The 42,018-nt window shown below is 63.4% G+C and carries 41 protein-coding genes; 23 read left to right on the top strand and 18 right to left on the bottom strand.

What is annotated here, in order from left to right; genetic code table 11:
- The 4 genes from Q2941_RS35695 to Q2941_RS35680 form a co-directional block, all read right to left on the bottom strand.
- The coding region (locus tag Q2941_RS35695; protein WP_458195400.1) for an SDR family NAD(P)-dependent oxidoreductase at positions 1 to 609 on the bottom strand (609 nt) is incomplete at its 3' end.
- 3 nt (positions 610 to 612) lie between these two features.
- Entirely contained in the window at positions 613 to 828 is a 216-nt protein-coding gene (locus tag Q2941_RS35690; RefSeq protein WP_458195399.1) for an acyl carrier protein, read from the bottom strand.
- Between the two features lie 740 nt (positions 829 to 1,568).
- Positions 1,569 to 2,006, bottom strand: a complete 438-nt coding sequence (locus Q2941_RS35685) for a hypothetical protein (RefSeq protein WP_458195398.1) — start codon at positions 2,004 to 2,006, stop codon at positions 1,569 to 1,571.
- Between the two features lie 148 nt (positions 2,007 to 2,154).
- Positions 2,155 to 2,850 (bottom strand): WbqC family protein, encoded by a 696-nt coding sequence (locus Q2941_RS35680; RefSeq protein ID WP_458195397.1) that lies wholly within the window; start codon positions 2,848 to 2,850, stop codon positions 2,155 to 2,157.
- A gap of 335 nt (positions 2,851 to 3,185) precedes the next feature.
- Between Q2941_RS35680 and Q2941_RS35675 the strand changes: the two genes are divergently transcribed.
- The 3 genes from Q2941_RS35675 to Q2941_RS35665 all read left to right on the top strand — a co-directional run bounded on the left by Q2941_RS35675 (position 3,186) and on the right by Q2941_RS35665 (position 6,437).
- Positions 3,186 to 3,959 carry a class I SAM-dependent methyltransferase gene (locus tag Q2941_RS35675; protein ID WP_458195396.1) on the top strand — a complete coding sequence of 258 codons (774 nt, stop codon included), beginning with the start codon at positions 3,186 to 3,188 and terminating at the stop codon, positions 3,957 to 3,959.
- 169 nt (positions 3,960 to 4,128) lie between these two features.
- Positions 4,129 to 4,635: a tetratricopeptide repeat protein gene (locus Q2941_RS35670; RefSeq protein ID WP_458195401.1), complete on the top strand. Its 507-nt coding sequence runs from the start codon at positions 4,129 to 4,131 to the stop codon at positions 4,633 to 4,635.
- On the top strand, positions 4,632 to 6,437 hold the full coding sequence (locus Q2941_RS35665) for an acyltransferase family protein (protein ID WP_458195395.1): 1,806 nt from the start codon (positions 4,632 to 4,634) through the stop codon (positions 6,435 to 6,437). The genes Q2941_RS35670 and Q2941_RS35665 overlap by 4 nt, the downstream gene beginning before the upstream one ends.
- A 38-nt stretch (positions 6,438 to 6,475) precedes the next feature.
- Here the strand turns inward: Q2941_RS35665 and Q2941_RS35660 are convergent, their stop codons facing one another.
- Both Q2941_RS35660 and Q2941_RS35655 read right to left on the bottom strand, forming a co-directional pair.
- Positions 6,476 to 6,979 (bottom strand): prepilin peptidase, encoded by a 504-nt coding sequence (locus Q2941_RS35660; protein WP_458195394.1) that lies wholly within the window; start codon positions 6,977 to 6,979, stop codon positions 6,476 to 6,478.
- Positions 6,980 to 7,038: 59 nt separating this feature from the next.
- On the bottom strand, positions 7,039 to 8,016 hold the full coding sequence (locus tag Q2941_RS35655) for a type II secretion system protein GspD (protein ID WP_458195393.1): 978 nt from the start codon (positions 8,014 to 8,016) through the stop codon (positions 7,039 to 7,041).
- Positions 8,017 to 8,546: 530 nt separating this feature from the next.
- On the opposite strand from Q2941_RS35655, the gene Q2941_RS35650 reads away from it, so the two are divergent.
- Complete coding sequence (locus tag Q2941_RS35650) at positions 8,547 to 9,245, top strand: hypothetical protein (RefSeq protein ID WP_458195392.1); 699 nt, start codon at positions 8,547 to 8,549, stop codon at positions 9,243 to 9,245.
- Positions 9,246 to 9,247: 2 nt separating this feature from the next.
- On the opposite strand, the gene rffA is transcribed toward Q2941_RS35650, so the two are convergent.
- Positions 9,248 to 10,390, bottom strand: a complete 1,143-nt coding sequence (rffA, locus tag Q2941_RS35645) for a dTDP-4-amino-4,6-dideoxygalactose transaminase (RefSeq protein WP_458195391.1) — start codon at positions 10,388 to 10,390, stop codon at positions 9,248 to 9,250.
- A 181-nt stretch (positions 10,391 to 10,571) separates the two neighbouring features.
- Between rffA and Q2941_RS35640 the strand changes: the two genes are divergently transcribed.
- Positions 10,572 to 12,152, top strand: coding sequence for an MATE family efflux transporter (locus tag Q2941_RS35640; RefSeq protein WP_458195390.1), 1,581 nt, complete (start codon positions 10,572 to 10,574; stop codon positions 12,150 to 12,152).
- Between the two features lie 43 nt (positions 12,153 to 12,195).
- On the opposite strand, the gene Q2941_RS35635 is transcribed toward Q2941_RS35640, so the two are convergent.
- The 6 genes from Q2941_RS35635 to Q2941_RS35610 all read right to left on the bottom strand — a co-directional run bounded on the left by Q2941_RS35635 (position 12,196) and on the right by Q2941_RS35610 (position 18,362).
- Positions 12,196 to 13,407, bottom strand: a complete 1,212-nt coding sequence (locus Q2941_RS35635; protein ID WP_458195389.1) for a glycosyltransferase — start codon at positions 13,405 to 13,407, stop codon at positions 12,196 to 12,198.
- A complete protein-coding gene (locus Q2941_RS35630; protein ID WP_458195388.1) occupies positions 13,404 to 14,171 on the bottom strand; it encodes a class I SAM-dependent DNA methyltransferase in 768 nt (255 codons plus the stop codon). Before Q2941_RS35630 ends, Q2941_RS35635 begins: the two co-directional genes overlap by 4 nt.
- On the bottom strand, positions 14,168 to 15,262 hold the full coding sequence (locus tag Q2941_RS35625; protein WP_458195387.1) for a DegT/DnrJ/EryC1/StrS family aminotransferase: 1,095 nt from the start codon (positions 15,260 to 15,262) through the stop codon (positions 14,168 to 14,170). The genes Q2941_RS35630 and Q2941_RS35625 overlap by 4 nt, the downstream gene beginning before the upstream one ends.
- A gap of 23 nt (positions 15,263 to 15,285) precedes the next feature.
- On the bottom strand, positions 15,286 to 15,732 hold the full coding sequence (locus Q2941_RS35620; protein ID WP_458195386.1) for a cupin domain-containing protein: 447 nt from the start codon (positions 15,730 to 15,732) through the stop codon (positions 15,286 to 15,288).
- A gap of 121 nt (positions 15,733 to 15,853) precedes the next feature.
- A complete protein-coding gene (locus tag Q2941_RS35615; protein ID WP_458195385.1) occupies positions 15,854 to 17,032 on the bottom strand; it encodes a CgeB family protein in 1,179 nt (392 codons plus the stop codon).
- 4 nt (positions 17,033 to 17,036) lie between these two features.
- Positions 17,037 to 18,362, bottom strand: a complete 1,326-nt coding sequence (locus Q2941_RS35610; RefSeq protein ID WP_458195384.1) for a hypothetical protein — start codon at positions 18,360 to 18,362, stop codon at positions 17,037 to 17,039.
- 178 nt (positions 18,363 to 18,540) lie between these two features.
- Between Q2941_RS35610 and Q2941_RS35605 the strand changes: the two genes are divergently transcribed.
- From Q2941_RS35605 to Q2941_RS35570, 8 genes are all read left to right on the top strand, one after another.
- Complete coding sequence (locus Q2941_RS35605; protein WP_458195383.1) at positions 18,541 to 19,602, top strand: Gfo/Idh/MocA family protein; 1,062 nt, start codon at positions 18,541 to 18,543, stop codon at positions 19,600 to 19,602.
- Positions 19,599 to 20,066: an acyltransferase gene (locus Q2941_RS35600; protein WP_458195382.1), complete on the top strand. Its 468-nt coding sequence runs from the start codon at positions 19,599 to 19,601 to the stop codon at positions 20,064 to 20,066. Before Q2941_RS35605 ends, Q2941_RS35600 begins: the two co-directional genes overlap by 4 nt.
- Before the next feature lie 3 nt (positions 20,067 to 20,069).
- Positions 20,070 to 21,170: a DegT/DnrJ/EryC1/StrS family aminotransferase gene (locus Q2941_RS35595; protein WP_458195381.1), complete on the top strand. Its 1,101-nt coding sequence runs from the start codon at positions 20,070 to 20,072 to the stop codon at positions 21,168 to 21,170.
- Between the two features lie 213 nt (positions 21,171 to 21,383).
- The gene (locus tag Q2941_RS35590; RefSeq protein ID WP_458195380.1) at positions 21,384 to 22,382 is read left to right on the top strand and encodes an NAD-dependent 4,6-dehydratase LegB; all 999 of its coding nucleotides are present in this window, start codon (positions 21,384 to 21,386) and stop codon (positions 22,380 to 22,382) included.
- 11 nt (positions 22,383 to 22,393) lie between these two features.
- Positions 22,394 to 23,617 (top strand): LegC family aminotransferase, encoded by a 1,224-nt coding sequence (locus tag Q2941_RS35585; protein ID WP_458195379.1) that lies wholly within the window; start codon positions 22,394 to 22,396, stop codon positions 23,615 to 23,617.
- A complete protein-coding gene (locus Q2941_RS35580) occupies positions 23,617 to 25,005 on the top strand; it encodes a hypothetical protein (protein WP_458195378.1) in 1,389 nt (462 codons plus the stop codon). The genes Q2941_RS35585 and Q2941_RS35580 overlap by 1 nt, the downstream gene beginning before the upstream one ends.
- Positions 25,006 to 25,066: 61 nt before the next feature.
- Positions 25,067 to 26,392: a lipopolysaccharide biosynthesis protein gene (locus Q2941_RS35575; protein ID WP_458195377.1), complete on the top strand. Its 1,326-nt coding sequence runs from the start codon at positions 25,067 to 25,069 to the stop codon at positions 26,390 to 26,392.
- Positions 26,393 to 26,456: 64 nt separating this feature from the next.
- Positions 26,457 to 27,974: a hypothetical protein gene (locus tag Q2941_RS35570; RefSeq protein WP_458195376.1), complete on the top strand. Its 1,518-nt coding sequence runs from the start codon at positions 26,457 to 26,459 to the stop codon at positions 27,972 to 27,974.
- 7 nt (positions 27,975 to 27,981) lie between these two features.
- Here the strand turns inward: Q2941_RS35570 and Q2941_RS35565 are convergent, their stop codons facing one another.
- Positions 27,982 to 28,941 carry an NAD-dependent epimerase/dehydratase family protein gene (locus tag Q2941_RS35565; protein ID WP_458195375.1) on the bottom strand — a complete coding sequence of 320 codons (960 nt, stop codon included), beginning with the start codon at positions 28,939 to 28,941 and terminating at the stop codon, positions 27,982 to 27,984.
- Between the two features lie 164 nt (positions 28,942 to 29,105).
- Here Q2941_RS35565 and Q2941_RS35560 point away from each other — a divergent pair, with 164 nt between their 5' ends.
- Complete coding sequence (locus Q2941_RS35560; RefSeq protein WP_458195374.1) at positions 29,106 to 29,900, top strand: FkbM family methyltransferase; 795 nt, start codon at positions 29,106 to 29,108, stop codon at positions 29,898 to 29,900.
- A 24-nt stretch (positions 29,901 to 29,924) separates the two neighbouring features.
- On the opposite strand, the gene Q2941_RS35555 is transcribed toward Q2941_RS35560, so the two are convergent.
- From Q2941_RS35555 to Q2941_RS35545, 3 genes are all read right to left on the bottom strand, one after another.
- The gene (locus tag Q2941_RS35555; protein ID WP_458195373.1) at positions 29,925 to 31,079 is read right to left on the bottom strand and encodes a phytanoyl-CoA dioxygenase family protein; all 1,155 of its coding nucleotides are present in this window, start codon (positions 31,077 to 31,079) and stop codon (positions 29,925 to 29,927) included.
- Positions 31,080 to 31,169: 90 nt separating this feature from the next.
- The gene (gene neuC / locus Q2941_RS35550) at positions 31,170 to 32,363 is read right to left on the bottom strand and encodes a UDP-N-acetylglucosamine 2-epimerase (RefSeq protein ID WP_458195372.1); all 1,194 of its coding nucleotides are present in this window, start codon (positions 32,361 to 32,363) and stop codon (positions 31,170 to 31,172) included.
- On the bottom strand, positions 32,360 to 33,106 hold the full coding sequence (locus tag Q2941_RS35545; RefSeq protein WP_458195371.1) for an acylneuraminate cytidylyltransferase family protein: 747 nt from the start codon (positions 33,104 to 33,106) through the stop codon (positions 32,360 to 32,362). Before Q2941_RS35545 ends, neuC begins: the two co-directional genes overlap by 4 nt.
- A gap of 176 nt (positions 33,107 to 33,282) precedes the next feature.
- On the opposite strand from Q2941_RS35545, the gene neuB reads away from it, so the two are divergent.
- Genes neuB through Q2941_RS35505 form a run of 8 tightly spaced genes read left to right on the top strand, consistent with a single transcriptional unit; the run spans position 33,283 to position 40,206 of the window.
- Positions 33,283 to 34,365 carry an N-acetylneuraminate synthase gene (gene neuB, locus Q2941_RS35540; protein WP_458195370.1) on the top strand — a complete coding sequence of 361 codons (1,083 nt, stop codon included), beginning with the start codon at positions 33,283 to 33,285 and terminating at the stop codon, positions 34,363 to 34,365.
- Positions 34,362 to 34,988: a NeuD/PglB/VioB family sugar acetyltransferase gene (locus tag Q2941_RS35535; protein WP_458195369.1), complete on the top strand. Its 627-nt coding sequence runs from the start codon at positions 34,362 to 34,364 to the stop codon at positions 34,986 to 34,988. The genes neuB and Q2941_RS35535 overlap by 4 nt, the downstream gene beginning before the upstream one ends.
- A gap of 12 nt (positions 34,989 to 35,000) precedes the next feature.
- Complete coding sequence (locus Q2941_RS35530) at positions 35,001 to 36,041, top strand: nucleotidyltransferase family protein (protein WP_458195368.1); 1,041 nt, start codon at positions 35,001 to 35,003, stop codon at positions 36,039 to 36,041.
- Positions 36,038 to 36,850, top strand: a complete 813-nt coding sequence (locus tag Q2941_RS35525) for an SDR family oxidoreductase (protein WP_458195367.1) — start codon at positions 36,038 to 36,040, stop codon at positions 36,848 to 36,850. The genes Q2941_RS35530 and Q2941_RS35525 overlap by 4 nt, the downstream gene beginning before the upstream one ends.
- Before the next feature lie 37 nt (positions 36,851 to 36,887).
- A complete protein-coding gene (locus Q2941_RS35520) occupies positions 36,888 to 38,069 on the top strand; it encodes an N-acetyl sugar amidotransferase (RefSeq protein ID WP_458195366.1) in 1,182 nt (393 codons plus the stop codon).
- A 46-nt stretch (positions 38,070 to 38,115) separates the two neighbouring features.
- Positions 38,116 to 38,754: an imidazole glycerol phosphate synthase subunit HisH gene (gene hisH, locus Q2941_RS35515; protein WP_458195365.1), complete on the top strand. Its 639-nt coding sequence runs from the start codon at positions 38,116 to 38,118 to the stop codon at positions 38,752 to 38,754.
- A 5-nt stretch (positions 38,755 to 38,759) separates the two neighbouring features.
- Positions 38,760 to 39,536 carry an imidazole glycerol phosphate synthase cyclase subunit gene (locus tag Q2941_RS35510; protein ID WP_458195364.1) on the top strand — a complete coding sequence of 259 codons (777 nt, stop codon included), beginning with the start codon at positions 38,760 to 38,762 and terminating at the stop codon, positions 39,534 to 39,536.
- A 4-nt stretch (positions 39,537 to 39,540) separates the two neighbouring features.
- A complete protein-coding gene (locus Q2941_RS35505) occupies positions 39,541 to 40,206 on the top strand; it encodes an LbetaH domain-containing protein (protein ID WP_458195363.1) in 666 nt (221 codons plus the stop codon).
- Here Q2941_RS35505 and Q2941_RS35500 read toward each other — a convergent pair whose 3' ends face one another.
- Positions 40,207 to 41,520: an aminotransferase class III-fold pyridoxal phosphate-dependent enzyme gene (locus Q2941_RS35500; protein ID WP_458195362.1), complete on the bottom strand. Its 1,314-nt coding sequence runs from the start codon at positions 41,518 to 41,520 to the stop codon at positions 40,207 to 40,209.
- Between the two features lie 153 nt (positions 41,521 to 41,673).
- On the opposite strand from Q2941_RS35500, the gene Q2941_RS35495 reads away from it, so the two are divergent.
- Positions 41,674 to 42,018: hypothetical protein (locus Q2941_RS35495; protein WP_458195361.1), on the top strand; the 345-nt coding region annotated here is incomplete at its 3' end.

Genomic DNA, 42,018 nt, shown 5'->3' with positions numbered 1-42,018 from the left:
GCCTTTAAGACGCTCGTCGGCGACCGCTTCGCGCGTGGTCGCGACGTCGATGAACCCGAGCGCCAGAGCGTTGACGCGCACGCCGAGTGGGCCGAGCTCGATCGCCATGGTTCGCGTCAATCCCTCGATGCCGGCCTTGGCGGCGCTATAGGCAGCCTGGCCGACGTTTCCCGCGCTGGCGATCGAGGAGAAGTTCACGATGGCGCCGCCGCCGCGCCGTGCCATGCGCGCGGCGACCTGGGCTGCGACGACGAAGGGCGCGGTCAGATTCGCTTCGATCACATTGCGCCAGGAGTCCATGTCGTGCGTGACGAGTTTCGCGCCTTTGAAGGTGAGCGTAGGCTCGTTCCAGATCAGTCCGACGGCGTTCACGAGCAATGCGATCTGAGCGCTTGCGGGAATAACGTCCGCGAGCGCTCCACGAACCTCAGCTTCATCGGTGAGATCCAGCGTTCGCAAGACGACCGACGAATGCTGAGGTGATGCGGCAAAGCTTCGGTCGAGTGCCAGCACTGGATGGCCCTTGGCGGCAAAATGCGCCACCAGCTCGCGCCCGACCGCGCCACCGGCCCCTGAGATGATGACCCAGTGATCAGCGTTCGGGGGCATGTCTCATGCGGCCTTCAGGAGACGCTCGACATCTCCGACCGAGCGCAGCCGCTCGATGTCGTCCTCGGACAATTCCCTCCCGACGATCTCCTCCAGGCGCAGCACGAGCCGCACGCCTTTGAGTGAATCCCAGCCATCGAGTTCCGCCAATGGTGTGTCACCGTGCGGGATCGCAATGTTGTTTCGCAGCACTTCCGCCAACAGTTCTGTCGCCTGCATCATCGTCTCTTCGGGACCCGCCGGCGATCGGTAAAACGCCGTGGATTTGCAATATCTTGAGGGGCATCGCGGCACGACCGCGGCGTCCGGTCTTTCATACGGCAAGTGGGCTGGGGGCGCAAATTCGCGGGTATCGGGAATCAACCCTAGGGATATGTGCGAGAGTTACAAGAACTTTGAACCAGCTTCGCACTTTCGGGAACATAGCAACAGGGTGCGGTCTCGTCTTTCCGGCTGAATTCTGCTGGCTCGGGCCAAATTGCTCGTGAAATTTTGTTGGTTGCGTACGATTCCATCGACATCGGCGGGTTGCAACCTCTGGAGGTGGCAGTGCTGCCTGTCTCTTTCCGAGGGTGCGGAGTGCGACGTGATGCCGGGAACTGTTCCGGAATAGACGAATACTGCATTCATTTCAGCAGGCCGGAAATGAGTTCCGGCCAACAAGGAGAGTTCATTATGCGCCGTTTGGCCTTTTTCGCTCTTGCCGTCGTTTTACTTGTGCTCGGGTGTCGGCGACGATGCCAATCCTTGCAGCCGGACGGCCCCGTGCAAGACCTACGCGGGTGCGATCTCCAAGACGGCGGGCCGGTGGTGAAATCAGCACCCTCGATCCTGGCGGATATTTGGCGTCGTTACGATCACGAAGGCGATCACAATCGACGGCGGTGGCGGTCTGGTTGCGTCCGTCCTTGTCGCAGGAACCAACGGCATCGTCGTGCAGGCCGGCGCCACCGACGTTGTCATTCTCCGAAACCTGCGCATCCAATTCGGGTATCAATGGCATCCGGTTCCTGTCCGGCGCTCAGCGCACGGTCGACAATTGCGATATCTTCGGGTTTAGCAGCAACGGCGTCGACGTTGCCCTTGGCGCGACCCGGATGACGGTCATCCGCAACTCGACCTTTAGGAACATCGCAAACAACGGCGTCAACGTCACGGCCAGCGCTGGCAGCGCCGTCGTGAATTTCGAGCTTCCATGGTCCGTTCAAGGGCTCCCTGACGGAGGCGGCGTCCTGGCTTCCACCGGTGCCGTGGTCACGGTGACCAGCTCTGACTTCTCGGATTTCGCAACCGCGCTTGGAACCGCTGGCAACGGTAACCTGACGGTCGACCGCTGGCACATCATAAGGGTTTGCAGTGGCAGGAACGATGTCGAGCGCCGGCAACAACGTGGTCATCGGTTCGACTCAGAACCCGAACGGCGCGGCCTTGCCGCTCAAGTAGTCGGTCGTCGTGGCTCGCGGATATGGGTCAGCCATCCACATTCCAAGCCCCGGGTCGGAAGTCCGGGGCTTTTTTGTCCGGGGAAGGGCTGCGCGCCCGCGTTTAGGCCGCGATCCGGCGCACCATGAACCTTGCCGCGTCGGGGCCGGTGTTGAAGAGCAGGTCAAGCACGCTGACGGCATGTTCAAAGCCGCCATGAAGCTGCGGATAGTCAGGGTAGCCGTGGTAGCTCATCCAATCCGTGGCGATTCCGGCCGCGGCGAACAGCGCCTCGTCGAGATAGGCCCGTGCCGACGGGCCGCTGAGATAGCGGTCGGCGCCGGCGGCCCGCGCAATGGAGAGCAGCCGCGCAGTCTTTACGCCCTCGCCGGGATAGGCGGTATCTCTGACGATTCGCGTGCCAAGCCCGAGCAGGGTTGCGATCTCCCGCGTGAACAGTTCGTTGACGTCGGTGAGCCGCGTCTCTCTCTCGGCGCACTCGTACCAGGCCTTCACCGCCGGCGCGAACGCATCGAAGAACGGCGCGCGTCGGTAGGCGAGCTCCAGCGCGCGCCAGTGCTTCTCGGCCCAGGGTTTCTCGATCAGAACCTCGTCGATCGGCTGATCGAACCGCCCCTTCGTGACTACGGGAATAGTGAGCCATTCGACGCCGTTGGCGGTCTTGATCCGGTTGCGGTTGTGCCAGTGCCGCTTCACGTATTGCATGCGGTCGAAGATCACGTATTCGTCGCACTGCCCGATCAGGTCGAAAAATCCCTTCCAGGGGATGTAGCAGGACTGAATGATGGAGATGCGCACGTTGTGACTAGCAGCCGGCCGAACAATGAGGCGACGCGTCGCCTATAGGAAGGCTTGACGCGCGTGGGTGATCCGAACAGTGTGTCGGCAGGGCCGCATCCGGCCTGCCATCAAGGCTGTGTTTATAGTGACTCTGCGATGAATTCACCTATTATCGTCGTTTCCGCCGCCCCAGCGACCAGCGTGTGCCCCGCATGACGGGTGCGGGCGCAGCACGGCGCCGCTGCCTAGCCTGCGCCGCGGAACAAGCGATCGCCGACAACGAGCCGATCTGGCCAGTCGGCTGGCGTTGTCCCGCCTGCGCACGTGCCGTGGGGATAAGCGAGGGCATCCCGATGTTCGCGCCCGACCTTGCCGATACCATCAGCGGTATGGATCCGCGTGGCTTCGAGGCGCTCGCGAAGGTCGAGGCCGAGCACTTCTGGTTTGTGGCGCGCAACGAGCTCTTGGTCGGCCTTGCCAATCGATTCTTTCCCGAGGCGCGCCGCTTCCTCGAGGTCGGATGCGGCAACGGCGTCGTGCTGCGCGCGTTTGCGCAATCGCGCGCTTGGCATCGCCTGGTCGGATCGGAGCTGCATCCCTCAGGACTGACCTTTGCCCGCAAGCGCTTGCCGAATGTCGAGTTCGTGCAGATGGATGCGCGCAATATTCCGGCCCTAAACACCTTCGATCTGGTCGGAGCGTTCGACGTCATCGAACATATTGCCGACGATGAGGGCGTTTTGCGCGGCATGCGTGCGGCAACGGATACAGACGGTGGCATTATCGTCGCAGTGCCGCAGCATCCCTGGCTGTGGAGCCGCGCCGATGAGATCGCCTATCATGAGCGGCGCTACCGCCGCGGCGAGTTGGAGGAGAAGTTCAGCCGCAACGGCTTCGAGGTGCTGTTCTCGAGCTCCTACACTTCGTTGCTTCTGCCGCTGATGATCGCAAGTCGCCTCAAGGCGCAGGGTAAGAGCAGCAACGAGGAGGTCGAGCGCGAATTCGCGCTCGACCCGCGCATCAACGGCCTTTTCACCGCGATCCTGCGTGCCGAGGTGCGCCTGACGCTTGCCGGTCTGCGTTGGCCCGCCGGCGGCAGCCGCGTCGTGGTCGGTCGCGCCGTCTAGTCCGGCTATAGTGGCACCAAAATGGCGGGTTGATTTTGTGACGGGGGCGTGACGTCTGGCTCGCTATGGATTTTCCTGCGCTTCACGATTAGGGTGGCGATCGATCGAGGATGAGCATCAGGATCGGCAATGATTTGAGGCCGATCGCGGGGAGCAGACTTTGCTGGAGGTGGGCGACCGGGTAATACGAGGCTGTTTCGTTGCAGCAGCCGTTGCAGTTCTGCTGTTCCCGAATGGACATTTCGCGCACGCGCAGTCGCTGCGCCAGGGCAACCGGCACGACTATGTTTCGGCCTCGCGCATCATCATTCCGCTGGCCGCGCGCGGCAATGCCGCGGCGCAAGCCTATCTCGACTACCTGTTCGACACCGGTCGTGGCGTGCCGCAGAACTATACGGAAGCGGCGATGTGGTATCGGCGTGCGGCCGAGCAGGGCGACAGCCTGGCTCAGTATTCGCTGGGATTGCTCTATGATCGCGGGATGGGCGTGCCACGGGACATCGTTGAGGCCTCGAAATGGCTCAACCTGTCGACCGCTGCTGCGCCCCCGCGGGCGAGCCCGGATCCGCGATGCCGTCACCACCAAGATGACGCGCGGGGAGATCGCGGAGGCGCGTCGCGGCGCTGGAATGAGCACCCAGCCGCGAGCGCTGAGGAGCGAATTCGATCGACATGATTCCTAAATATCGTTCCGACATTGATGGTCTTCGTGCTGTCGCAGTTGCCTTGGTCGTTGCCTTTCATGCGTTTCCTGGCGTCGTCAGCGGTGGGTTCATCGGCGTCGATGTATTCTTCGTCATCAGCGGCTATCTGATTACCGGGATCATCCTGTCCGATCTTGAATCGTCTGAGTTCACTTTCGCCCGCTTCTATGCGCGGCGTACTCGAAGAATCGTTCCTGCGCTCGTAGTTGTCATCGCCGCGACACTGGCAGTTGGATGGTTGCAGCTCTTGCCGGCGAAATATCAAGGTTTGGGGCGGTACGGGTTTGCCGGGGCGCTGTTTTTTCCGAACTTCCTGTCGTGGAGCGAGGTGGGATATTTTGACGCGGCCGCAGAAGCGAAGCCGCTCCTGCACCTGTGGTCTCTCGGCGTAGAAGAGCAATTCTATCTGATATGGCCGCTATTTCTGCTGCTTCTCAACAAGTCGGCTCGATCGTTGGCCGGTTTGTCCGCCCTGGTGGTAGCGTCTCTGGTCTATAGTTGTTTCGCCGTTCGATACGATCCGGCTGCAGCCTTTTATGCTCCATGGTCACGCCTATGGGAGCTTGGTGTAGGTGGAATTCTAGCGCGCACCAATTGGCGCGCGCAGGGTCGAGATTGGATTTCCTACTTGGGAATCGTGCTGATCGTGGGAAGCGCTGTTCTCCTGCGCAAAACAAGCCCCTTTCCTGGCCTACTTGCACTGCTCCCTGTGACTGGAACTTCCTTGATTATCGTATTCGGTTCGAGGATTCTCGGTCACAAATGGCCTGTATTCGTTGGGCTGATCAGTTATCCGCTCTACCTCTGGCACTGGCCTCTTCTGTCGTTTGCCGCCATCGCCGGTTTGACGTCGATTCCGGTCAGGGTGGCGCTTGTCATAACGAGCGTGGTGTTGGCGGTGCTGACGACCCGTTTGATCGAGTACCCCCTGCGGTTCGGCTTCCTGAAGCGGCGCGGTGTCGGTATTTCGATGGCAGCAATGATGGTCGTCATCGGTTTGTCCGCAGTGATCTGGAGAAGCGGTGGAGTGCCAGGGCGATATCCTGATGAAATTCAGGCGGTGCTCGCGACAATGCAGTACGATCCAGCATCGAACGCAAGAGTGCTCAAATGCTGGCTGACCGCGGAGTCGACCTTTGAGAGCTTCGCGCCCGAATGCAGCGCAGGTGCCACGTTGATTTGGGGCGACTCGCATGCAGGACGCTTGTACGCAGGGCTGAAGCGTGACGGCATCGATATTGCGCAGTTTACCAAGGACAGTTGTCCTCCGTCTACAGGCGGCACTTATCCGAACTGCGCGACCAGCAACGCCGCAGTCTTGCGCAGGATCGCTGAACTCAAGCCACAAACGGTCATCCTGTTTGCCGGTTGGGCTAGATACGAGCATTATTTCCAGGCTGATGTACAGGACAATGGGCTGAGCGCGGCTCTGATCGAGCTAAAAAAGAGCGTCCAAGATGTGATAGTGATTGGCCAGGGACCGCTTTGGTATCCTGACCTGCCAACACAGGTTTACGAATTCTGGCGCGCCAACGGCAGGCTTCCTGATCGGCTGCCTCCGCAGCCGTTACCGTATCAAAGGATCAACGACGCGCTTGCCGCAATGTCGGCTAAGGCGGGCGCGCGGTTTGTTTCGTCGTTCGAGGATCTTTGCAATGAAGGAGGCTGCCTCACCCATACGCAAGCATCCCAAGGAGACCTGCTGACTTGGGATTATGGCCACCCGACGATTGCAGGCGCCCGATTTATGGGGACGTTCCTGCACCTGAATTGAGGTCGCTGCCGTTGCTCGACGGTTAGCCAAGCCATCTCTCAGCCATCCAGCCGATCCAGATCGCAGGGCGCCAGAAACAGTCCGAATGGCAGGAACGCCGTCGCGCGCAATGGCTTCTTTCGCAACGCGGCGTTGGCGGCATAGGCAGCGATTCCGGACAGCGCCGCCACTTCAATCACAGCAATGACGGTGGTGAAGTCGCGCCAGGCGCCGGCGACCGCGGTGAGCTTGACGTCGCCGAGCCCCAGCCCGTCGCGGCCCCTTAAGAGCCGGTAGAGCAGCATCAGGAGCAGGAGCGGCAGTGCCGCCGCCACGGCGCGAAAAGCCGCCCAAAGCACACCAGTGCGCCGGCATCGGGTGTAATCGCGCCCGCCCGAAGCAGGGGCGAGAGCAAACGCCGCGGCCGTCAGCTCGTTCAGAATGAGATAGCGGCGGGCGTCGGTCGCGGCGATGGCCAGCATCAGGGCGGCGAGATACGCCCCCGAAAGGCCTTCCGCGCCGGGGGCCGCGAGGAGGCTCGCGACGATGCCGATAAGGAGCACGAGCCCAACGAGGGGCTGAAGGCCTGGCGGATCGTTCTCGAGTTCTCCCGTCACGTCCTTCAGCGCGCCGTCTTCGGCGGGACGACGACAGGGTCGCTGGTGCCGACCAGGTGGCTGTTCATCTTGGTGCGCATCTCCTCGGCGATGACATGCGCGTCGACGCCATCCTTGATGACGGTCGGCCGGATGAACAGGATCAGCTCGGTGCGGGCACGGGCGTTGGTCTGGTGCGAGAAGGCATCGCCCATGCCGGGAATCGAATCGAGGATCGGAATGCCCTGGCGCTGCTTGTTCTCGGTCTCGCTCATCAGGCCGGCGAGCAGCACGGTCTGGCCGCTCGTCACCGCGATCGAGCTCTTGACCCGGCGTTGCGAGATCGTCGGCGTGAGTGTCGTGCTGCCGGCCGCCACGCTCGAGATTTCCTGTTCGATGTCCAGCACCACGTTGCCGTTGGCATTGGAGCGCGGCAGCACGCGCAGGATGATGCCGGTGTTCTTGTAGTCGATGGTGTTGAAGTTCACCGTTCCATCATTGATGATCGTCGAGCTGGCGGCGGTCGAGTTGTTGCTGAAGTTCAAGGTTGCCGACGCGGCATTGATGATCGTGGCGCTGCCTGCCGAACTGCTGGAGAAGAAATCCGTCTGGAAATTGTTGGCGAAGTTTGCGCTGCCGGCCGAGCTGGAATCGTCGAAGGAAAGGAAGCTTTGGTTGACGATGCTTGCCGTTCCGGCCGTGCTGTTCTGGATGAAGAAGACGTTGGCGCCACTGTCGTTCGCGATGATGACGGTTCCCGTTCCGCTGTTCGCCGAGCTGCTGTTCTGGAACACCATCGAATTGCCGGACGTCACCTCGAAGTTCTGGGTGTTGGCTGAGCTGTTAACGATACCGGTACCGTTGACGATGAACGGGTTGTTGATGGTGACCGAATAGGCCTGCGCCGTGTTCGTGAACTGGATCGTGCCAATGGTGACGATGCCGTTGTCGTTGACGACACTGGTGGTGCCGGTGTTGGTAAACGTCGCGGTGCCGTCCGGCACGCTCGGATTCGAGCTCCAGTTGGTGGCATCCGTCCATTCGCCGGTACCGCCAACCCAGTGCCGTCGACGGCGTGCGTCGCAACGACGCCGAGCACCGTGGTCGTGAGCAGGGTGGCGAGCGCGTGACGCAGGACGGAGCGCGCGCCGGATCCGATCCGTTCGGGAAGTCTTGTCGGCCCAGCCATCCGCATCTCAAATCCGCAAAGCAATCGTCGAGGGGTTATGCAATTGCGACGCAGATTGTTTGTCGCAGCCGTCATACTCCCATGGCGTCAGGCACCCCTGCAACGAAAGCGTGCAATACTGCGTCCGGTTCTTTCCTGTTTGTTTTGCAATTTTACCGATCGTGTCCGTGAAGCAATATGTTGGGGTGCATGCGGCGTCGCAGCGTCCAGGGAGCGAGGCTGCGCATCCGGTTCTCCACCCTTCGTCCCCGGCTTGCTTCGACGCGGGTTGATGGCGAGCCACATTGGAACTAGTTTGCCGATCTGGCCGCGCCCCGCGCGGCGGTCGGTCGCAGGGGAGCATCGATGTTCGGACGGCTGGGACGAATCGGATTGGCCGCGCTGTGGATCATCCCCGCCCTGGGCGCAGGGGCAACCATGGCGGCGACCTCGTCCCGAATCGGCATCCTGTCCGACGATACGGTCGGCAATTCTACCGACACGGTCGACGTTGGCGCAGTGCGGCCGATCGCAAAGCCGGTGCAATCCGCAGGCAAGCCGGTCCCCCGTGGTAATCCGCTCTGGTCTGTACCGCTATCGGCGCTGACCGCGACGGCGGATCGCCCGATCTTCTCGGCTACGCGCCGGCCGGCGCCGCGCGCGGTGGCGGCCTCGCCAGAAGAGGCTCCTGCGCCGCCGCCCCCGAAGGCGGTCGAGACCCCGCTGCCGCTCGTTCTGGTCGGAGCCGTGGTCGGCGAGGGCGACGCCATTGCAATCCTCATGGACCGCACCGACCAGAAAGTGATCCCCATGCGCCAGGGTGAATCGCGGGCAGGCTGGTCGCTGAGCACCGTTCAGCCGCGCGAAGTCACGTTCAAGCACGGCGACCGCAGCGAGGTACTGGCGCTGAAACGACCGGATGTGCCGGTGCAGCCGCCGGGGCCGCCCGATACCGTGATGCCTCAAGGGGCAGCTGGCAAGCTGACCGGGCCTACCGGCGACACCTCTTTCGCGCCCTTCGTGCCCCGCTCGACACCGAAGGGCGGCGAGTCGGACGGTCTTTGAGCTTATCGTCCGAGGATCGTTCCCAGCGCCTCAACGACCCGCACCTGCTGCTGCTCCTGCAACCCGATCCACATCGGCAGCCTGATCAGCCGCTCGGATAGCGACGTCGTGAGCATCAGGTCTCCATGGGCGCGTCCGAATCGCATCCCGGCCGGAGATGAGTGCAGGGGGATGTAGTGGAACACGGAGTTAATGCCCTGATCCTTCAGTTTGCCAAGGACCATGCTCCGGTCGATCCCCGGCGAGAGCAAGATGTAGTAGAGATGGCCGTTGTGGCGGCAATGGCCGGGGACGATCGGACGTCGCAACAGGCCCTGCTGCTCCAGCGGCGCCAGCAGTTCGTGGTAGCCGTTCCAGATTGCAATCCGTTCGCGCGTGATGCGCTCGGCTTCCTCGAGCTGCGCCCACAGGAAGGCCGCCGTCAGATCGCTCGGCAGGAACGACGAGCCGATGTCCTGCCAGGTGTATTTATCGACCTCGCCGCGGAAGAACCGGCTGCGATCGGTGCCCTTCTCGCGCATGATCTCGGCGCGCTGTGCGAGCGCGGGATCGTTCACCAGTAGGCAGCCGCCTTCGCCAGACATGATGTTCTTGGTTTCGTGGAAGCTGAAGCTGCCGAGGTCGCCAATGGCGCCGAGCGGCGAGCCCTTGTAGCTGGCCATGATCGCTTGCGCCGCGTCCTCGACGATCCGCAGATTGTGACGTTTCGCGATTGCGACGATCTTGTCCATCTCGCAACCGATGCCGGCATAGTGGACCGGCGCAATCGCACGCGTCCGCGAGGTGATCGCGGCTTCGATCTGCCGTTCGTCGAGGTTGAGCGTGTCCTCGCGAATGTCGACGAAGACCGGGACCACGCCGCGCAGCACGAACGCGTTCGCGCTCGACACGAAGGTGAAGGAGGGCAGGATCACCTCGTCGCCGCTCTTGAGGTTGAGCAGCATGGCGGCCATGTCGAGGGCGGACGTGCAGGAGTGCGTCAGCAACGCTCTTGCGCATCCGGTGCGCTGCTCGAGCCACTGGTGACAGCGTTTGGTGAAACGACCGTCGCCGGACACGTGAAGGCTCTCCAGCGCGTCCTGGATGTAGCCGTGCTCCTTTCCAGTCGGATAGGGCCGATTAAACGGGATGAACTCGGATGCCATTGCCTAAGTCGCGGAACCATCTTAAGAGGCGCGCTAACGCCCTGTTTCCAATCCAAATTGGCGTTTTCCGTTGCGGGAATCAACTGGCGATCGGGCGCAGTCCGATGGAAACTCTGTGCCGGCCCCATCGCGGGCAATCAAGACGGTTCGCGGCGCGCGCGTTTGGGAGGAAGGATGCGGCTTGACTGATACGCAAGTTGACGCGCCAGGCAGGACGGACGGCCCCAGGCGCGAAGGGGGCAGCGGCCGTCTTCACCGGCTCATCCACGGCTGGTCGGCAAATTTGGTGCAGATGCTGCTGGCGCTGACGCAGCAGCTCCTCCTCATCCCCGCGTTCCTGCACTTCTGGAGCAGCGACACGCTTGCGGCCTGGCTTGCGCTCTATGCGGCCGGAAGTCTCGTCATCGTCGCCGATGCCGGCCTGCAACTTCGCGCCATCAATCGATTTCTCGCCTTCAAGTCCTGCATCGACTACGACGGACGTTCGGCGAATTTCTACGCGCGCATGATGCGGATCTATCTGGGGATCGTCGTGGGACTCGGCGTGCTGCTCGTCGCGGGCACCAAGTTGTTTCCGCCCGCTTCAGTTCTCGGATTTCACGCGGTGCCGACTTTCGACACCGCGATGCTCGCGATCACCGTCGGCACGCTGCTCGCGCTGCCGGCCAATATCGTCTCCGGCCTCTACCGCGTGCGCGGCAAATACAGCCGCGCCGTGTGGTCGCAGGTTATCGCGCTGCTGTTCGGCCAGGTCGGGCAACTCTTCGCGATCGCCTGGTTCGGCAGCCTGCTTGCCGTCGCGATCGCCTACGTCGCGGCGCAGATCCTGTTCGCGCTGTTCCTGATCGTCTACGACGCGCCGCGCCAGTTGCCGTTCCTGCAGCGCGGCCGCGTGGCCGCGTCTCCGTCTCCGCCCTGGCGGTGGAGCGCCGGGCAGTTCGGCCTTGCGGTACCGTTCGCCGTAGCCAATCTGACCGAGCTCGCGCTCGTCAATGCGCCGATGCTGCTGGTCAGCGCGATGGTCGCCGACCGCGTGGCGGTGGCGCAATGGGGCCTGATCCGCGTGATATCGAGCTTCGTGAGGGGAGTCTGCATCCAGATCACCCTGCCGATCGGTGCGGAGCTCGGCCACGATTATGCGATCGGCGACAAGGTGCGGCTGCGCGGGCTTTACGCCCATGGATCGTTGTTCGTTACCGCCACGGCCAGCCTGATCGTCGGCGGGCTGCTGCCGTTCTGGCCGGACTTCTTCGCGCTGTGGACGCATGGCAGCATTCCGAACGATGCCGCGCTGACTGTCACGCTGCTGATCGGCTCCGCCGTCGTCGCGCCCTCGCTGATGGCGTTCGTGTTCGCCAATCACAGCAATCGCGGCGAGCTTCTGGTCCGGACCAAGGGGCTGCAACTGATGGCGTTCCTGGTCCTGTCGGCGCTGCTGATCCCCCGGCTCGGCCCGCTCGGCGCCGCGATCGCGATCGTGGCGAGCGATCTCCTGACCCAGTTCGGAATCTTGACGCTCGTCATCGTGCGCCAGACGCTCGCGCATCCGATGCGTCACATGCTGGTCCTGATCGCGATCACGGTCGCGATCCTGCTCGGCGGATGGGCGCTCGGATTGGCGATCCACGCCATGGTGCCGGGGACGGGGCTGCTGCGCTTCCTGGCGGAGTGCGGGATCTGGCTTGTCGTTGTTGCCATCGCGGCGAGCCCGCTGCTAATTGAGCGCGTGCGCGGGCGGGTGCTGGCGGCGGTGCCGAACTAGGCACTCGGTCCGCGGCCCTTCCAGCTCCCGCGGACGTCAGTAGTCAGTAGATCTGAGGATAACGGCGATATCTCAGCCGCATCAGGTGCCGGGCGAGCTGACGATGGCCCTCGTCGATCCGCCTGGCGAAATAGGCGAGCCGCTCCTTGCCTGCGACGGCCAGCCGGGTGCGCTCTTCGGCCGAGCCGACCTTGACGAGGGCCTTGGCGAGCGAGGTGGGATCGTCGTAGTCGAACAGGACCGCGGCGTCGCCGGCCTGCGCCTTGAAGGCTTCCGGATAGATCACCGGCGTGCCGACCGCCCACGCCTCCAGCGGCGGCAGATTGGTGGGGCCGAAATAGGTGGCCATGACGAGCGCGTTGGCGCTGCGATAGAGGGCGCCGAGCTCCGCGGAGGGGACGAAACCGAGCATGCGCACGGAATCGCCGAGGCCGTGCTGCGCAACCAGCGCCTCGAACGCGGCGCGTGCGCCGGGATCGGAGCCGCACAGCACCAGCGTGTGCCGCTCGCCCTGATCCCTGAGCAGGCGCATCGCAAGCAGGATGGTCGCGTGGTTCTTGTGCGACCAGAATTGCGCCGGATAGAACAGATAGCCGGGCTCGATGCCGTGCTTTTTGAGGATCGCGGCGTCCTCGGCCTCGCCGGTCGTGCCTGATCGCGACACGTAGAGCGACGGCGAGAACGGAATGCAGACGGCGTGGTCGCGCTCCATGGCGTAGCGCCGGCACAGCATGTCGATCAGTTCATCGGCATTGGTGATGACCACCGCGGCCTTGGTGACGGCGCTGCGCCACACGATGTCGCGTCGCTCGAACTGGGCGAACTCGCGCACCTCGTCGAACTCAGGGCTGTCGCGGAAGCAGCCGTCGAAGATCGTGATGATGAACGGCAGCTTGTAGAGCACCAGGTTCCAGTTCGACGTCGTGGTGAAATAGACGATGTCGGCGCCGGCCCTGCTCAGCTTCTTCTCGAACGGCGCGCAGACGCGCATGGCGTATTGCAACAGGTCGAACGGTCCCAGATATTTGAGGAACAGGAACAGGCGGTCGAGCCAGCCGAGCTTCAGATACACGCTGTTGATGCCGAGGTCGGCAAGGATCGCGACGTTGTCGGGCAGTGTCGTGAATACGGTGACGTCGATATCGGCGGTCTTGGCCCAGTCGCGCATCCACAGGATGTCGGTGAGCGACTGCTGGAAACCGCCGCCGACGTCGAGCGGAAGCTCGAGGAAAATGCCGACGTGATAGCGCTTCACGGCTGCGCGGCCTTTCTCGCGATCGAATAGGCGGCCCAGTCCTTCGTGTTCGGCGCGGCACCGGACAGCCAGGCACGACTGCCTGCGGGCTCGAACCCGCTGTTCCTGAGCGAGGCCTCGACCTCGAACGGAAACCAGTAGCGCATGCGGTGGGTCTCGTCGACGCGCCGGATCGTCGAGCGCTCCGTGTCTTCGCAGAACAGGGTGTAGTTCACGAGCACCATTGCCTTCTGCTCGTCGTGCTCCGACTGCGCGATCCTTGTCAGGCGCAGCGGGGCCTGCTCGATCACCTTGACACGCGTCTCGACGCCCTGCGCCAGTACCGCGCCGCCATACCAATAGTCGAAGAAGAACACGCCGCCCGGCTTCAGCGCCGCGTGAGCGGTGTGGAAGAGGGCCTCCAGCCGGTCTCGGTCCGTCTGATAGCTCGCGACGTGAAACAGCGACACGACCGCGTCACAGCCGCGCTCCGCGCCGGCCTCGCAGGCATCGCCCTGCCGGAAGGGAATTTTGAGCCCGGCCTGCGCGACGCGCGCGTTCGCCCGGGCGATCATGTCGGCGCTGAGATCGACGCCGGTGACGTCCCAGCCGCGGCGTGCGAATTCGATCGCATGCACGCCCGTGCCGCAGCCGAGATCGAGGAGCTTGCCCGAGGCGATGCCGTGGTCGCGCAGCCGGGCTTCAACGAAGTCGACCTCCGCGGCGTAATCCTTGTCCCGGTACAGGAGGTCGTACCAGGGCGCGTAGTCCGCAAACACGCTCACGCCAGGATCTCCTTCAGCGCCTGCGCGGACCACGCGATCTCGTCGTCGGTCAGCGCGAGGCCGCTCGGCAGATAGAAGCCGCGGCGGGCAATCCGTTCAGCGATCGGATGTTGCTCGTTCAGCATGAATCCCATGCGCCGGAGCACGGGTTGCTCGTGCATGCACCAGAAGAACGGCCGCGTGCCGATGCCCTTCTCCGCCAGGCGCCGCATCGCCTCCATGGCGTCGAAGGGGACGTCGTCGTTCAGCACGACGCCGTAGACCCAGTAAACGTTGTCGGCATAGTTGGTTCGGGGAACGGGACGGCGAATGCGCTCGATGTTCTCGAGATGGCTGTCATAGAGGCGGCCGATGCGGCGCTTGATCTCGACGGTCTGCGGCAGGCGCTCGACCTGGGCAACGCCGAGCGCGGCCTGCAAATTGGTCATGCGCGCGTTCCAGCCGAGCTCCTCATGGATGAATCGTTGCTGCGGCTGGAAGCAGAGGTTGCGAAGGCTGGCGAGACGATCGGCAAGAGCATCGTCGTCGGTGAGTATCATGCCGCCTTCGCCGGTCGTGACGTGCTTGTTGGGATAGAAGCTAAATGTCGAGACGTCGCCGAAGCTGCCGCAGGGCGCACCGCGATAGGTCTGGCCGTGCATCTCGGCGGCGTCCTCGATCACCTTGAAGCCGCGGTTGCGGGCAAGCTCGAGGATCGGGTCGAGATCGACCGGCAGGCCGTAGATGTGGACCAGCATGATCGCGCGCGTGCGCGGCGTGATCGCTGCCTCCACGCCTTCGATCGTCATGTTCCAGGTTGCGGGATCGCAATCCACTGCGACGGGAACGAGGCCCGCCCGCACGACCGCGGCCGCGCAACTGATGATGGTGAAGGTCGGGATGATGACTTCGTCGCCGGGTTCGAGCCCCAGTGCGTGAACGGCGATGTCGAGCGCGACGGAGCCGTTGGTGACGGCAACGCCGTGCCGCCGCCCGGCGGCGCTCGCCATTGCTTCCTCGAAGCGCTTGATGAACGGTCCTTCCGACGAAATCCATCCGGTGCGGATGCACTCAGCGAGGTACTCGGCCTCGTTGCCATCGAGGAGCGGCATGTTGACAGGAACAAAAGCGGGAGTCACAGGGCCGGCCCCTTGACCCGTGTTTCGGACACCGGCACCTCGGGAAAACGCGTCTTGTCGTTCTCGCCGGCATACGGGCCTTGCTTGATCTCGAACATCTCGAGCGGCTCGATGACGTGGAAGCCGTGCGCGCCGCTGCAGAGCAGGATGATGTCGCCGGTGCCGAGCATGCGGCTCTCCAGATATTCCTCGGCCTCGGTGTAGAAGTCGACCTGAAGCTTGCCCTTCTGGATGAGGAGGACTTCCTGTGTAAAATGCACCTCCCGCGTCACCTTGTTATGACGATGGGGTGCAATGCTCTTGCCTTCCGGATGGCTCATGAAGGCGAGCTGTTGCGACAGCTCGGGCGAGGAGAAGAAGGTAATGCCCGGCTCGCGAAAAGAGGCGCGAACGATGATCGCGTAGAGCTGCTCGCCGAATCTGACATGTTCGACGTGTTCCATCCGGGGCCTCGACAAAAAACGCTGGAATCATAGAGACATAGCGTCCCCTACGCTGCGGCACTTTGGCTATTTTGATCCTCACCGTCAAGGGTGGAGGGGCTCGCGCGGTGAGGCGCTGGTTTCAACCGGCGAAGCGGAGAATATCGTCGACCCGCTGCCTGAACGTATGGGTCGAAAGCGTCCGCACTTGTCCTGCGGCGGCAATTGCGCGACGTTCGTCTTCGTTCCTGAGATAGCGGTCGATCATCGCGAGGCAGTCGTCGACCGAGCGCCAGGCGGCGACTTCGCGGCCTTCGTCGAACAGGGTGTGAAGATTGTCCTTGAAATCGGTCAGGAGGAACGTGCCGACGCCAGTCGCCTCAAACAGGCGTGCGTTGCCCGCCTCGCGTCCGGCCATGTCGATATGCGAATTGAGCGTGAGGCGGGACGAGCGCAGCGCCCGATACATCTCCACGCCCCACACCTCGCCCTGATAGCAGCGATGCAGCGGTGAGGAGGCGGGGAGGGTGTGTAGTCCGCTGCCGTAGAGCTTCAGATCGAATTTCCGTGCCACCGCTTCGAGCTGCGCGACCCGCTGCTGGTGATCCGCCGATACGGCGCCGACGAAGGAGATGTCGATGCTGCGCTCAGGCGCCGGCGGAAGAGCGCCGAGGACATCGGGCTCGAAGGCCAGATGAACCACTTCGGATCTGACGCCGGCGTTGCGGAACGTCTGAACGACCCCGAGGAGTTGCGAGATCATCAATCCATAGGCCGACCAGTCCTCGCCGCGCGAGGGGACGATGCCGACCTGGCCGATCAGGATCGGGCGGCCGATACCCTTGATCCGTCGCGCGAGGCGCGCATCGACATGGAAGACGTCCTGGTTGAGCACGAGGTCCGGCTTGAACTCCTCGATCTGCGCCAGCAGGATCCTTTCTGCCTGCGCATCGAGCCGCGGGCTCAGACCCAGCTTGCGTGCTAGCGGCCTGAGGACGGGCTTGAACGGCGCGATCGTGCGCTGGAGCCAATCGGGGATCGCTTGCCGCTGCACCGACATCTCCGGCGCCGGCGGCTCTTCGACGGCGAGCCCGTGCTCGCGCGCCCAGGCCGCCCGCATCCAGGGGTTGTTGACGTGAATGTCGGCGGCGACATGTCCCGCCGCGGCGAAGTTGCGCGAGTAGAAATCGGCGACGCCGAACAGGCTCGCATTGCGCGCCGCCATCTGGACTGCGTAAGGCGCGCCGGCAAGATCGGGCGCGCGGCGGTACAGCCACGCCAGGAACCGCGGATAATCGGCGTTGAGGATGAGGACGCGCACTGTCTTAGTGTTTCTGTTCGGGGATGCCGCGCGGTATCACGTACCACAGGAGAAACAGAAAAGCCGCCCCGTTTGTCAGCATCGCCGTCGCGAAGGGAACATTGAGCAGCGTCTGCGGCAACAGCGCTCCGGATACCAGAATGGTACGCTGGGACACGCCGGCGGACATGCCGTTCACGATGGCGATGACGCTGCCGCACACGAGAGCGGAGACCGGGGCAAACAGCGGGCCGACCGAAGCCACGCCTTCGGTAGCGAAGAGCGACGCATTCATGTAGCCGCCGATGCCGAACGACTTGTAGATGACGACCGCAACCGGCTCCTGATAGGCGCAGGGCATCAACGGCTTCAAAAAGCTGATCTGGCAGAATCGGGTCAGATCGTGCGCGAAGAAGAACTCGTTGTAGTAGTCCATCGCAAGCGACGGGATGGTCATCATGCGGAGGTTCACGAGCTGGAAAAAGGGCAGCGCAAACCGCTCGGGAAACAGACCGCGCTGGTACAGGGCAAATAGGATCACGCCGGCTGCGGTCGGCACCAGCATGGAAAGGATGACGGTGGGCCGCAGATCCAGGAACCGCGTCACGACAAGCATGAGGGCGAGCCAGGCCGGGGCGAAGAAGGCCTGCTTGCTCAACGTGACGGGATAGAACAGCATCAGCAGGACGAGGATGGCGCCGGCCCGCCAGTAGCGGCCGTCAAGTGCGTAGCACGCGAACGCGAACGGCAGCAGCGCAGTCATCGTGATCCCGACCGAATAGTTCACGAGCGTTGGTGCGGTAAGGGAATCGCGATATCTGTAGATGTCCTCGAGCGCGATCAGCCGGAAATTGTAGTAGGCGCCGACGATGGCGACGGCGGCGCCGATCAGCACGATGAGGGCCAGGAGCCGCTCGAAAGCCTGCGGCGACAGTGTCAGCAATCGCGGCAGGGTCGGCTGGTAGAGCGCCGGCAGCAGGAACGCGACCGCGGACGCCGCCGCCGAGAGGCCGCTGAGGCGATGGTTGTAGCCGAACTCGGAGAAGCTGTTGAGCCAGAGATAGCCGGCGATCATGACGAAAAGGTAGTAGCCGACGAAATAGCCGAAGCTGAAGCGGGCGCGGGCGAACAGGACCATCACGACGGCGAACGCGGCAACCGTTGCGACCGCCGCGGGCAGCGCCTCCTTGCGGAAGAAGATATGGTACTCGGGATAGACCAGCGCGATGCAGGCCAGCGAGATGCAGCCCAAGGCGAGATGGCCCAGGATGAGCAGCGCCACGCCGCGATCGTTGCTGAGAAAGCGAAGCCTGTCTGCCTCGCAATCCATGATGTCTATAGGGGGGGCCATGTGGCGGTTCGAATATCCCATCCGAAGGGTGCGCACAATGTCCGAAACGTGCCCGAAGGGGGGATATGCACGGGTCTAAAGCCTTGATTCGTTCAGGCTTTTGTTAATATAGGTCAACCCGACCGGTAGGCTCAGAACCTCACGTTTCGAGCCCGCCTCCAAAGAAGATCGAGGTCTCATGATCAGGTTCGGCCTGCTCGGGTGCGGGCGCATCGCCAAGCGCCATTCCGACCTTTTGGGTGGCAACCATATCGAAGGCGCGGGCCTCGTTGCGGTGTGCGACTCCGATCGCGCGCGGGCGGATGCGATCGCCGCGAAGTTCAACGTATCAGCGCATGGCGATCTCGATGAAATGCTCGCGCGCGACGATATCGACGCCATCGCGGTGCTGACGCCGAGCGGGCTGCATCCGCAGCATGCGATCGCCTGCGCGCGGGCGGGCAAGCATGTGGTAGTCGAAAAGCCGATGGCGCTGCGACTGCAGGACGCCGACGACATGATCCGCGCCTGCGACGAGGCAGGCGTAAAGCTCTTCGTCGTCAAGCAGAACCGCTTCAACGTGCCGATCGTCAAGGCGCGCGAGGCGCTCGATGCCGGCCGGTTCGGCAAGCTTGTGCTCGGCACGGTCCGCGTGCGCTGGTGCCGGGATCAGGCCTATTACGATCAGGACGCGTGGCGCGGCACCTGGGCCCAGGACGGCGGCGTGCTCACCAATCAGGCGAGCCACCACATCGACATGCTGGAATGGTTCTTCGGTGACGTGGTCAGCGTTCATGCGCGCAGCACTACCGCGCTGGTGAAGATCGAGACCGAGGACACGGCGGTCGCGACGTTGAAGTTCCGCAGCGGCGCCCTCGGGATCATCGAGGCGACGACCGCCGGGCGTCCGGTCGATCTCGAAGGCTCGCTCTCGATCCTTGGCGAGAAGGGAACGGTGGAGGTTGGCGGCTTCGCCATGAACCAGATCCGCCATTGGCGCTTCGTCAACGAGCTGCCGTCGGACAAGGAAGTCATCGAAAAGTTCTCAGTCAACCCGCCGAACGTTTACGGTTTTGGCCACCAGGCCTACTACCAGCACGTCGTTGAATGTCTCGCCGACCGCGGTGCTGCGCTGGTCGACGGGTTGCAGGGCCGCAAGAGCCTGGAGCTGATCTCCGCGCTCTACGAATCCATCGAGACGGGGCAGGAGGTATCGCTCCGCTTCGTGCCCCGTCGCAGCCGCCTGGGCGTGGCCTCGTGAGCGACCCCGAGCGCCACCAGATCGGGATCCGCGACGTCAGTTTCGGCGCCGGCGTCAAGGTCGTCGAACCCTGCAATCTCTACGGCTGCACGATCGGCGACGGCTGCTTCATTGGACCGTTCACCGAGATCCAGAAGGATGTCGTGATCGGCGCGCGCACGCGCGTGCAATCGCACAGTTTCGTCTGCGAACTCGTGACCGTTGGTGAGGATTGCTTCATCGGCCATGGCGTGATGTTCATCAACGACACGTTCGCGGGCGGCGGTCCGGCACGGGGACGGAAGGAATTGTGGCGCGAAACCAAAATCGGCAACCGGGTGTCGATCGGCTCGAATGCGACGATCATGCCGGTCACGATCGTCGACGACGTCGTGATCGGCGCGGGCTCGGTGGTGACGAAGGATATCACCGTTGCCGGCACCTATGCCGGCAATCCGGCGCGACTATTGACCTTGCGGAAATGACTGATGGCGGTTCCCTTCGCTGATCTCCAGCTCCAGTACCAAAACATCAAGGGCGAGATCGACGCGGCGATTGCCGCCGTCATCCGCGACAATGCCTTCATCCGCGGTCCCTATGTCGATACTTTCGAGCGCGACTTCGCCAAAGCTGCGTCCGTCAGGCATTGCGTCTCCTGTGCCAACGGGACGGATGCGCTCTATCTCGCGATGGCCGCGCTGAAGGTGAAGCCGGGCGACGAGGTCATCACCACGGCGCATTCCTGGATCTCGACCTCGGCGATGATCACCCATTCCGGCGCAACGGTGAAATTCTGCGATACCGACGGGGTGACCTTCACCATCGATCCTGCGGCGATCGAGGCCGCGATCACGCCGCGCACCGTCGGCATCATTCCGGTGCACCTCTACGGTCAGCCTGCCGACATGGAAGCGATCATGGCGATCGCGAACAAGCGCGGATTGTGGGTGATCGAGGATTGCGCCCAGGCGCATCTGGCGCGCTACAAGGGGCAGATGGTCGGAACGTTTGGCGCGGCGGCGACCTATTCGTTCTATCCGGGCAAGAATCTCGGTGCGATGGGCGATGCGGGCGCTGTGGTCACCAATGACGCTGATCTTGCCGCGCATATGACCAGGCTGGCGCGGCACGGCGGGCTCGTGAAGCATCAGCACGAGATCGAGGGCATCAACAGTCGGCTCGATGGCATGCAGGCCGCCATTCTGTCGGCAAAGCTTCCGCATCTTAACGCCTGGACCGAAGCGCGGCAGCGCGCGGCCGCGATCTATGATGCCGGCCTCAATCAGATTGAGGGTGTGAGCGTGCCGCAGATCGCGCCCGGCCGCGATCACGTCTATCACCTCTACACGATCAGGCATCCACGCCGCGACGCGCTGGCGGCTCACCTCAGCGCCAAGGGCGTGCAGACCGCGATCAACTATCCGACCGCGCTGCCGCTGCTTCAGGCCTATGAGCGCTTCGGCCATACGGCCGAGCAGTTCCCCCGTGCCTACCGGGATCAGACCAGCATCCTGTCGCTGCCGATCTTCGCCGAAATTACGCCGGCGCAGCAGGATAGCGTGATCCGGCTCCTGCGCGAATTTGCATAGCGCTGGCAAGCGCCCCCGGCTCGCGCGAGATTTATTGATCTTTGTCAAAGACTTCTGGGACCCGCGCGGTTGTATTTCGGGCCGAGGGTTCCCGATCCATTGATGGGACCGAAGCTCATTCAAAACTGGCCTCCAGCGGCTGGAGTGTTTAGAAGCGGCCATATCAGGTCGGCATGGCAGGTCGGGTGGCCCGGCCAGAGGGGAACTGGAACTTTGCGAAAAGTACTTTTGACGGGGGCGGGCGGATTCATCGGATCGCACCTTGCGGAAGAGCTGGTCCGGCGCAATGTCGCGGTGCGCGCCTTCGTGCACTACAACAGCATGGGCGCGCACGGCTGGCTCGATTCCTCGCCGCCCGATATCCGCAAGGAATTCGACGTCTTCGCAGGCAATGTGTGCGACCCCAACGGCGTGCGCACCGCCATGAAGGGCTGCGATGCCGTCCTGCACCTCGCCGCGCTGATCGCAATTCCCTACTCGTATCATTCGCCCGACACCTATGTCGAAGCCAACATCCGCGGCACGCTCAATGTGCTGCAGGCGGCGCGCGATCTCGGCATTGAGAAGGTGATCCACACCTCGACCAGCGAAGTCTACGGCACGGCGCAATTCGTTCCGATCTCTGAGGAACATCCGCTCCAGGGCCAGTCGCCTTATTCCGCGACCAAGATCGGTGCCGACCAGCTCGCGCTGTCGTTCGAGCGCTCGTTCGGCACGCCGGTGACGGTGGTGCGCCCCTTCAACACTTACGGCCCACGCCAATCGGCCCGCGCGGTGATCCCGACCATCATCACCCAGATCGCGGCAGGCGCGCGCAAGATCAAGCTCGGCAGTATCCATCCGACGCGCGACTTCAACTACGTCGCCGACACCGTCGGCGGCTTCCTAGCTGCGCTCGACTCCAACGCCGGCATCGGCGAGGTCATCAACATCGGGAGCGCCTTCGAGATATCGATCGGCGATACCGCGCGGCTGATCGCCGAGCTCATGGAAGCGGAGATCGAGATCGAGCATGACGACGTTCGTGTGCGACCCGAGCGCAGCGAAGTCGAGCGCCTCTGGGCCTCCAACGCCAAGGCGCAAAAACTGCTCGGCTGGTCGCCGCGCTTCGGTGGCGTCGACGGCCTGCGCAAGGGTCTCGAACAGACCATCGCCTGGTTCACCAAGCAGGAGAACCTGTCCCGCTATCGCGTCAATGCGTACACGCTGTGAGCAAGATGAGCATGTCCTCCGCGCAAGCGAGCCAGAACCGTCCCGCCGTGCTTGACCTTAAGCCGGTGCTCGACGCCGTCGATGCGGTGCTCGGGTCGGCGCAGCGCCCCGTCGAGCTGCACGAGCCGCGTTTCGGGATTCGCGAGCGCGAACTGGTGCTCGACTGCATCGACACCAACTGGGTGTCGTCAGCAGGCAAATACGTCACCCGCTTCGAGGAGATGGTGGCGGAAGCGACCGGATCGCGTCACGCGGTTGCCGTCGTCAACGGCACCGCCGCGCTGCATGCGGCATTGGTGCTCGAGGGTGTCGAAGCGAACGACGAGGTGCTGTTGCCCTCGATCACCTTCGTGGCCACCGCCAACGCCGTGAGCCATGCCGGCGCCGTGCCGCACTTCGTCGATTCGACCTGGGACACGCTGGGGCTCGATCCGCGTGCGCTCGAGGCGCATTTGGACGCAATCGCGGTGCGGCAGAGCGGAGCCTGGGTGAACAAGCACACCGGCCGCCGCCTTCGCGCCGTGGTTCCCGTGCATATCTTCGGACATCCCGTCGACATGGCCGCGCTCGGCGCGGTTGCCGCCCGCTACGACCTCGTGATCGTCGAGGATGCGACCGAATCGCTCGGCTCGCGCCTGAACGGCAAGGGCTGCGGCACCTTCGGCCATTCCGCGGTGCTGAGCTTTAACGGCAACAAGATCATCACCACTGGCGGCGGCGGCATGATCGTGACCGACGATGAGGCGCATGCCTGCCACGCCCGGCACTTCACCTCGACGGCGAAGAAGGCGCACGCCTGGGCGTTCGAGCACGACGAGGTCGCCTACAACTACCGCCTGCCCAACATCAACGCCGCGCTCGGTTGCGCACAGATGGAGCGGCTGGCCGGGATGGTCGAGGCCAAGCGCGTGCTCGCCCAGCGCTATCTCGACGCCTTCAGCGACTTCCCCTGGGCGCGCATCTATCGCGAGCCGAAGGGCTCAGAGAGCAACTATTGGCTCAACACGCTCGTGCTCGACCGCGAATACGCTTCCGAACGCGACCGTCTGCTTGAAGCCCTTCACGGCCATGGTATTCGCGCCCGCCCGCTGTGGACGCCGATGCACCTCTTGCCGATGTACCGCGACTGCCCCCGCGCCTCGCTGCCCGTCGCCGAGGACATGAATACGCGCTGCATCAACCTGCCGAGCAGTCCCTTCCTCGCCGGAGCCGCCCAAGGCGCGAACCAGAGCTGATGCCCCGGATCATTTTCTTCACTATTCACAGCACGACCGCCTGGTGGAAATACCTGGCCTCGCGCATGGAGTTTGCCGACGCGATCGTGCTCAGCGACCTGCGCGATGACGGTGACTATTCGCTGGTCGATGACTTCTATCGCTTCGTCGACCGGGGCGGCGCGGCCGCTGCGGCGCTCGACCGGTTCGGCACGGATGGATGCGCCGACATCATCCAGCGCTGCCGCGTGCTCAGGAGCATCGATCGCGATCTCGCGCTCAAGATGATTGGCGGCATGACGCAGGCGATCGAGCAGGCTTTCGACAAGCTTGGCCCCGATCTCGTCATGACCTTCACCATCGACCGCTATGTCATGGATGTCATGGAGCGCATTGCACGGCGGCGCGGCATCGACTTTCTGGAGATGACGACCTCGATCATCCCCGATCAGGTGATGCTCTTGCGGCGCGGGCGGCCTGTCTGGCTGCGCGAGCCCTCCAGGGAGGATATCGATGCGGCGGTCGGCCAGCTCTGCAGGGAAGATTTCGCGCCGGCCTATGTCCGCGACGCCAAGCGTTTTTCCCTGGCAAAGTTCTGGCGTATTTTTGGCTATTACGCGCTGCGCGGCGCCTTCTTCAATGTCTGGCGCTTCCTCAAGCGCGACCGCTACAACTGTCACTATCTCGACGCGCTGAAGCGGCTGAAGCACAAGGTGCGCATGCGCGACGTGGTCGTCCTCAAGCTGCTCGACCATGGCTGGGACAAGCGACTCGCCGAAGTGCCAAGCGAGCGGCGGGTATTCCTCGGGCTTCAGCTCTTCCCCGAGGCCTCGATGGATTACTGGCTCGAGTCGCAAGGCATGCTCGCGCATGACGACGTCGTGGTGCAGTATTGCGAGGCGCTTGGCCGCGCCGGCTACCGCATCTTCGTCAAGGACCATCCGCTGCAGTTCGGCTTCCGCCAGCGCGAGCTGTTCGAACGTCTGGCGAAGCTGCCGTCCGTGGTACTGGTCCCTTACGACGTGCCGGCGAATCTGCTGATCGGAAAGTGTGCGGTGTCGGTGACGTTCACCGGCACCATCGGCTTCCAGGCGGCGCTTGCCGGGCTGTGTTCGGTCGCGACCGAGCCGTATTACGCAACCGAGCAGCACTTTTTACACGTCCGCGACACCAGCGAGGTCGACGACATCGCCGAGCGGCTCGCGCGATGGCAATCCCCTGGCGACCTCGACACAACACGCCGCGCGATCATGCGGCACCTGGCGTCGATCAGCGTCGAGGGCGACTATTTCGGCTGGCGCAAGTTCGATCCAGAGAACGAGGCCTTGCGTGCGTCGGTCGAGCCGCTGGCGTGTTCGCTGAACGCGCACCTGCCGCGATTCCTGAAGTTCTGCAGAACCGCCGCCTGACGGATCCGTGGGGAGCGCGCCTGCAACCGATGTCGAGGGCCGGCAGTGATGGAACAGCACGATGCGATCTCGTCTGCTTGACCTCGTGACACGACCGGCCGTCGCCGGCACGGTCGCGGCGCTAGTCCTGCGCGCGCTGACGTTGGCGAGCCGCTTCCTGCTGTCGCTCCTTCTGGCGCGCATGCTGTCGCCGGCCGAAGTGGGGCAATACGGCCTCTTGACCGCGGCGCTGGCCTTCGCGCTGCTCGCGGTCGGGCTGGAGTTCTATTCCTACACGCTGCGCGAACTGGTACCGGCGATGCCCGAGCGGCGCGCGCGCATCATTGCGGACCAGATGGCGCTTGGGGCCGTGGCGCTGGCAGCGATCGGGATCGTGGTGGCCGGTGCAATCGCAACAGGCTCCTTTCCGGCGCGTCTTGCACCGTGGTTCATCGTGATCCTTGTCACCGAACATGTCTCGCTGGAGGCGACGCGGATCCTGATCATCACCTGGCGGCCGGTGCGTGCCTATATCGGCGTGTTCCTGCGCGGCGGGATCTGGGTGTACGCGATCGCCGTGCTGATGTTCGCGGCGCCGTCGATGCGGACGCTAGAGACCGTGCTGGTTTGGTGGGCGTTAGGCGGCGTGCTGTCGATCGCCTTTTCCGCATTCTCGCTCTCCGAGCTGCCCTGGCACGAGATCAGGGGCTACCGGCCGGACCTCAAGAACATCCGCGAGGGCCTGTGGACCGCACGTCCCTTCATGCTGACGGCAGCGGGCGCGCTGGTCATTTCCTATGTCGACCGCTTCGTCATCGATGCGTTCGTCGGACGCGACGCGCTCGGCGTCTACACATTCTATTCGACGATCCTGATCGGCTTGTTGTCGCTCGGCGGGTCAGTGTCGCATCAGTTCCTTCCAAAGGTGATCGCGGGACACGCTGCAGGCCCGGACGCTTTTCGCGCGGCGCTGCGCTCGTTCTTGTGGTCAATGCTGGCGCTGGCGTCCGGAACGATGATCATCTCGAGCCTCGCCATGGCGCCCATGCTGGCTGCGCTCGGGCTGTCCGCCTATGGGGCGGGGATCGGGGTGTTCTATGCAATGCTGCCGGGAATCTTCCTGCGCATGCTGGCCGATGTTCCGTCCTACGCGCTCTATGCGGCGCGCTCGGACAATCATCTCTTGATTTGCAATCTTGGCGCGGCCGTGGTGTCGACGTTGCTCAACCTGCTGCTGGTTCCCCGGCTCGACATCTACGGTGCGGCGCTGGCCGGCGGCATCGCCAGTGCCGTGCTGTTTTTGTCGTTGGCAGGTTTTGCTGTCCACGGAATGCGGGAGAAACGCAAGAAATCCGGCGCGCCGGATTCGGTCGGTCTTCCCACCGATCCGGACATGCTCTACCCTTGACGATGTGGCGGCGCTTGCTGCGGTTGAAGCGTCGATCGGTTCCCGGGCCTAGCGATAAAGATCAATGTCAGCCATCTACCGTTCTCTATCGTCGCCTCCGCTCCTGCTCATCCTGGTGTGGTGCGCGATCTTGATCGGCATTGTCGTCGGACCGATCGAGTATCCGCTGCAACCCTCCAAGCCGGTGTTGGTGATCCTGCTGGTTGGAATTGCACTGTTCATCGTTGCATATGGAGTCGGTGTTCGGACGGCCGAGCTGTCCTTTGGTTCCGGGTCGATCAAACCGACGAAAACCAGGGCGCTTGACATCGCAGTTTCTTCGACTGCAATCGTTGGCGTGACAGGAATTGCAATGATTGCTGTCGATCGCACCATACTTAGCGGTGTCAGCAATAGCGGATATTCGGAGTTGCTTCGATGCGCGCCGGCCTTGGTGGAGGTGCTTGAGATAAAGCGTGGCCCGCTGCTCTATATCGGCTATCTCATGTTTTCGTTTGGCTTCGTGTCCCTGACGCTCTTTCACCTTCGTGGCGAGGAGATAAAGGGGTGGCCGGCCATTCTGGGGCAACTTTCCATTGCGTCGCCAATTGGCTATGCGGTTCTCTATTCAGGCCGAATGCCGATTTTGTTTCTTATTTCACTCGGCTGCGCTGCTGGCTTGGTTCGTCTCGGTAGCGGGCGTCCAATGTTCCCTCGAGGACATCGGCTCCTCCTCAAGTCAATTGTCGCCATTTTGCTGTTCGCCCTCTACTCGAATGCGATTTGGGCGCGCCGGCAAAACTTCTGCGTTCAGATGAGCGGATTGATCCGGGAGCTCACCGCCAAAATCGACTCGGGCACTCTCAGCAAGGTCGGTCGATCTGCGGAGGCAATAAGTGCTGCAGATCTCAGTGCTCAGATCCAGGATCGGCTGGCTGCGCAACAAGAGAGCAATGCCTCAAAGCCGACGGAGGCGCTTTCGTCGTCAGTTCTGGTGATTATGGAAGAAGCATGGCGCGTGAGGCCGCGCCACTATGTGCTATCCGCAATTCAAGCAGGCTACCTTTCGGAGCGGGCGGCATTGGGCCTGCTCAGTTCCTGGTTCTACCTGACGCATGGTGTTCGCATTCTCGACCTTACGTGGCAAGCTCAGTCGAACCTTTCGCCCCTTTACGGGGTGTATGAAATCGGAGTTCTGTCGCCCATTTTGCGTGTCTTTTTTCCGCAGAATCAACTCCTTGCCTCCGTGAAGGCGCAGTTGAATGACGCGGAGATTTACGGATTCTTCCCGTCTGTGTGGGGGGCGGCTTACATTGATTTTGGAGCCCTTGGAGCTGTCCTCTATATTTTTCTTTGGGGACTCGCGGCGGGTTGGAGCGCGTTTGGCGCTAGGCGGACTGACCGGATCACGCCGAGCCTTGTGCTCTCATTTACGCTCGCGACAATCTTGTTGAGCCCGATTCAGGGCCCCCTGGGGATTGCGAATTCGGCCCTGGTTCTGCTGTCGATTATTGTCACCGGCATCGCCGTCGACGTGAGCAATTCATCGTCAATGTTCCGGCCGTGGAAGTCCAAGCGTGCGCTGGATGCGCCGGCAACATGAGACGCCCTTAGCCCTTCGGCTTTCCACGCAGCCACTGAACAGTTTCCGCAACTCCCTGCTCCATGGTGTAGGGTGTGGGACCGCAGACGGCTTCGGTCGGCCTCAGATCAAATTGATACTGCGTAAGTACGTTGTTGAGACGGAACGAATTGAAGGGAAATTTCCGGAGGCCGATGATGTTCACGGCGTCACCGCAAAATGCGAGAGCGCGCGCGACGGCGACCGGCAGATGTGGAATGGGACGCGAGCCGAACGCGTGCTGGAATGCGTCGCACCAGGCGATCAGATCAATCGCCGCGTAGTCGGCGAGATAGAACATCCCGCGGTGAATCTGCTCGGACGGCACCGTCAGCAGGCGCCAGTACTGGAACGCGATGTTCTCGACATAGCTGTACGACTTCCAGAGCGGGCCTTGCCCGACGTGGAAGTAATGGCCGCGCTCGATCATGTGCAGGAAGCGCTGATAGTGAGCGCTCATGCCGGGACCCCAGACGGTCGTGGGGCGCGCCAGGCACCATTCGCGTCCGGCGCCGTCGGCGCTGCGGACGATCTCCTCGGTGCGTACCTTGCTTTTTCCATACAGCGTGTCGGCCTTGTAGTCGGTGTCGCTGGTCGGCACATAGCCGACGCGGCAGACGAGCTGCGACGAGGTCCAAATCGCTCGTCGCACGGACGGCGTCTGCCGCACGGCCTCCACCAAATTCTCTACGCCCTCGATATTGGCGGTGTAGCCTGAAAGGTTGGTCTTCTCGTCGAGATCGATGCGTGCGGCGAGATGGACCACCGCATCCGGAGCCGAGCCGATCACGGCTTTCGTCAGGCGGTCGGCGTCGAGGATGTCGCACACGATGTCGGTGGTCTCGGCCGGAACCTTATCGAGCCCTACGACTGTGCAATGTTCGGCGCGCAGCCGCCGCACCAACGCCTGGCCGATGAAGCCGGAGCTTCCGGTCACAAGAACTTTCATGCTGATGTCGCTGTCATTGCCGACGGGACGGTCGCTTGACCGGCTTGCCGGGCTGATCTACCAAATCGATCCGTCGATTGCAAATTGTGGCAACTCATTGTGCGTAGAGGCATTTTGCGATCGCTATCTTTCACCTAGGCTCTAGCCCAACCAGCGTTCGCTTCATGAAGGCATTCGTCTCGGCCGCGTTTCAGGCCATCAATAACGTCCTGGAGCCTATCGGCCTTCGCCTGATGCGCACCAACGCGCCGGTCAGGAACTTCGGCCTGTTCTTCAAACACCTGAAGTCGCTTGGCTTCGATGTGAAGACGGTGGTCGATGTCGGCATCGCCTTCGGCACGTCACCGATCTATAACGCATTTCCGCGCGCCAAATATTTCCTGGTCGAGCCCGTGGCGGAATGCCGCCCGATCCTTGAGCAGCTCAAGCAGCGACTTGACGCCGAATATTTCCTGGTCGCGGCCGGTGCCGAGAACGGTGAGATCACCTTCAACGTCCACGACGACATCTCGGGCTCGAGCATCTTCGCGCAGGTCGAGGGCAAGGCGCTCGACGGCGAGGCGCGCAAGACGCCGATGCGGCGGCTCGACTCGCTCTTGCCGGAGACGCTGGAGCATCCGGTGTTCCTGAAGATCGATACGCAGGGCGCCGAGATCGAGGTATTGAAGGGGCTCGGCACGCGGATTGGCGAAATCGATCTCATGATCCTCGAGACCACGATGATGCCGATGCGGCACGGTATCCCGCAGTTCGCAGACATCGTACGCTTCTGCGACGACGCCGGCTTTGCGGTCTATGACGTGCTGGAGGGGCACATGCGTTCGCTCGACGGTGCGCTCGCCCAGATCGATCTTGCCTTCGTCCGCAAAGACAGCCCGCTGCGCAGCCAGACCGCGTATTTCAGCCCCGACCAGCTCGCGGAATATCTCAAACGCCCGAGCAAGCTGCGCGGCGCGTAGTCGTCCCCGCGACGGCGCTGTGCGTCAGATTTCCGCGAGCAGGATGAACAGACAGCGGCGCTCGCCCTTGTTGACCATGCCGCCGCGGTGCATGCCGTTGCCGTCGAACAGCACGCAATTTCCGTAGTTCGAGGTCGCGGCGAAGTGGCCCTCGCGCAGGCGCGCCACATCCGGCGAATTGTCGGAAAGGTCGCCGCCGAAATCGGCCTTCTTGCGCAGGAATGCCGGCAGCGCCATGAACTTCCTGCGCGCGTCAGGCCGGCGGCCGGAGAAGCCGGAGAAATCGTTGGTGCGCCGGATCATGCCTTCGAACCAGCCGATCTTCGCGTTTTGGCTGCCGCGGATGTAGCAGAAAGGGCCGCCGTCTGGACCGACGTCATGGACATAGATCGCGCATTTCAGCATGCCGTAGGTGGCATCGATGTGCAGGTAGCTGCCCCAGGGATCGGCGAGCTGCGTGTCCGGGAATACCCGCTTCCAGAATGCGAGGTCCTGGTCGTTGATCTGCGCGTTGACGTGCTTCACGCCGGCCGGGCGGCCGAGATAGGCGCTCGCCGCTTCCATGATGCCGTAGCGCTTGAAGATGGACTCAACGGTCGCGAAGGCCTGCGGATCGGCCGAGCGCGTGCACCAGTAGACGTTGTCGTCGAACCTGCGCTTCTCCGGCGGAATGTTGGCGCGCCGCTCGTCGAGCTTGGCGAAACCCGGATTGGTCACGCTGCGGATCTGGTCGATTTCGTCCGGCGCGAGCGTCAAACAGACAATGCCGTCGGATTTGATCTTGTTGTGCAGCGCCGGGTTCTCGGGCTTCGCGGGGCGGCGCGTGCCGGTCAACGTGCCGATCGCGCGGCTCGCGCGGATGCGCGCATACATAGAGATGTAGCGCAGCGCTGTCTTTGCATTGAGGCCGCTGAAGCCGGCTTCCTTGGTCAGCAGCGGCATGTTGTCGTAGTCGACGATGCGGCGGATGGTGACGAAGGCAAACGTGCGTAGGAACACATTCAGCGCGTAGAGGCGTTCACGGAATGTCGGCTTCGGCAGCATGCCGCCATAGGCCGGATGTGCGTCATAGTCGATCGAGGGCAGCGTGTTGCCGCGATAGGGCGGAATCGGAAGTTCACCAATCTCGACGGCGCGTGCCACCGGCGTCACATCGGAAAGTGAATCGATCGTCGTCATGTCGCGTTCTCCCGGAACGAGCGCGGTTCGTCTCAAGCTCGCCCCGATCTATACAGCTTGGGGCGCTGCACAGGCAACAATGGCCGGGACTTATCCAGTCGTTCCGGGCGGTTCCAGAGGGCCCGCTAAATCGTGGAAATGCTTCGGGAAAGCGCGCTTGAGGTCGATCTTTCGAAGGGTTCCAGCGATGGCTTCGGACGCACCCCCGCGGCCGTAGGGCGGCAGATGGGCCGGATCGGGCTGGAACCGGCCCTCGAAGATGCGCTGGAGGCTTGCCAGGATGAAGTGCGAATCGGCGGGACAATCGATGATCGAAGCGGCGCGGAGCCGGCCCTTCTGGCGATCGCCGATATTGATCGTGGGTACGCCGACGGCCGGGGCTTCGAGGATACCGCTGGAGGAGTTGCCGACCACGGCGTCGGCAAGCCGCAGCGCGGACCAGTAGCGCTCGCTGCCGAGCGAGGTGAAGAGATGGGCTCGATCGGATCGTGTCGCGATGAACGTTCTGATCGCGTCGTCAATGGTGCGATAACCGGGATCGGCGTTGACGCCGGTGAAGATGAAGCTGCGGTCCTTGATGTCGGCAAGCGCGCCGATGAGGGCAGTGACGTTGGCAGCGTCGGCCTCGGGCCGCGCCGTCGTCGGATGCAGCGTCACCAGCAGGAAGCGCTCGGGACCGCCGATGCCGAGCTTTGCGAACAACTCGGCGCGGGTCAGCGGTGGTGCTACATCCGCCAGATCGAGGCCGGGCGCGCCGACATTGAAGACGAAATCGGGCTGCTCGCCCATCTGGATCACGCGCCGGCGATAGGGCTCGGCTGCGACAAAGTGCAGGCAGGCCATCTTGGTGATGGCATGACGGATCGCGTCGTCGAAGGCGCCCGCGGTGATCTCGCCGCCATGGACGTGCGCGATCGGGATGTTCAGAAGCGTCGCCGCAACCGCTGCTGCAAGAATCTCGTAGCGGTCGCCCAGCACGACGAGGATGTCAGGTCTGAGTTGCGCAAGCACCTCGGCAAAGCCGGACACGCCGATGCCGGTGCCACGCGCTACCGTCTCGGCGCGGTCATCGTCGAGCTTGAGGTCGATTTTGGCCGCGATCGGAAACCCGTCCGCCTCGATAACCCGCCACGTCTCGCCAAAGCGAGGCACAAGATGCATGCCGCAGGCGACGACGCTGAGGTTGATGTCGTTCATCGCCTTCAGCCGCGTCAAAATACCCCGCAGCAGTCCGTAATCGGCGCGCGAACCGGTAACGACCGCGATGCGGCGGTTTGCGTTCATGTCAGCTGCTGCCATGGTGAGGTGTCGAGCATTCCGTGCTCGATGACGTAAGACGCATAGGCAAGGTCAGCGGCGCTCTCGATCTCGATCGAGTGCAGCCGGTCCATCATGATGCCGTAGCTCGCTGTCGGTTCGGCGTAGATCTTGCGATGCGTGCGCATCGCGTCCCAGCCGACGAGGTAAAGCGCGCCGTTCATGGTCACTTCAGGCACCTGGTCCTGCCGCCGCTGCGCCGTCGTCTTCAGCATCTTGTCAACGATCTCGCCGATCGAACCGTCCTCGCCCAATGTCCCGACGAAAATCGAGGCCACCTCGGTCTCGCGCATGCCGACCACGAGGCTTGCCTTGCGTTTGGCAAACAGCTCGACGGCCTCGTCAAAATGTTTCGGCGTTGCGAAGGGCGAGGAGGGTTCCAGCAGCATGATGGCGTCGTAGCGCCGCTTCTCATGCGTCTCGATCCAGTCCATAGCGTGGAGCACGACGTCGTTGGAGGAGGCCGTGTCGGTCGCAAGTTCGGCCGGCCGCTCGAACAGCACTTCGGCGCCATGCCGCTTCGCTTCAGTCCGGATCTCGGGGCTGTCGCTGGAGACGATCAGACGCGAGCAGTAGCGGGACTGTTTTGCGGCGATCGCCTTATAGCCGGTCAGGCTGAGGCCGCCGATCTCGCGCAGATTCTTGCCGGGCAGGCCCTTCGATCCACCGCGGCCGACCAGCAGGAACAATATCTCGGGCGAGTTCGTCATTGGCTCTCGACAATCCTGCGTTCAGGCCGATGGGGAATCGGCGCGATTCGGGGCTCTTACGGGGGCCCTGGGGAACAAAGCAAGCCGCCCGCTTGCGTTGCTTTTACCAGCGTGCTCGACTAAGACAACCGCTTGATTGGCGGGCGATTTCGCTTCGCTACCTGCGACAAAACCCCATGCATCGCCGAACCTTGATCATTGCTGAGGCTGGCGTCAACCACAACGGCGATCGCGCCCGCGCGATTGCGCTGGTGGAGGCCGCCGCGCGGGCCGGGGCAGATATCGTTAAGTTTCAGTCCTTCCGTGCCGACAAGCTCGCGACCGCCGAAGCCGCGAAGGCGAGCTATCAGCAGGCGACGACCGGCAAGGCGCAGTCGCAGCTCGACATGCTGCGCGCGCTCGAGCTCAGCGCCGACGACGAGGAGCAGATCGCAGCGGCCTGCGCAGCGTCCAACATCACGTATATGTCGACGCCGTTCGATGCCGACAGCGCCACGCACCTGGTCCGCCGCGTCGGCGTTTCCACGCTGAAAGTCGGCTCGGGCGACCTCACCAACGCGCCGCTGCTGCTGCATCTGGCGCGGTTCCGCCTGCCGATCATCCTGTCGACTGGCATGGGGACGCTTGCCGAAGTGGAGCAGGCGCTCGGCGTCATCGCCTTCGGCTATCTCAACGATGCGACGGCGCGGCCGACAGCAGCCGACTTCGCCAAGCTTCTGCTGGACCGCGCGACCTGGACGGAGCTGCGGGCCAGGGTCACGCTGCTGCATTGTACGACCGAATATCCGGCCGATCCGCAGTCGATCAATCTGCGCGCGATGGCGACGCTGCGTAACGCGTTCGGTCTTCTGGTCGGCTTTTCCGACCACAGCCGCGGCATCCACGTCGCGGCGGCCGCCGTGGCGCTCGGCGCCACCGTGATCGAAAAACATCTGACGCTCGACCGCAATCTGCCGGGGCCGGACCATCGCGCCTCGATCGAGCCGGACGAGATGGCGGCGATGATCGCCTCGATCCGCGACGTCGAGGCCGCACTCGGCGACGGACGCAAGGTGCCAGCGCCCGAGGAAATTCCAAACCGCGCTGTGGCGCGGCGCAGCCTCGTTGCGCTTCGCCCCGTGCGCGCTGGCGAGCGCTTCACAGAAGACAATCTCGGCGTCAAGCGCCCGGGCGACGGCGTTCCGCCGCTCGAATTTTGGAACTATCTCGGCAAGACCGCCCGGCGCGACTACGCGGCCAACGAGGCGCTCGAGCCATGAGCCTGATCGTGCTTTGCGCCGGCGGTCATGCCAAGGTCGTCATCGAGGCGTTGCTGAGCCGTGGCATACGTCCCGCGGCCGTCACCGATCGCGACGCCGCGCGTGTCGGCGAGGCCGTCGGCGGCGTTCCGATCACGGGATCCGATGACGACGTCATGAAGATGGCCGCCGATAAGGTCGAGCTCGCCAATGGTCTCGGCAATCGCGCCTCGCGTACCGATTCGGGGCTGTCGGGCCGGCGTGCGCTGTTCGGCCGGTTTGCCGCGCTGGGGTACAAGTTTCCCGTGATTGCGCATGCCTCGGCCGTGATCGCCTCCAATGCGCAGCTCGGCGACGGCGCGCAGGTGATGGCAGGTGCCGTGATCCAGCCGGCGGCATGGATCGGGCAGAACGCCTTGGTGAACACGCGCGCGGTGGTGGAGCACGATTGCATTGTCGGCGATCACGCGCATATCGCACCGGGGGCGGTGCTGTGCGGTGGGGTGTCAATCGGCGACAGCGCGCATGTCGGCGCGGGCGCCGTGGTTTTGGTCGGCGTCAAAGTGGGCGCCGGGGCCGTCGTTGCCGCGGGCGCGGTGGTTGCAAAGGATGTCGCGGCCGGCGGGTTCGCCGGCAACGAGTAGGATTAGTTTGTCATGAAGGGTGCCTTCGTCGTCAATGAAGATACGCCGTTGATCGAGACGCTGCGGCGGATCGATCAGGGCAATCTGCAACTCGCCATTGTCGAGCGCGAGGGCAGGATCGTCGGCACCGTCACCGATGGCGACGTGCGGCGCGCGCTGCTCGGCGGCGTCGGCCTCGACGCCTCAGTCAGCCTAGTGATGAACCGCACGCCAATCACGGCGCCGCTCGGCATCTCGAATCCCGCCGCGCTCAACCTGATGCGAAAGCATTCGATCCATCAGCTTCCGCTCGTCGATGCGGAGGGACGGGTGGTCGAGGTCAAGCTGATCGACGATCTTGCGCTCGCGCAGCAATCCGATCATTGGGTCGTGCTGATGGCCGGCGGGCTCGGCTCGCGGCTGAAGCCGCTCACCGACGACATCCCGAAGCCGCTGATCCGCGTCGGCGACAAGCCGATCCTGGAAACCGTGCTCGGGGGCTTTGCGAAGGCCGGCTTCGGCAAGTTCTTCATCTCGGTCAACTACAAGGCCGACATGATCCGCGACTATTTCGGCGACGGCTCGGCCTGGGGCGTGGAGATAAACTATCTCCAGGAAAACGAGCGGCTCGGCACGGCGGGAGCGCTGTCGCTGCTGCCGGGGCGACCGACGCAGCCGTTTTTCGTCATGAACGGCGACCTCCTGACGACGGTGAATTTCGAGCAGATGCTGAAATATCATCGCGAGCACCAGGCCTTTTCCACGGTCTGCGTGCGCGAGCATTCCGTGACGGTGCCGTTCGGCGTGATCGATTTCGACGACCATCGCCTGCGCGGCATCCGCGAGAAGCCGACGCAAAAGTTCTTCGTCAATGCCGGCGTCTATCTGCTCGATCCCGGCGTGCTCGACCATCTCGACGCCAACGAAGCGGTGGACATGCCGACGCTGATCGAGCGCACCATCGCCAAGGGCAAGCCGTCGGTCGTATTCCCGTTGCGGGAATACTGGATCGACGTCGGCCGTCTCGACGATCTGCAGCGCGCGTCCGACGAATTCCAGAGGATCTTTGGATGAGCACCGAACGTTCGCTCCGCGAGATGATGTCGCTCGACGGCCGCGTCGCTGTTGTCACCGGCGGCGCCGGCTATATCGGCCGCGCGATCGCGGGCGGCCTTGCCGAGCTCGGCGCCACCATCGCGCTGGTCGACATCGCGGCGTCCGCGGGCACTGAGGCCGCCGCGAAGCTGACGGCCAGTCATTCGGTCAAGGCTTCGATGTTCGACTGCGATTTCGAGCAGGGCGATGCGGTGAAGGATCTGCCGCGGCGGGTGCGCGAGGCCTTTGGCGGCATCGACATCATCGTCAATTGCGCGGCCTTCGTCGGCACCAGCGGGCTAGAAGGCTGGGCGGTGCCGTTCGAGCAGCAGTCGGATGCGACCTGGCGGCGGGCGATCGAGGTCAATCTCACCGCGCCCTTCGTCTTGATTCAGGCCGCGGCCGAGGACCTGGCCGAATCAGGACATGGCAGTGTGATCAATATTTCCTCGATCTACGGCCTCGCCGGGCCCGACTGGCGGCTCTACGAGGGAACTGCGCTCGGGAACCCGGCCGCCTATGCCGCAAGCAAGGGCGGGCTGATCCAGATGACGCGCTGGCTGGCCACCACCATGGCGCCAAAGGTTCGCGTCAATGCGGTGGCGCCGGGCGGCGTCTTCAGGGCCACGCCCGAGCCGTTTTTGAGCCGCTATGTGGCCCGGACGCCGCTTGCACGCATGGCGCGCGAGGACGATATGAAGGGCGCTGTGGCCTATCTGGCGAGCGATCTGTCGGCCTATGTCACGGGCCAGTGCATTGCGGTCGACGGGGGGTGGACGACGTGGTAAGCCGGCAGCAAATCATGCAATCGCGAGAATCTCCGAAATGTTGAGCTGTAGCAAATGCTTATTGCCGGAAACGGCGGAGGCCACATCGTTCGACGAAGAAGGCTCCTGCAGCGTTTGCCGTCAGATCGAGGTCCGTGACACCCAGATCGATTGGGACGACCGTTACAAGCAGCTCCAGGAGCTGGTCGGCCAACACCGCGACAAGGGCCTTTACGACTGCATCCTGCCCTATTCGGGCGGCAAGGACAGCGTGTTCCAGCTCTGGTACGTCGTGCGCAAGCTCGGCCTGAAGCCGCTGGTCGTTCGCTTCGACCACTGGTTCTACCGGCCGCTGGTCGAGGAGAACAACACCAGCGTGTTCAAGCAGCTCGGCGTCGACGTGCTCAACTTCACGCCGAACTGGCACGTGGTGCGCGAGCTGATGCTGGAATCGCTGAAGCGCCGTGGCGACTTCTGCTGGCACTGCCACACCGGCATCTACGCGCACACCATGCAGATCGCGATCCGCTACGAGACGCCGCTCCTGATCTGGGGCGAGAGTCTTGCGGAATACCAGTCGTTCTATTCCTATGACGAGATGGAAGAGGTCGACGAGAAGCGCTTCAACCGCGCCATGAATCTCGGCATCACCGCCGAAGACATGTACGAGTTCCTCGGCGGCCGCGTCGCCAAGCGCGATCTCTATCCGTTCGTCTATCCGCCGCGCAAGGAGCTGATGCGGATCAAGTGCCGCTCGGTCTGCCTCGGCAGCTACATCAAGTGGGACACCAAGAAGCACGTCGACATCATCAAGAGCGAGCTCGGCTGGAAGGGCCAGGAGGTCGAGGGCATTCCGCCGGAATACGACTACGAGAAGATCGAGTGCTTCTTCCAGGGCGTGCGCGACTACCTCAAATACATCAAGCGCGGCATGGGCCGGACCAACCATCTCGCCAATATCGACATCCGCAACAAGCGCATGACCCGCGAGCAGGGCGAGGCGCTGGTGCGAGAGTTCGACGGCAAGCGGCCGCCGAGCCTCGATCTGTTCCTCGATTATCTCCAGCTCACCGAGGAGCAGTTTTTGGGCATCGCGATCAAGCACGAGGTCAGCCCGTGGCAGTTCTCGCCGAACACGGTCGAGCCGGGCCGCCGCATGCCCGACATGGACAAGTGGGACAACACCAAGGTGCCGTGGCCGAACCATCCGGGTGTCGAGATCGGCGGCGGCAAGAGCTAGGCGAGACTGATCGGGCGGCGCGGAGGTCGCGCCGGGGGAGCAGGCGATGTCAGGCGTAGCGATCGTCGATTACGGCATCAATAACGTGCGCTCGGTGAAGAATGCCGTCGAATATTGCGGCTTCGATCCGGTCGTGACCCATGATGCCGACGCCATTGCCGATGCGTCCCACGTCATCCTGCCGGGCGTCGGTGCGTTCGGCGATGCGATGAGCAACATTCGCGCCCGCGGCATCGACGAGATGCTGGAGCGCCACGTCCGCGAGAAGGGCAAGCCGTTCCTGGCGGTGTGCCTGGGCATGCAGCTCCTCGCCAACACCTCCGAGGAGCACGCCGACGACGGCGTGGCGCATCGCGGGCTCGGCTGGTTCGATGCCGACGTGCTGCGGCTGATGCCGAACGATCCCGCGCTGAAGATTCCGCATATGGGCTGGAACATGGTGGCGAAGGAGCGCAACCATCCCATCCTCGCCAATATCCGCGAAAGCAATCTGGCGTTCTATTTCGTGCACTCCTTTGCCATGCGCTGCAGGGATGCGGGCGACGTGGTCGGCTTCGCCCAATACGGTCAGCCAGTGACCGCGATCATCGCGCGGGACAACATCGCCGCCACGCAGTTTCATCCCGAGAAGAGCCAGGACACCGGGATCGAGCTGATGAGCAATTTCCTGCGCTGGAATCCCTGAATTCGATGTTGAAGAAGCGCCTGATCCCAAAGTTCCTGCTGCGCGATGGCAGGCTCGTCAAATATGTCCGCTTCTTCGAGAACGAGCGTGCCGCCGGCAATCCGGTGACGACCGCCAAGGTCTATAACGATTACGGCGTCGACGAGCTGATCGTGCTCGACATCGTGCCGAGCGCGGCCTCGCGCGGCCGCGTCGTCGACATCATCGAGCGGATGTCGGAAGAGATTTTCATGCCGTTCACCGTCGGCGGCGGGGTCAAGACGCTCGACGACGTCAACATGCTGCTGCGCGCCGGCGCCGACAAGGTATCGGTGAATTCGGAGGTCGTGCGGCGCCCGGAATTCTTGCGCGAGGCGGCGCGCACCTTCGGCGACCAGTGCATGACCGTGTCGATCGACTACAAGAAGATCAGCCCCAACCATGCCAGCGTGTTCATCGACGGCGGCCGCGAGCATGTCGCGCTCGATCCGATCGAATGGGCACAGCGCTGCGAGGAGATGCATTGCGGCGAGGTCCTGCTCGGCTCGATCGACCGCGACGGCACCATGTCAGGTTACGACCTCGACATCATCCACAAGGCGGCCAGAGTGTTGAGCGTGCCGCTGATCGTCTCCGGCGGCTGCGGCTCGCTCCAGCATGCGATCGACGCGCTGGAAGCCGGCGCGTCGGCGGTTGCGATCTCCTCGATGTTCCTATTCACCGACCACAGCCCGATCAAGCTGCGCAGCCATCTGTTCTCGCGCGGCCTCGATGTGCGCGCCAGCTCCTCAAGCAGGAATTAGCATCGTGCAGCTCTCGCTTACCCGCCACGATCTTGCGCATTATGTGCGCAAGCAATTCGAGAATCTGTTCCCCGATGGCGCCGACCTCGGCGATCTCCAAAAATTCGTCGATCTCGCGCTCGGCCGGATCGACCATTGCTTTTCACGCGTGCGGCTGAAGGGATTCTTCGCGGGTGGCGAGGCGCGGTTCTCGCACTGGCATTCCGACCAGTACGCGATCTTTCTCTACTACCTCGCCAACTCGGCGTTTCGCGAGCGGCCCGGCCATCCCATCGCCGACAAGGCCTATGCGCTGAACAAGGCCCTGCATGCGCTCGACGCCTTCTACGAGGTGGAACTACCCGACGTCTTCGCGGTCCAGCATCCGGTCGGCACCGTGCTCGGCCGCGCCAGCTATTCGGATTACTTCATCTGCTATCACAACTGCACGGTGGGAGCGAACCTCGACAACGACTACCCGTCGTTCGGCCGCGGCATCGTGATGTATGGCGGCAGCCGCGTCATCGGCAAGACCGCCGTGGGCGACAACACCTTCGTGTCGACGGGCGCGATCGTCATCGACGGCGGCATGCTTGCCGCCGACAGCATTTTGCACGGCATCTTTCCGAAAGCGGCACGCTCGCCGACATCGCGCAACGTGGTGCGCGATATTTTTGGCGTCGGGACCTGATCAGGTCAGCCGCTTGAACCCGGCATGCGCGACGGGGCCGCGCAGCAGCTGCTTGACGGCCTTCTGGTCGACCGCGGTGCGCAGCTCCCGGAATACCTCGGTCACCGTTTCCAGATAGCGGTCGACATGGGCATCGGTGTGCGACCACATCGCATAGAACGACCCGGTGGCGAGGATGCCGCGGTCCAGCATCATCTGCGTGAACAGCGTGCGCACCTCCTGCGCGTCGGGCATGTCGAAGGCGAAATGGCCGAGCGGCGAGATGCCAGAGACGTGGATCGGCAGGCCGGCGACCTGCGATGCCTCGGTCCAGCCCTTCTGGATTCGGCCGCCGATCCGCATCAGGTGTCGCGCGACGTTCTGCTCACGATGCTTGCGCAAGGTAGCAAGCGCCGCGACCGGGCCGACGCGCTCGGTCCACGCCGTCGAGCTCACAAAAGTCTCTTGCGCCGCGTCCATTACCGCGGCGCGGCCGACGATGGCGGCCATCGGGAAGCCGTTGGCGATGGCCTTGGCGAACACGGCCATGTCGGGGTCCACGCCGTAAGCGAGATGGGCGCCGCCGGAATTGATGCGGAAGCCCGAGGTCACCTCGTCGAAGATCAGCGCGGAGCCGCAGTGGTCGGCGAGCGCGCGGATGCCCTTGATGAAGGCCGGCTCGGGCTCGCTGGAGCGCACCGGCTCCATCACGATCGCAGCGAGCCGCTCGCCATGGGCGGCGACGATCGCCTCGATCTCGTCGAGTCTGTTAAAGTGGAACGGATGCATCAGCCCGGCGAGGCCGCGCGGCACGCCCTTGGTGTCGAGGCCCGGCAGCAGATGGCCGTCGAGCGCAGTCGTCTCGCCGAGATTGGCGCTGAGATACCAGTCGTGCCAGCCGTGATAGCCGCAGAACGCCACCATGTCGCGGCCGGTCGCAGCACGCGCGATGCGGACCGCGATCGCCATGGCCTCGCCGCCCGCGCGACCGAAGCGGACCATGTCGGCCCAGGGATGCAGCTCGACCAGAAGTTCCGCGAGCTCGATATCCTCGGCACAGTTTAGGGTCGACATCGAGCCCATGTCGATCGCGGTCTTCACCGCGGCGTCGACGTCGGGATCGGCGAAGCCCAGAATCGTGGCGCCGATGCCGCAATAGCTCATGTCGAGATAGGTCTTGCCGTCGAGGTCCGTGACCTCGGCGGCCTTGGCCGATTTGAAGTAGGTCGGCCACTGCTCCGGCAGGAACATTTCCGGCCGCTTTGAGAGCAATTGCGTTCCACCAGGCATAACCTTGCGCGCGCGTCGGTAAAGCGTTTGGCCGGTGCTCGACATTGGATTCTCCTGCGCGGAAGGCAAGCGGTGGATACCGCAAGCCCCCCGGTCAGGCAAGGTGCAGGGGAGCAGGGCCTGCATGCTTGAAATCGGCGCGCGATGCTGCAAAACAGGCGGGCGCCTGATCGTGCCGGGCGGGGAAGAGGGACCATCATGGAGGCTTCGACGTGCGCCCGCCGCTTTCACGCAGCAGGCGTTGGCGTGCTCGTCACGGTCCTCGTCGTCTGGCTCGCTCTCTCCGTGACCGCGGTGACGCGGCAGGGCACCTGGGCCGACGAAGCGAGCTACATCATCAAGTCGTGGTGGTATGTCAGCGGCGCGGTGACGCCCTACAGCGCCACTGACGCGACCTGGTATCAGCCGCTGCTGTTCTACTGGCTCGGTGCCTGGCAATGGATTGCGGGCCACGACATCGTGGCCACGCGCGTGCTCTCACTGCTGGTCACCGCCGCCAACGTCGCGCTGCTCGCGGCGTTCCTGCGCCGGCTCGGCTGCACC

The sequence above is a fragment of the Bradyrhizobium sp. UFLA05-153 genome, assembly GCF_054185185.1.
The sequence above is the reverse complement of the archived record's forward strand: the minus strand, read 5'-3'. Positions and strand labels throughout refer to the sequence as shown.

What these genes read in the sequence shown, in the direction of transcription:
- Q2941_RS35535 (WP_458195369.1), top strand. Translation starts at nt 34,362, where the DNA reads ATGAGCCTGATCGTGCTTTGCGCCGGCGGTCATGCCAAGGTCGTCATC.
- Q2941_RS35690 (WP_458195399.1), bottom strand. Translation starts at nt 828, where the DNA reads ATGCAGGCGACAGAACTGTTGGCGGAAGTGCTGCGAAACAACATTGCG.
- neuB (WP_458195370.1), top strand. Translation starts at nt 33,283, where the DNA reads ATGCATCGCCGAACCTTGATCATTGCTGAGGCTGGCGTCAACCACAAC.
- Q2941_RS35530 (WP_458195368.1), top strand. Translation starts at nt 35,001, where the DNA reads ATGAAGGGTGCCTTCGTCGTCAATGAAGATACGCCGTTGATCGAGACG.
- Q2941_RS35555 (WP_458195373.1), bottom strand. Translation starts at nt 31,079, where the DNA reads ATGACGACGATCGATTCACTTTCCGATGTGACGCCGGTGGCACGCGCC.
- Q2941_RS35650 (WP_458195392.1), top strand. Translation starts at nt 8,547, where the DNA reads ATGTTCGGACGGCTGGGACGAATCGGATTGGCCGCGCTGTGGATCATC.
- Q2941_RS35565 (WP_458195375.1), bottom strand. Translation starts at nt 28,941, where the DNA reads ATGAAAGTTCTTGTGACCGGAAGCTCCGGCTTCATCGGCCAGGCGTTG.
- Q2941_RS35585 (WP_458195379.1), top strand. Translation starts at nt 22,394, where the DNA reads ATGTCCTCCGCGCAAGCGAGCCAGAACCGTCCCGCCGTGCTTGACCTT.
- Q2941_RS35595 (WP_458195381.1), top strand. Translation starts at nt 20,070, where the DNA reads ATGGCGGTTCCCTTCGCTGATCTCCAGCTCCAGTACCAAAACATCAAG.
- Q2941_RS35605 (WP_458195383.1), top strand. Translation starts at nt 18,541, where the DNA reads ATGATCAGGTTCGGCCTGCTCGGGTGCGGGCGCATCGCCAAGCGCCAT.
- Q2941_RS35575 (WP_458195377.1), top strand. Translation starts at nt 25,067, where the DNA reads ATGCGATCTCGTCTGCTTGACCTCGTGACACGACCGGCCGTCGCCGGC.
- Q2941_RS35500 (WP_458195362.1), bottom strand. Translation starts at nt 41,520, where the DNA reads ATGTCGAGCACCGGCCAAACGCTTTACCGACGCGCGCGCAAGGTTATG.
- Q2941_RS35610 (WP_458195384.1), bottom strand. Translation starts at nt 18,362, where the DNA reads ATGGCCCCCCCTATAGACATCATGGATTGCGAGGCAGACAGGCTTCGC.
- Q2941_RS35625 (WP_458195387.1), bottom strand. Translation starts at nt 15,262, where the DNA reads ATGCCGCTCCTCGATGGCAACGAGGCCGAGTACCTCGCTGAGTGCATC.
- neuC (WP_458195372.1), bottom strand. Translation starts at nt 32,363, where the DNA reads ATGAACGCAAACCGCCGCATCGCGGTCGTTACCGGTTCGCGCGCCGAT.
- Q2941_RS35620 (WP_458195386.1), bottom strand. Translation starts at nt 15,732, where the DNA reads ATGGAACACGTCGAACATGTCAGATTCGGCGAGCAGCTCTACGCGATC.
- Q2941_RS35510 (WP_458195364.1), top strand. Translation starts at nt 38,760, where the DNA reads ATGTTGAAGAAGCGCCTGATCCCAAAGTTCCTGCTGCGCGATGGCAGG.
- Q2941_RS35685 (WP_458195398.1), bottom strand. Translation starts at nt 2,006, where the DNA reads ATGACCACGTTGTTGCCGGCGCTCGACATCGTTCCTGCCACTGCAAAC.
- Q2941_RS35525 (WP_458195367.1), top strand. Translation starts at nt 36,038, where the DNA reads ATGAGCACCGAACGTTCGCTCCGCGAGATGATGTCGCTCGACGGCCGC.
- rffA (WP_458195391.1), bottom strand. Translation starts at nt 10,390, where the DNA reads ATGGCATCCGAGTTCATCCCGTTTAATCGGCCCTATCCGACTGGAAAG.
- Q2941_RS35675 (WP_458195396.1), top strand. Translation starts at nt 3,186, where the DNA reads ATGTTCGCGCCCGACCTTGCCGATACCATCAGCGGTATGGATCCGCGT.
- hisH (WP_458195365.1), top strand. Translation starts at nt 38,116, where the DNA reads ATGTCAGGCGTAGCGATCGTCGATTACGGCATCAATAACGTGCGCTCG.
- Q2941_RS35580 (WP_458195378.1), top strand. Translation starts at nt 23,617, where the DNA reads ATGCCCCGGATCATTTTCTTCACTATTCACAGCACGACCGCCTGGTGG.
- Q2941_RS35520 (WP_458195366.1), top strand. Translation starts at nt 36,888, where the DNA reads ATGTTGAGCTGTAGCAAATGCTTATTGCCGGAAACGGCGGAGGCCACA.
- Q2941_RS35665 (WP_458195395.1), top strand. Translation starts at nt 4,632, where the DNA reads ATGATTCCTAAATATCGTTCCGACATTGATGGTCTTCGTGCTGTCGCA.
- Q2941_RS35570 (WP_458195376.1), top strand. Translation starts at nt 26,457, where the DNA reads ATGTCAGCCATCTACCGTTCTCTATCGTCGCCTCCGCTCCTGCTCATC.
- Q2941_RS35545 (WP_458195371.1), bottom strand. Translation starts at nt 33,106, where the DNA reads ATGACGAACTCGCCCGAGATATTGTTCCTGCTGGTCGGCCGCGGTGGA.
- Q2941_RS35560 (WP_458195374.1), top strand. Translation starts at nt 29,106, where the DNA reads ATGAAGGCATTCGTCTCGGCCGCGTTTCAGGCCATCAATAACGTCCTG.